This window comes from Micromonospora sp. NPDC005171 (genome assembly GCF_040608575.1).
In the GTDB taxonomy this organism is placed as follows: domain Bacteria; phylum Actinomycetota; class Actinomycetes; order Mycobacteriales; family Micromonosporaceae; genus Micromonospora.
This window is the reverse complement of sequence record NZ_JBEXIM010000027.1, coordinates 1-56,775: the sequence shown is the minus strand read 5'-3', so window position 1 is coordinate 56,775 and position 56,775 is coordinate 1. Positions and strand designations below refer to the sequence as shown.

49 protein-coding genes, 1 tRNA gene and 1 pseudogene (1 of these 51 only partly in view) are annotated in these 56,775 nt (G+C 69.7%); 23 read left to right on the top strand and 28 right to left on the bottom strand.

What is annotated here, in order from left to right; genetic code table 11:
• Positions 1-655, bottom strand: partial view of an extracellular solute-binding protein gene (locus ABZU74_RS25160; RefSeq protein WP_355428433.1) — the 5' portion only. 566 nt of this gene lie to the left of the window's left edge; 655 of the gene's 1,221 nt are visible here — the first part of the coding sequence; it begins with the start codon at positions 653-655; the stop codon falls past the left edge of the window.
• Positions 656-841: 186 nt separating this feature from the next.
• On the opposite strand from ABZU74_RS25160, the gene ABZU74_RS25155 reads away from it, so the two are divergent.
• On the top strand, positions 842-1,924 hold the full coding sequence (locus ABZU74_RS25155) for a LacI family DNA-binding transcriptional regulator (RefSeq protein ID WP_355428431.1): 1,083 nt from the start codon (positions 842-844) through the stop codon (positions 1,922-1,924).
• A gap of 148 nt (positions 1,925-2,072) precedes the next feature.
• On the top strand, positions 2,073-5,534 hold the full coding sequence (locus ABZU74_RS25150) for an alpha-glucuronidase family glycosyl hydrolase (protein ID WP_355428428.1): 3,462 nt from the start codon (positions 2,073-2,075) through the stop codon (positions 5,532-5,534).
• Positions 5,535-5,627: 93 nt separating this feature from the next.
• Here the strand turns inward: ABZU74_RS25150 and ABZU74_RS25145 are convergent, their stop codons facing one another.
• A complete protein-coding gene (locus tag ABZU74_RS25145; protein ID WP_355428425.1) occupies positions 5,628-8,627 on the bottom strand; it encodes a glycoside hydrolase family 95 protein in 3,000 nt (999 codons plus the stop codon).
• A 454-nt stretch (positions 8,628-9,081) separates the two neighbouring features.
• On the opposite strand from ABZU74_RS25145, the gene ABZU74_RS25140 reads away from it, so the two are divergent.
• Both ABZU74_RS25140 and ABZU74_RS25135 read left to right on the top strand, forming a co-directional pair.
• On the top strand, positions 9,082-9,570 hold the full coding sequence (locus ABZU74_RS25140) for a hypothetical protein (protein ID WP_355428422.1): 489 nt from the start codon (positions 9,082-9,084) through the stop codon (positions 9,568-9,570).
• A gap of 91 nt (positions 9,571-9,661) precedes the next feature.
• A complete protein-coding gene (locus ABZU74_RS25135) occupies positions 9,662-10,669 on the top strand; it encodes a hypothetical protein (protein ID WP_355428419.1) in 1,008 nt (335 codons plus the stop codon).
• A 15-nt stretch (positions 10,670-10,684) separates the two neighbouring features.
• Here ABZU74_RS25135 and ABZU74_RS25130 read toward each other — a convergent pair whose 3' ends face one another.
• Entirely contained in the window at positions 10,685-11,485 is an 801-nt protein-coding gene (locus ABZU74_RS25130; RefSeq protein ID WP_355428493.1) for a helix-turn-helix transcriptional regulator, read from the bottom strand.
• Between the two features lie 182 nt (positions 11,486-11,667).
• Here ABZU74_RS25130 and ABZU74_RS25125 point away from each other — a divergent pair, with 182 nt between their 5' ends.
• Together ABZU74_RS25125 and ABZU74_RS25120 are read left to right on the top strand one after the other, a co-directional pair.
• Positions 11,668-12,012, top strand: coding sequence for a DUF1330 domain-containing protein (locus ABZU74_RS25125; protein ID WP_355428416.1), 345 nt, complete (start codon positions 11,668-11,670; stop codon positions 12,010-12,012).
• Between the two features lie 97 nt (positions 12,013-12,109).
• Complete coding sequence (locus ABZU74_RS25120) at positions 12,110-12,985, top strand: alpha/beta hydrolase (protein WP_355428413.1); 876 nt, start codon at positions 12,110-12,112, stop codon at positions 12,983-12,985.
• Between the two features lie 7 nt (positions 12,986-12,992).
• Here the strand turns inward: ABZU74_RS25120 and ABZU74_RS25115 are convergent, their stop codons facing one another.
• Positions 12,993-13,223: a hypothetical protein gene (locus ABZU74_RS25115; protein WP_355428411.1), complete on the bottom strand. Its 231-nt coding sequence runs from the start codon at positions 13,221-13,223 to the stop codon at positions 12,993-12,995.
• Between the two features lie 96 nt (positions 13,224-13,319).
• Between ABZU74_RS25115 and ABZU74_RS25110 the strand changes: the two genes are divergently transcribed.
• Positions 13,320-14,045 (top strand): TetR/AcrR family transcriptional regulator C-terminal domain-containing protein, encoded by a 726-nt coding sequence (locus ABZU74_RS25110; RefSeq protein ID WP_355428409.1) that lies wholly within the window; start codon positions 13,320-13,322, stop codon positions 14,043-14,045.
• 171 nt (positions 14,046-14,216) lie between these two features.
• Positions 14,217-14,615: a hypothetical protein gene (locus ABZU74_RS25105; protein ID WP_355428406.1), complete on the top strand. Its 399-nt coding sequence runs from the start codon at positions 14,217-14,219 to the stop codon at positions 14,613-14,615.
• Positions 14,616-14,630: 15 nt separating this feature from the next.
• Here the strand turns inward: ABZU74_RS25105 and ABZU74_RS25100 are convergent, their stop codons facing one another.
• The 4 genes from ABZU74_RS25100 to ABZU74_RS25085 form a co-directional block, all read right to left on the bottom strand.
• Entirely contained in the window at positions 14,631-14,921 is a 291-nt protein-coding gene (locus ABZU74_RS25100; RefSeq protein ID WP_355428404.1) for a hypothetical protein, read from the bottom strand.
• Positions 14,922-15,064: 143 nt separating this feature from the next.
• Positions 15,065-17,560 (bottom strand): DUF6493 family protein, encoded by a 2,496-nt coding sequence (locus tag ABZU74_RS25095; protein WP_355428401.1) that lies wholly within the window; start codon positions 17,558-17,560, stop codon positions 15,065-15,067.
• A 50-nt stretch (positions 17,561-17,610) separates the two neighbouring features.
• A complete protein-coding gene (locus ABZU74_RS25090; protein WP_355428398.1) occupies positions 17,611-18,936 on the bottom strand; it encodes an SWIM zinc finger family protein in 1,326 nt (441 codons plus the stop codon).
• Positions 18,937-18,976: 40 nt separating this feature from the next.
• A complete protein-coding gene (locus ABZU74_RS25085; protein WP_355428396.1) occupies positions 18,977-20,152 on the bottom strand; it encodes a MalY/PatB family protein in 1,176 nt (391 codons plus the stop codon).
• A 280-nt stretch (positions 20,153-20,432) separates the two neighbouring features.
• Between ABZU74_RS25085 and ABZU74_RS25080 the strand changes: the two genes are divergently transcribed.
• The 3 genes from ABZU74_RS25080 (at position 20,433) to ABZU74_RS25070 (ending at position 23,195) form a co-directional block, all read left to right on the top strand.
• Positions 20,433-21,479: an SMP-30/gluconolactonase/LRE family protein gene (locus tag ABZU74_RS25080; protein ID WP_355428393.1), complete on the top strand. Its 1,047-nt coding sequence runs from the start codon at positions 20,433-20,435 to the stop codon at positions 21,477-21,479.
• Positions 21,480-21,624: 145 nt separating this feature from the next.
• The gene (locus ABZU74_RS25075) at positions 21,625-22,335 is read left to right on the top strand and encodes a haloacid dehalogenase-like hydrolase (protein ID WP_355428390.1); all 711 of its coding nucleotides are present in this window, start codon (positions 21,625-21,627) and stop codon (positions 22,333-22,335) included.
• Positions 22,335-23,195: an oxygenase MpaB family protein gene (locus ABZU74_RS25070; protein ID WP_355428388.1), complete on the top strand. Its 861-nt coding sequence runs from the start codon at positions 22,335-22,337 to the stop codon at positions 23,193-23,195. Before ABZU74_RS25075 ends, ABZU74_RS25070 begins: the two co-directional genes overlap by 1 nt.
• Positions 23,196-23,339: 144 nt before the next feature.
• Here ABZU74_RS25070 and ABZU74_RS25065 read toward each other — a convergent pair whose 3' ends face one another.
• Genes ABZU74_RS25065 through ABZU74_RS25050 form a run of 4 tightly spaced genes read right to left on the bottom strand, consistent with a single transcriptional unit; the run spans position 23,340 to position 28,745 of the window.
• Positions 23,340-25,664 carry a glycoside hydrolase family 3 N-terminal domain-containing protein gene (locus tag ABZU74_RS25065; RefSeq protein ID WP_355428385.1) on the bottom strand — a complete coding sequence of 775 codons (2,325 nt, stop codon included), beginning with the start codon at positions 25,662-25,664 and terminating at the stop codon, positions 23,340-23,342.
• 38 nt (positions 25,665-25,702) lie between these two features.
• Positions 25,703-26,563: a carbohydrate ABC transporter permease gene (locus ABZU74_RS25060; RefSeq protein WP_355428382.1), complete on the bottom strand. Its 861-nt coding sequence runs from the start codon at positions 26,561-26,563 to the stop codon at positions 25,703-25,705.
• Positions 26,564-26,565: 2 nt separating this feature from the next.
• Positions 26,566-27,564, bottom strand: coding sequence for a sugar ABC transporter permease (locus tag ABZU74_RS25055; RefSeq protein ID WP_355428379.1), 999 nt, complete (start codon positions 27,562-27,564; stop codon positions 26,566-26,568).
• On the bottom strand, positions 27,561-28,745 hold the full coding sequence (locus ABZU74_RS25050; RefSeq protein WP_355428376.1) for an extracellular solute-binding protein: 1,185 nt from the start codon (positions 28,743-28,745) through the stop codon (positions 27,561-27,563). The genes ABZU74_RS25055 and ABZU74_RS25050 overlap by 4 nt, the downstream gene beginning before the upstream one ends.
• Positions 28,746-29,009: 264 nt before the next feature.
• Here ABZU74_RS25050 and ABZU74_RS25045 point away from each other — a divergent pair, with 264 nt between their 5' ends.
• The 3 genes from ABZU74_RS25045 (at position 29,010) to ABZU74_RS25035 (ending at position 32,728) form a co-directional block, all read left to right on the top strand.
• Positions 29,010-30,014: a LacI family DNA-binding transcriptional regulator gene (locus ABZU74_RS25045; RefSeq protein WP_355428373.1), complete on the top strand. Its 1,005-nt coding sequence runs from the start codon at positions 29,010-29,012 to the stop codon at positions 30,012-30,014.
• Between the two features lie 187 nt (positions 30,015-30,201).
• Complete coding sequence (locus ABZU74_RS25040) at positions 30,202-32,049, top strand: glycoside hydrolase family 15 protein (RefSeq protein ID WP_355428370.1); 1,848 nt, start codon at positions 30,202-30,204, stop codon at positions 32,047-32,049.
• Between the two features lie 124 nt (positions 32,050-32,173).
• Entirely contained in the window at positions 32,174-32,728 is a 555-nt protein-coding gene (locus tag ABZU74_RS25035) for a hypothetical protein (protein ID WP_355428368.1), read from the top strand.
• On the opposite strand, the gene ABZU74_RS25030 is transcribed toward ABZU74_RS25035, so the two are convergent.
• Entirely contained in the window at positions 32,715-33,260 is a 546-nt protein-coding gene (locus ABZU74_RS25030) for a hypothetical protein (RefSeq protein WP_355428365.1), read from the bottom strand. The genes ABZU74_RS25035 and ABZU74_RS25030 overlap by 14 nt on opposite strands.
• On the bottom strand, positions 33,257-33,406 hold the full coding sequence (locus ABZU74_RS25025; RefSeq protein WP_355428363.1) for a hypothetical protein: 150 nt from the start codon (positions 33,404-33,406) through the stop codon (positions 33,257-33,259). The genes ABZU74_RS25030 and ABZU74_RS25025 overlap by 4 nt, the downstream gene beginning before the upstream one ends.
• Positions 33,407-33,728: 322 nt before the next feature.
• Between ABZU74_RS25025 and ABZU74_RS25020 the strand changes: the two genes are divergently transcribed.
• Entirely contained in the window at positions 33,729-35,933 is a 2,205-nt protein-coding gene (locus ABZU74_RS25020; protein WP_355428361.1) for a UvrD-helicase domain-containing protein, read from the top strand.
• Here the strand turns inward: ABZU74_RS25020 and ABZU74_RS25015 are convergent.
• Together ABZU74_RS25015 and ABZU74_RS25010 are read right to left on the bottom strand one after the other, a co-directional pair.
• Positions 35,922-36,287: a VOC family protein gene (locus ABZU74_RS25015; RefSeq protein WP_355428358.1), complete on the bottom strand. Its 366-nt coding sequence runs from the start codon at positions 36,285-36,287 to the stop codon at positions 35,922-35,924. The two genes, ABZU74_RS25020 and ABZU74_RS25015, sit on opposite strands and share 12 nt — an antisense overlap.
• Before the next feature lie 159 nt (positions 36,288-36,446).
• Complete coding sequence (locus ABZU74_RS25010; RefSeq protein WP_355428355.1) at positions 36,447-36,983, bottom strand: TetR family transcriptional regulator; 537 nt, start codon at positions 36,981-36,983, stop codon at positions 36,447-36,449.
• Between the two features lie 71 nt (positions 36,984-37,054).
• Here ABZU74_RS25010 and ABZU74_RS25005 point away from each other — a divergent pair, with 71 nt between their 5' ends.
• Complete coding sequence (locus ABZU74_RS25005) at positions 37,055-38,101, top strand: aldo/keto reductase (RefSeq protein ID WP_355428352.1); 1,047 nt, start codon at positions 37,055-37,057, stop codon at positions 38,099-38,101.
• Between the two features lie 46 nt (positions 38,102-38,147).
• Positions 38,148-39,140 (top strand): DUF1152 domain-containing protein, encoded by a 993-nt coding sequence (locus ABZU74_RS25000; protein ID WP_355428490.1) that lies wholly within the window; start codon positions 38,148-38,150, stop codon positions 39,138-39,140.
• 144 nt (positions 39,141-39,284) lie between these two features.
• Here ABZU74_RS25000 and ABZU74_RS24995 read toward each other — a convergent pair whose 3' ends face one another.
• A complete protein-coding gene (locus ABZU74_RS24995; RefSeq protein ID WP_355428487.1) occupies positions 39,285-40,025 on the bottom strand; it encodes an alpha/beta hydrolase in 741 nt (246 codons plus the stop codon).
• A 372-nt stretch (positions 40,026-40,397) separates the two neighbouring features.
• On the opposite strand from ABZU74_RS24995, the gene ABZU74_RS24990 reads away from it, so the two are divergent.
• The gene (locus ABZU74_RS24990) at positions 40,398-41,006 is read left to right on the top strand and encodes a helix-turn-helix domain-containing protein (RefSeq protein WP_355428349.1); all 609 of its coding nucleotides are present in this window, start codon (positions 40,398-40,400) and stop codon (positions 41,004-41,006) included.
• Positions 41,007-41,149: 143 nt separating this feature from the next.
• On the opposite strand, the gene ABZU74_RS24985 is transcribed toward ABZU74_RS24990, so the two are convergent.
• The 4 genes from ABZU74_RS24985 to ABZU74_RS24970 all read right to left on the bottom strand — a co-directional run bounded on the left by ABZU74_RS24985 (position 41,150) and on the right by ABZU74_RS24970 (position 44,940).
• Positions 41,150-42,589, bottom strand: a complete 1,440-nt coding sequence (locus ABZU74_RS24985) for an NAD(P)/FAD-dependent oxidoreductase (protein WP_355428346.1) — start codon at positions 42,587-42,589, stop codon at positions 41,150-41,152.
• Between the two features lies 1 nt (position 42,590).
• On the bottom strand, positions 42,591-43,148 hold the full coding sequence (locus ABZU74_RS24980) for a hypothetical protein (protein WP_355428344.1): 558 nt from the start codon (positions 43,146-43,148) through the stop codon (positions 42,591-42,593).
• A 76-nt stretch (positions 43,149-43,224) separates the two neighbouring features.
• Positions 43,225-43,524: a hypothetical protein gene (locus ABZU74_RS24975; protein WP_355428341.1), complete on the bottom strand. Its 300-nt coding sequence runs from the start codon at positions 43,522-43,524 to the stop codon at positions 43,225-43,227.
• Positions 43,525-43,704: 180 nt separating this feature from the next.
• The gene (locus tag ABZU74_RS24970; RefSeq protein WP_355428338.1) at positions 43,705-44,940 is read right to left on the bottom strand and encodes a low temperature requirement protein A; all 1,236 of its coding nucleotides are present in this window, start codon (positions 44,938-44,940) and stop codon (positions 43,705-43,707) included.
• 205 nt (positions 44,941-45,145) lie between these two features.
• Between ABZU74_RS24970 and ABZU74_RS24965 the strand changes: the two genes are divergently transcribed.
• Positions 45,146-46,390 (top strand): PQQ-dependent sugar dehydrogenase, encoded by a 1,245-nt coding sequence (locus ABZU74_RS24965; protein ID WP_355428335.1) that lies wholly within the window; start codon positions 45,146-45,148, stop codon positions 46,388-46,390.
• A gap of 152 nt (positions 46,391-46,542) precedes the next feature.
• Here the strand turns inward: ABZU74_RS24965 and ABZU74_RS24960 are convergent, their stop codons facing one another.
• Entirely contained in the window at positions 46,543-47,010 is a 468-nt protein-coding gene (locus ABZU74_RS24960) for a hypothetical protein (protein ID WP_355428333.1), read from the bottom strand.
• A complete protein-coding gene (locus ABZU74_RS24955; protein ID WP_355428330.1) occupies positions 47,007-47,519 on the bottom strand; it encodes a DUF1772 domain-containing protein in 513 nt (170 codons plus the stop codon). The genes ABZU74_RS24960 and ABZU74_RS24955 overlap by 4 nt, the downstream gene beginning before the upstream one ends.
• A gap of 195 nt (positions 47,520-47,714) precedes the next feature.
• On the opposite strand from ABZU74_RS24955, the gene ABZU74_RS24950 reads away from it, so the two are divergent.
• Positions 47,715-48,863, top strand: coding sequence for a sensor histidine kinase (locus ABZU74_RS24950; RefSeq protein WP_355428327.1), 1,149 nt, complete (start codon positions 47,715-47,717; stop codon positions 48,861-48,863).
• Positions 48,860-49,522 (top strand): response regulator transcription factor, encoded by a 663-nt coding sequence (locus tag ABZU74_RS24945; protein ID WP_355428325.1) that lies wholly within the window; start codon positions 48,860-48,862, stop codon positions 49,520-49,522. The genes ABZU74_RS24950 and ABZU74_RS24945 overlap by 4 nt, the downstream gene beginning before the upstream one ends.
• Positions 49,523-49,754: 232 nt before the next feature.
• On the opposite strand, the gene ABZU74_RS24940 is transcribed toward ABZU74_RS24945, so the two are convergent.
• Positions 49,755-50,687, bottom strand: coding sequence for a helix-turn-helix transcriptional regulator (locus ABZU74_RS24940; protein WP_355428322.1), 933 nt, complete (start codon positions 50,685-50,687; stop codon positions 49,755-49,757).
• A gap of 177 nt (positions 50,688-50,864) precedes the next feature.
• Between ABZU74_RS24940 and ABZU74_RS24935 the strand changes: the two genes are divergently transcribed.
• Both ABZU74_RS24935 and ABZU74_RS24930 read left to right on the top strand, forming a co-directional pair.
• Positions 50,865-51,725 carry an SDR family NAD(P)-dependent oxidoreductase gene (locus ABZU74_RS24935; RefSeq protein WP_355428319.1) on the top strand — a complete coding sequence of 287 codons (861 nt, stop codon included), beginning with the start codon at positions 50,865-50,867 and terminating at the stop codon, positions 51,723-51,725.
• Between the two features lie 211 nt (positions 51,726-51,936).
• A complete protein-coding gene (locus ABZU74_RS24930) occupies positions 51,937-52,230 on the top strand; it encodes a hypothetical protein (RefSeq protein WP_355428317.1) in 294 nt (97 codons plus the stop codon).
• Between the two features lie 929 nt (positions 52,231-53,159).
• Here the strand turns inward: ABZU74_RS24930 and ABZU74_RS24925 are convergent.
• The 4 genes and pseudogenes from ABZU74_RS24925 to ABZU74_RS24910 all read right to left on the bottom strand — a co-directional run.
• On the bottom strand, positions 53,160-55,319 hold the full coding sequence (locus ABZU74_RS24925; RefSeq protein WP_355428314.1) for a hypothetical protein: 2,160 nt from the start codon (positions 55,317-55,319) through the stop codon (positions 53,160-53,162).
• A 55-nt stretch (positions 55,320-55,374) separates the two neighbouring features.
• Positions 55,375-55,503, bottom strand: a tRNA-OTHER gene (locus ABZU74_RS24920).
• Between the two features lie 587 nt (positions 55,504-56,090).
• Positions 56,091-56,375: a hypothetical protein gene (locus tag ABZU74_RS24915; protein WP_355428311.1), complete on the bottom strand. Its 285-nt coding sequence runs from the start codon at positions 56,373-56,375 to the stop codon at positions 56,091-56,093.
• A gap of 314 nt (positions 56,376-56,689) precedes the next feature.
• Positions 56,690-56,775 (bottom strand): annotated as a pseudogene (locus ABZU74_RS24910) (IS5/IS1182 family transposase); the annotation flags it as partial.

Sequence of the window (56,775 nt, the reverse complement as noted above, 5' to 3'; positions counted from 1 at the left end):
CGAGGATGTAGGGCAGACCCATCAGGAACGTCCGGCCCGGGCCGGAGTTGGCCGGGCGGGCGTACTGGAACTTCTTGGGGTTGGCTCTGGCCCAGGCGAGCAGCGCCTGGGCGTTGGTGGGGGGCGAGGCGAGGCGGGACGGCAGGTATTCGAGCAGCGGGCCGGACGGGTAGTAGGTGACGGTGACGCCCGCGTTGCCGGCGAGCTGCTGCATCGCGGCGGCCGGTGCCAGATAGTCGCGCATGCCGCCGAGGCGGTCCTGGAAGGTCGGCAGCACGTCGATCCAGAGCCCCTGCTCGATTCCGGCGGCCAGGCCGTCGACGCCGGTCAGCACGAGACCGATGTCCACTCGGTCCGCCCCCTGCTGGGCCTTGATCTTTCCGGCCAGCTCGGGCGCCGGCGCCTTGGAATAGGTCACTCGGGAGATCACGTCGGGGTTCTTCGAGACGAACTCGTCGATCATCCCCTGGGTCAGCTGGAGGTTGCCCGCCACGTCGAGGACGTTGAGTGTGACGGCCTTGCCGGGCCGCTGTGGCACTTCGCCGGTGGTGTCGCCAGCGGTGTCACCGGGAGCTTCGGGTGCCCCGCACCCGACCGCGCCCACCAGGAGCGACGATGCCGTGACCAGGAGAGCTCCGCGCCGCGTCATACCCATGAGCCGTTCCCTCCGCCAGGTGTCATCAGTGCTGATTGAGGCAGCCGGCGCGCCGCGGCGGCAACGGGTTGCCATGTATTGCCTCGCGCGAATGCGATCGGGGCAGCTGGATTGTTGCCGGGGCATTGCCGAGTATTCACCGTGGCCATAGCATGATCACGGCGCGTAGCCGGGAGGAGCATGAAGATGCCCGACCACACCAGGCCGCCGGGAACGAGAGTCACGATCTACGACGTCGCCCTCGAAGCCGACGTCTCACCGTCCACTGTGTCCCGCGCCTTTTCCCGACCGAGTCGGGTCAACTCCGAGACCGCCGAACGGATTCGGCAGGTCGCCGAGCGGTTGGGCTACCGGACCAACCCCCTCGCTCGTGCCCTCACCACCTCCCGCACCCAGATGATCGCGCTGGTCATCGCCGACATCACCAACCCGGTGTACGCCGAGATCGTGCGCGGCGCACAGGAGGCCGCGACCGACTGCGAATACACCACGGTGCTGATCGACGCCCAGGAATCCGACCGGCTGGAACGGGCGGCGGTCGAACGCACCATGTCGACGGTCGACGGCATCGTGCTGGCCAGCAGCCGGATGTCCGACTCGGCCATCCGGATGGTCGCCAAGCAGCGGCCGGTGGTGGTCCTCAACCGCGCTCTCGCCGATGTGCCCTGTGTCGTCACGGACAACCCCCGTGGGGTACGGCGGGCCGCCGAGCACCTCGGTGAGCTGGGGCACGACCACATCACCTACGTCGCGGGGCCGCAGGCGTCCTGGCCCAACGGCGTGCGCTGGCGGTCGTTGCTCGAGGCGGGCATGGAGCTGGAGATCAAGGTTCGCCAGATCGGGCCGTTCAGTCCCACCATGGCGGGCGGGGAGCGGGCCGCGCAGGAGCTGCGGGCGCGGCCGGCGACGGCGGTACTCGCCTTCAACGACCAGATGGCCATCGGGATCATCCGCGGCCTCAGCCGGATGGGCGTCAACGTTCCGGGCGACGTCAGCGTGGTGGGTTTCGACAACATCCTCGCCGCCGACATCGTCACCCCCGGGCTCACCACCGTCGCGGCGCCGCTCTACGCGGAGGGCTCGGCCGCGACCCGGCACCTGCTCACGATGATCGAGGGGGCGCCCGGGCACACCGGCCGGCCGATGACCCTGCCGGTCCGCCTCGTGGTCCGCGACTCGACGGCGGCGCGCAACCCGAGCCCCGGTCGGGCCCGACAATCGTGGGTACGGCAGCGGTCCGCTACCGACTCGGCGGCCCACCTGCGGTGAGGGCCGTACGGCCCCGCGACAAGAAACGACAACTCGTTGCCGAGCCGGAGCCGCGCCGACGACGATCGACGCGCATCCATCCGTCAACGTCGTCGCGCTCGCCGGACGGGCCGAACGGCGTCCCCAGCGGACGAACGAGGAGTTGGCGATGAACCGAGCTTCGGTGCCCCGACTACGGCGCACCCTCATCGTGCTGGGCACGGCGATCGCCACGGTCGCGGCCACCGTCACTGTCGCCACCACCGCACCGGTCGCCGCGGCCCCGCCGCCGGCCGACTACAGCGGCTCCGACCTGTGGCTGCGGTACGTGCCGGTCGACGACGCGAAGCTGCTGCGCGACTACCGCCGGACGGCGACGGCGATCGTGGTGGAGAACGCCGACGCCACGACGGTCCACCGGCACACGACGGACCTCGCCATGGCTCCCGGTTCGACCGAGAAGCTGGTCGAGAGCACGCTCGGCGCCGCCCGGGACGAACTGGTCCGCGGCCTGAGTGGGCTGCTCGGTCAGCCGACACCCGTGGCGACCGTCGTCGGCGGCACGGTCCCGGACGGCGCGGTCGTGGTGGGCACGCCGACGAGTTCACCGCTGGTGCGCCGCGCCGTCGCGGGCCGCGACCTGGCCACTGTGGGCGACGAGGGTTACCTGGTCCGCTCGGTGTCGACGGGCAGGGCACGGTTCACCGTCATCGCCGGCAACACCGACCTCGGCGCGCTGTACGGAACCTTCGCCTTCCTGCGGCTCATCCAGACCCAGAAACCGATCGACCATCTCCGCGTCGCGGAGTCCCCAAAGATCAAGCATCGTTTGCTGAACAACTGGGAGACCGAGCGTCTCTACGCGGGCAACAACGCCTCCGGACTGGGCGGGCTGCACGGGGAGAGCGGGGCGATCTTCAACTTCGCCGCGACCGGAGCCAGCGCCGGCCGGAACCTGCCCGTCATCCTCGACCGCTACCTCGTGATGGCCCGCGCGTTGGCGTCCCTGGGCATCAACGGGATCACCATCAACAACGTCAACGCCGACAACGCGTACCTGACGAGCGCCCGCATCGCTCAGGAGGCCGCCCTCGCGGACGCGCTGCGTCCGTACGGCATCAGGCTGGGCTTGTCGATCCGCTACACCGCGCCGACCGACAGCCGGTTCGCGCCGGACACGCTCACCAACAGCCAACTCGACCCGTACGGCGCCGATTTCCGGGGCTGGTGGCACCGCCGGGCCCAGCAGATCCAGGCCGCGATCCCGGACTTCATGGGCCTCACCGTCAAGGCCAACTCCGAGGGCCAGCCGGGGCCGCAGGACTTCGGGTACGACCACGGTGACGGCGCCAACGCCATCGCCGCCGCTGTGGCGCCGCTCGGGATGACAGTGCACTGGCGGACGTTCGTCTACAACGCCGAGGTCGACAACGACCGGCTCAAGCGGGCCTACCTGGAGTTCGGGCCGATCGACGACGAGGTCCAGCCGGACGGCAGCCGGGGACGCTTCGCCGACAACGTGTTCCTGCAGACCAAGAACGGGCCGCTGGACTTCCAGGCCCGGGAGCCCATCCACCCGATGTTCGGCCGGATGGAGAACACCAACCAGGCCTTGGAACTCCAGATCACGCAGGAGTACACAGGCCAGAACTGGATGCTGGCCTACCTCGGCCCGATGTACGAGGAGATCCTCAAGACCGACACGTACGCGACCGACGCGAACGGGAAGCTGCTGAAGAAGCGCCTGGTCGGCAACATCGTCGACGGGACCGCCCAGCACCACCCGGACACCGCCATCGTGGGTGTCGCCAACCTCGGCAACGCCGACAACCTGACCGGGCACCACTTCGCCCAGGCGAACCTCTTCGCCTTCGGACGCCAGGCGTGGGACTGGACGCTCGACTCGACGGACATCGCGACCGACTGGACGCGGATGACCTGGAGCAACGACCGGCGCGTCGTCGACACCATCCGTTCGATGATGATGGGCTCGTGGGAGTCGCTGGTCAGCTACCAGACGCCGCTGGGCATCGGCCACCAGTTCGCCGAGGGCGCCCACTACCGTCCCGACCCCGCCGACTGGGCCGGCCGCGACGACTGGAGCCCGATCTACTACAACAAGGCCGACAGCGTCGGTCTGGGCTTCGGCCGCTCCCCCACCGGCAGCAACCTGGCCGCCCAGTACTTCCCCCGGTTGCAGCAGCGATACGGGAACATCGACTCGGTCCCGGAGAACCTGCTGATGTGGTTCCACCACGTGCCGTGGGGCCATCGGATGGACAGCGGCCGGACGTTCTGGGATGAGCTGGTCTACCGCTACCAGATGGGCGTGCAGTATGTGACCTGGATGCGGGAGACCTGGGACGCGCTCCAGCCGGACATCGACGCACGCCGGTTCGCGGAGGTACGCGCCAAGCTGGCGGTCCACGAGGCGGACGCCGCCGACTGGCGGGACACCTCGGTGAACTACTGGCAGGAGTTCAGCGGGCGGGACATCCCGGTCGACGACGCGCCGCTGTCGGCGACGATCGTCGTGAACGGCAGGACGTACGGCGGCTTCAACCTGTCGGACACCTCGTACACCATTCCCGTGCCGGCCGGGGCGTCGCCGACCATCACGAAGGTGCGGACGGCCGACCGGAAGGCCCGCTACGAGATCGTCTCCCAGGCCGCCGGCGTACCCGGTCAGGCGGTCGTCAAGGTCACGACGAAGGGCTTCTTCGGCCCTCTGGTGAAGAACTACGTCTTCAACCTGGTGCCCGACACGACGCTGACGGCGCTGCGCGTCGACGGCAGGCGCCTGACGTCCTTCGCGCCGACGGTGCTGCGCTACAACGCCCTCGTGCCGGCCGGCACCACGACCGTGGCAACGGTCACCGCCACCGCCGCCGACCCCGCCGCCTCGGTCGCGGTCGAGCAGGCGGCCGGCCCCACCGGGCAGGCTCGGGTCACCGTCGCGAACGGCGGAGCGTCGTCGATCTACACAGTGGACCTGAACACCACCCTCACCGGCAGCGACGAGTTCGACTCGACCCAGCTCGGCCCGCAGTGGCAGTGGGTCCGGCCGGACGAGGGCAACCGTCGTCTGGCCAACGGGTCCCTGGTCGTCACCGCCCAGCAGGGCGACCTCCAGGGCACCGTCAACACTGCGAGGAACCTGGCCCTGCAGGACGTCGACGGCGACTGGACGGCCGAGTCCCGGGTGGTCTTCTCCCGCCCGCTCACCACAAACAACGAGCAGGGCGGTGTGCTCGCGTACGCGGACGACAACAACTACGTGAAGCTTGCCTGGGAGATGGCCAACGCCACAGCGGCCGTCAACAAGGCCCGGATCGTCTTCCTGCGCGAACAGAACGGCACCGCGTCCACCCTGGAGATCACCGGAGCCGACGCCCAGCGGATCGTCGGGGCCGACGGCGCCATCTGGCTGCGACTGACCAAGATCGGTGACAGCTACCGCGCGTACTACTCCAGTGACGGACGCGTCTACCGCTACCTCGGTTCGACGACGCTGAACGCCGAGCCGACGAAGGCCGGGCTGCTGGCCTTCAACCGGGCCGGCACGTCCACCGACCTCGACGTCGCCTTCGACTACTTCCGGATCGAGAGCCGCGGGGAGCGCATCCGCTGAGCATGCGAACCACCGCGGCACCGACAGCCGTGACCGGGCCCGTCCCCAAGTTGGGACGGGCCCGGTCACGCTCCCCCGAGCAGTCCGTTGCCGTCAGCCCCCGATCGCGATGGCGAAGATGTGCATGGTCGGCACGTTCGTCGCGGGTCGGGCACTGATGTTGGGCAACACGACCGAGGCCACCGCCTTGCTCTGCAGCGCGACACCCACGTAGTAGATGCAGGCCGCGGTGGCCTGGCGGACGTTGTTGGGCCGGTTCTGGTACGCGGACACGATGGCCGCGGTCCCCCCGGCCTGCGGACCGCCGTACCAGTCGGGCGAGCTGAGCGTGAACGTCTGGCGGGTGCCGTCGGCGTAGACCACGGTGCCGGTCCCCGACACCGCGCCGTAGGTGCCGGTGAGCAGGAACCCGAGGGTGCTCCCGGTGCCGGTGACGCCGATGGTCTGGCCCGAGGCGATGGCGTTGTCGGCTGCCCCGGAGCTGACGTTGGGCCAGCGGAAGTTGACGCCGTTGCGGCTCACCGTGCCGCCCGGGCTGGCGCCGGCCTGCGCCAGGGCCTGCGCGGAGAGCGACGCCCCACCGCCGTCGAAGTTGCCGACGTTGGTGTTGCTGTCGCTGGTGATGCCGACGTTGCTGAAGCTCTGCTCCAGCGTCGGTGTCGCGGCACCGGAACTGGTGACCCGGTAGGTGCGTCCCGCCTGCACTGTGACGTCGATCAGGTCGGACTCGATCCGGGTGGTCCGGGCCGCCGTGCCGTCGGCGGTGTCGACAACAGTGACGGTGCCGGTCAGGATCCGGGAGCGCAGCCGGACGGTGCCGGCCCGGTCCGGTCGGATGAGGATCTCGGTGGCCAGGCCACTCGCCCAGGTGACGCCGACCGTGTGCCCGCCCCGACCGCGCAGCCCGGTCACCCGCCCGCTGGGCCAGGCCGGCGGCAGCGCGGGCAGCACGTGCAGCTCGCCGGTGTGGCTCTGCAGCAGCATCTCGGCGATGCCGGCCGTGGCGCCGAAGTTGCCGTCGATCTGGAACGGCGGGTGCAGGTCGAACATGTTGGGCGCGAGTCGCGCGGTGGTGGCGAGGTAGCGGATCAGGTCGTGGGCCCGCTTGCCCTCCTCCATCCGAGCCCAGAAGTTGATTTTCCAGGCCAGCGACCAGCCCGTTCCGTCGTCGCCGCGCAGAGCGAGGGTCCGCCGGGCCGCCTCGAACAGCTGCGGGGTGCCACGCTTGGTGATCTGGTTACTGGGAGCCAACCCGTACAGGTGCGAGATGTGCCGGTGGTTGGGCTCGGTCTCCACCCAGTCGTAGAGCCACTCCATGATGTTGCCGCGCGAGCCGATCTTCATGGGTGGGAGCCGGTCCCGGGTGGCGCGAACCTGCGCCCGGAAGGTGCTGTCCACGTCGAGGATCTCGCTCGCTCGGGCGCACGCGTCGAACAGGTCCCGCAGGATCTGGTTGTCCATCGTGGGGCCGGCGCACACGCTGGCGTTCGCGTGGTGGCTCAGCTCCGGGGAGTTCGACGGGTTGGTCACCAGGTAACCGAGGGTCGGCTCGGTCACCAGGGTGTTGAGGAAGAACTGCGCCGCGCCCTTCATGGCCGGGTAGTTCGTCCGCAGGAACTCGATGTCGCCGTTGAACAGGTAGTGGTCCCAGATCAACGTGGACAGCCAGGCGCCGCCGGTCTGCCACATGCCCCAGAACGCGCCGTCCACCACCGCTGTGGCACGCCACGCGTCGGTGTTGTGGTGGGTGACCCACCCGCTGGCGGCGCCGTACTGCACCTGGGCGGTCCGCGCTCCGGTGACGGCGAGGTCCCTGACCATGTCGAAAACCGGGTTGTGGCACTCGGCCAGGTTGGTGGTGTTGGCCGGCCAGTAGTTCATCGGCAGGTTGGCGTTGATCGTGTACTTCGAATCCCAGGAGGGGGTCAGCGAGTCGTTCCAGATGCCCTGGAGGTTGGCCGGCTGGGTGCCGGGCCGCGAGGACGAGATCAGCAGGTAACGCCCGAACTGGAACAGCAGCGCCGAGAACTGCGGGTCGTTGACGGTGTTGTGCTGGGCGATCCGGACATCAGTCGTCTGGTCGGCCGCCGACGTGCGGCCCAGATCGAGAGTGACCCGCCCGAACAACGCCTGGTAGTCGGCCACGTGCCGGCTGCGCAGCTGGTCGTAGCTGCTGGCCCGCGCGGCGGTGAGGCGCTGCCGGGCGATGCCCTGGTAGTCGCCGCCGACGTTGCGGTAGTTCACGTAGCTGGAGCCGATGGAGATCAGCAGGGTCACGCTGTTGGCGTTGGTCACCCGCAGGGTGCCACCGGAGCTGGACACGCTGCCGCCGCTGACGGTCGCGTTGGCCAGGGCCAGGAAGCGGACCGCGCCGGTGACGCCCTCCATGGTTCCGGAGACGCCGTCGAGTCCGATCGTGGTGCCGTCCGGGCTGGACACCGTGGTGCGCTGCGGGCTGTCGAAGGTGGCGGTGAAACTGATCGAGCCGGTCCGGTCGGCGGTCAACCGAATCGCGATGACCTGGTCGGGCGCGCTGGCGAACACCTCCCGCTGGTAACGAATGCCGTTCAGCACGTACGTCGTCGTGGCGGTGGCGGTGGTGAGGTCGAGCGTCCGGTTGTGCTGGGAGGCCCCACTGGCGGAGCCGAAGGCGAGCCGGAGGTTGCCGACGGTCTGGTAGGCCAGCTGGCCGCCGGGGTTACCCATCATGGTCTGGTTGATCAGATCCTGGGCCTGGGTCCACTGGTTCGCGTTGACCAGCCGGCGGATCTCCGCGAGCGCTGCCGCGCCTCTGGGGTTGCTGGGGTCGTGCGGGCCGCCAGCCCAGACGGTGTCCTCGTTGAGCTGCAGTCGCTCGGTGTCGACGTTGCCGAAGACCATGGCGCCGAGCCGGCCGTTACCAATGGGCAGCGCCCGCAGCCAGTCGGTGCCGGCCCCTTCGTCGTACCAGAGGGCCATGTCCCCGGCGGCCAACACCTGCGGCGGCGCCACCGAGTCCGCTCGCGCCACGGCGGTCCACGGCACCGGCAGGAGAGCGCCGCCCGCACCGGCTGCGCCGATCTTGAGGGCTTGCCGACGGGTCAGGTCTGACATCGATCCTCCAAACGGTGACCAGTCCGGCCACCCCGAAGCGTGACAACTATGGGACTCGACATGGGGATCCGCTTGGTGGAGCCAACCGGGACCCTGCCTGAGCAGGCCGACGCCGGGCTGCGGCGAGGCAGACATCTGATGTGTTTCGGGAAGGTTACTCCGGGGCCACAGAATAGGCAATGGTCGATCGATGGGTGGACCCGCGCCCCTCTGGCCGGTCAGCACCCCGCAAGGGCGGGTGCGCAGCGGCGGGCCGACCCGGCGCGGCACGACGATTCGCCAGATCGCCGCACCTTGCCACCCACCCCGTGGGACAAACATCAGATGTACGGCTGTGGGCGGCCGAATCCCGCAGTCACCGGCTCCGACGTACACCCCGAAACGCCAGCGCAACCGAGGTAGGCCCAACGACGTGTAGTGAGAAATCCCGATCGATGCTTCACTCGGAGGAACGATGACTCTGACCGCGCTCCGCGCCCTCCTGCCCGTCGCCGCGCTGGCCGGCCTGGCCGCCTGCACCACCAGCGCCCCCACTCCCGCCGCCGGGGCGAGCACCCCGGCACCGGCGAGCACCACACCCACGTCGCCTGCAACGCCGTCCACCGCCATCAGCGCGCCACCGGCCCGCAGCGCGTCACCCACCCGCGGCGCGACGCCCGGCGCCACCCGAGCCGCCTGTCCGGTGAGCGCAGCCACCCTGCAGCGCGCCTCGGGGTTGAACAGCGGCACCCACCGGATCGACCCGGATCAGATCAAGTGCGCGCGGCAGTGGGCCACGGCCGGTGTGATCGCCGTCGACCCCGGGATGCAGGGCGACGGTGTGCTGTTGTTCAAGCACTCGGGCGGCGGGTGGCAGAAGCTGGGCGAGGGCAGCGCGCTCGAATGCACCCCGTTCGGCATACCGCCGGAGATCGGCGACCAGGTCGGCTGCAGCGACCACTGAGCAGACGGCTGGCGTCGGGGGTCGCGTCCGCAATCGGGTTGCTCTCCGCCGGCACGCGGGTGATCATGAGCGGCATGGCGGGAGTTCGGCGGTGAGATCGCCTCTTCAAGGCGGACTACCGCCGGGCGACGCGGTGGTGCTCGGGGCCGTCGTGGAGATCGCCTGCGACGAGTCGGGATTCTCGGGCACCAACCTGCTGCACTCGACCGCCCCGGTGATCACGCACGCGAGCGTCGACCTGGTCGTCGACGAGGCGGTCGCGCTCATCGCCGCCCTGCGGTCCGGGTTCCGGTTCGCGCCACACGAGCTCAAGTCCGGCCGGTTCCTGCGCGGCTCCGGTGCGAAAGAGGCACTGGAGTGGTTCCTGGCGGCGCTCGCCGGCCGCGCGCACGTCCACCTCATCGACAAGGAGTTCTTCCTCGTCACCCGGATCGTCGACTTCCTGCTGACCGAGCCGTCGTACGCGGCGGGCACCCGCCTTGCTCGCGAGCACCATCCGGCGGCTGTCGCCCTGCACGAGGCCGGACGCTCGGCCGGAGGCGACTGGGGCGCCTTCCTGTCGGCGTTCGTCGATTTGGTCCGGATGAAGCGGCGCCTTCCGGTCGACCAGACGGTGCAGCGGTTCTTCCAGACCCGGGACGCGCTGCGGCGACACCGGCTGGGCACGGTGGCCGACGCCGTCCTCGACGGGCTCCGCCCGAACCATGTGCGGGCCGTGGTGGCGAGGCTCGACGCCGACGACCGCACGGTCCCTCCCCCGCTGGAACCGCTGCTGCCGGCGCTGGCCGAAACGGTCCTGTCCTGGAGCGGCGGCCGGCGGCAGGTGCTGGTGACCCACGACGAGCAGAGCGCCCTGACGGCAGACCGGCTGACCCGCCTGCAGCGGGTGTTGATCGACGACGGCGACGGTTCGGCGGTCGGCGTCAACCGGGCTGGGGCGTTACCGAAGGGGGTGTCACCCCTGGCCGGGCTGGTGGTGGTCGACTCCCGCGACGATCCGCGCGTTCAGGTCGCGGATCTCCTCGCGGGAGTGGCCCGGCGGATGCCCGGCATCATCGACGACGCGCTCCGTCAGCCGCCGCCCGCTCCCGCCGGCTGACGGGCCGCGCCCGGGTCACGACGCGGCACGGGCTCGGAGGACTTCAGTGGTCGCCGAGTCAGCCGGAAAGAACGCCTCGACGGCCAACCCGGCGACCGTGACGTCCCGCGGCGTACCGAAGAGGGTCGTGGTGCTGACGAAGGACAACTCCTGGTCGCCGTGTCGGTATCGGAGCGGGACGAGAACGCGTGCGAAGGCATCGTTGGTCGGTGTCGTGTCGACGTCGCCACCGGGATAGCCGCGCAACTCCTCATGCAGGTCGTACAGGATCGGGTCGTTGGTCGTCGCCGCCTGCTGGCGCAACCGTTTCAGCAGGTGGGTGCGCCACTCGGCCAGATTGACGACGCGCGGGGCCAGGCCGTCGGGGTGCAGGCTGAGGCGCAGCACGTTGATCGGCGGGGTGAGCAGGTGGGGTTGCGCGTCCGCGGTGAACAGCGCGACGGCAGGGTTGGCCTCGATCAGGTGCCAGTGCTCGTCGACGAGGAGCGCAGGGTACGGGCCGTGACCGTCAAGGATCTGCCGTACGGCGGCACGCACCGGCGCCAACTCGGGGTCCCCCAGGTCGTGCCGGGGATAGGCGGGCGCGTAGCCGCCGGCCAGCAGCATCGTGTTGCGCTCGGCCAGCGGCATCTCCAGATGTTCGGCCAGCCGCAGGATGAGGTCCGGGCTCGGCCGGGATCGCCCGGTCTCGACGAAGCTCAGATGCCGGGCCGACACTCCCGCCTCGATCGACAGGTCGAGCTGGGTCATCCCGCGAGCCCGGCGCCAGTCGCGCAGCAGCTCCCCCACTGGTCGCCCCGGCCGCGTCGAGATCATCACTCACCGACCCTAGTTCCGCGCCCGCACCCCGGCCATTACCTGCGAGGTAATCGACAGCCCCACCACCACACCGGAAAGCTCTTCTGGCACCACCGATCCGGTGCGGCGACGCGGCGGCCCGCGCCGCTCGCCATCACTGCCGCCCAGGTCACCGCACCAGACGCAAAGGACAGACAATCATGACCGCGTACGCGCTCGCGCACCTCCGCAAGGCACCCGTCCACGCCGAGGTGCTGACGTACCTGGAGCGCATCGACGCCACCCTCGCACCCTTCGCGGGCCGGTTCATCGTCCACGGCGGTGCCGTCGACGTCCTGGAGGGCGACTGGCCCGGCGACGTGATCGTCATTGAGTTTCCCGACCTGACCCACGCCCGCTCCTGGTACCGGTCCAGGGACTATCAGGAGATCAAGCCCTTGCGGACGAGGCACCTCACCGGCGAGGTGATTCTCGTCGACGGCGTCGGGCCCGGCCACGACTCGTCGCAGATGGCCGCGGACATCCGCCGCGCCACTGATCGGTAGCACCTGACCGTCGACGCACGCGCGCCGTCCCGAAGAACCGGATGGCTCGCCGCCCGCAAGACATCCGACACAGGCCCGCCGGTCGTAGTCTCATCGGATGCAGGACATCCAGACGCACACCCTGGTCATTTCCGGCGTCGACCTGGTCTACGACGTCCGCGGCCCGCTACCTCCCACTGACGGCCATCGTCCGCTGCTCATGATCGGCCAGCCGATGACGGCGGACGGCTTCACAGCGCTCGCCCCGCACTTCACGGACCGAACGGTCCTCACCTACGACCCGCGTGGTCTGGGCCGCAGCGTCCGCAAGGACGGCCGGTCCGACCACACGCCGCAGCAGCAGGCCGCCGACCTGCACGCGCTCATCGAGGCGCTCGACGTCGGGCCGGTCGACGTGTTCGCCAGCAGCGGCGGTGCGGTGACGGCGCTCGAACTGGTCGCCACCCACCCCGGCGACGTCGCCACCCTGGTGGCGCACGAACCGCCGATCAACGCCGTGCTCCCCGACGCCACGGCCGCCGAGCGCGCCCGAGCCGGCTTCTACGAGGCATACCAGGCGAAGGGCTCGGGTGCGGGGATGGCCGCGTTCATCGCGATGACGTCCTGGCAGGGCGAGTTCACCGATGCCTACTTCGCCCAGCCCACCCCCGACCCGGCGATGTTCGGCATGGCCGACGACGACGACGGCAGCCGCGACGATCCGCTGCTGTCGAAGAGCTCGTGGGCGATCACCGACTACCACCCCGACGCGGGGGTGCTCACCGCCGCGCCCACCCGGATCGTGGTCGCGGTCGGCGAGGAGTCGGCCGGAACGTACACCGCCCGCACCTCCCTGGGCCTCGCGGCGCTGCTCGGCCAGGAGGCCGTGGTGTTCCCGAGCCACCACGGCGGGTTCCTCGGCGGCGAGTTCGGCTACGCGGGCAAGCCCGAGGAGTTCGCCGCGCGGCTGCGGGAGGTGCTGGACGCCGGCTGACCGCCGCTCAGCGGGTTGCGTCGGAGTAGACCTCGACGTCGTAGAGCAGCTGCACGTCGCGGCGACCGTTGGTGATGCCGACGAAGACCGGATCACCGGCCGGCGTGCGGCCCTGACGCCACGCCTGCTCCAGGGCGGCCTCCCGCGACTCGTGATGGGTCTTGCCCTCCTGATGCAGTTGCAGCACCCGACGGGCGGTGGCGCGGTCACTGTCGAGGTGGACTCGCAGGAGCGGCACGTCGGGACCTCCTTGCGCCAACCGGCACTCCAACTGTCGTGCGGACAATCACCTTACCGTCGTTAAATTGCCTGTCCATCTGTTTAGGATGCCTCCATGACCCCCGTCGAGCCCGGCATGTCCACCTCGCCCTCGATGCCGCGACAGGACAACAACACAGCGCCGCCGGTATGGCTGCGTGCGACGCCGTCGCGGGCGCGGCGAAAGCCGCCCCTGACCCTCGATCGCATTGTGGACGCGGCCGTGATCGTGCTGGACGAGCTTGGGGCCGAGCGCCTGACGATGCGCTGCCTCGCACAGCGGCTCGACGTGACCGCGACCGCGTTGTACTGGCACGTGAGGACGAAGGACGACGTCCTGGACCTGGCCGTCGACCGGATCTTCGGCGACGTGCCCGTTCCGGACACGAGCGACAACTGGCTGGACGACATCCGCGTCCTCGTTCGCGCCTGGCGCGGCGCCATGCTGGACCATCCCTGGGCAGCAGGGCTCGTCGGACGCCCCCTGCTCGGTCCCAACGTGCTGGCCCGCACCGAGTTTCTGCAATCGGCGCTGGTACGCGGCGGCTGCACCGGGCTGCAGCTCGCGGTGGCGACGCGTCTGCTGGCCAACTACGTCATCGGCGCCTCGCTCACCGAAGCCACCTGGCGAGGCACCACGGAGCCGGAAACCAGGGCCGCGGCCCGTGCCCACATCGTCGCGAGCGCCAACGCCTATCCGACCCTCGACGCCTCAGGCCACCTCGACGACGCCCGATGGGATGACGACCTGTTGTTCGAGGAGGGCCTCGACGGCGTTCTCCGGGCGGCGGCCCGACGGTAGGGAGCCCACCGGTACCGGTGCCATCGGAGGCCGCCTGCCCTGCACCGCATTCCGAAAGGAACAGGAGGTTGGCGCTCGTGCAGATGCCCAGACCAGCCGTATCGTGAGACGCAGAGACGACGATCCGCCGTCTTCGATGGAACGCCACCCGCGACGGTCGAGGGGAACGATATGACTGGTCTGGCGACCGTCGGCGCGATCGTGGGCGTCCTGCTCGTCGGTCTCGTGGTCCTGGTCCGTAAGCCGGCCGACGCTCGGTCGGTGCTCAGATGGTCGGCCCTGGCGATCACCGTGCTGGTGGCCGCCGCGCTGACTCCCTTCACGGTGGACGACTCGGGCGCCGCAGCCAGCTTTCTGCTCGGCGTTCCCGTCGTCGCGGCGATACTGCCCGTTCTCGCCCAGCGGGTCGGTCGGCTGACTCTGATCGCCGACCTGGTGGCCGCGCTCGTCATCACCGGATGGGGCCTGCTGCTGGGGCTGGGCATCGGCGGCGCGTTCCTACCAGCGGCGATACTCCTGATCGCCAGCGCCGCGGGCACCTGGCGGCCCCGACCGTCCACCACCACGTGACCCGGTGGCTCGCGGTCATCCGTCCGGAGTGAACAGTCCCTGGACGCCGACGACGATCGCGATGAGCCCGAGGATCGCGAGCAACAGCCGGATCCCGGTGGCGCCGTCCGACTGCTCGTCGCGCCGCGTCGGCCGCCCGGTCAGCCGACCCCACAGCAGGGCGAGCCCCACCCCGATCCCCACCACCTCGAAGTGGAACACCCGGGGCCCGGACACCAGGTGGACGATGAGGTAGTAGCCGCCGGTCACCATGCTCGGCAGTCGCGCGGAGACGTACTCCACGAACTCACCCTCGGCATCCACCATCGAGGCTCCTTCCTCCGCAAGCTCGACGGGACCGGACGACCACCAGGTTGCGTCCCCGTCGAAGAAGGCCAGGAGTCAGACCCCGGGCCGACGCGGCCGGGCCGGGGTGACCCGGGCCGGCCGCGATGCCCGCGCGTCAGCGGTCAGACGGCACGTGCGGTGGCGAGTCGGCGAGCTTCGGTCACCAACCGACTCGTGCCGCCGCGCGCCACCACCTCCGCCAGCCCCGGCACCTCGATGCCCACACCTGTGGCCCTGACCGTCTCGGCTCCCAGTGCCAGCAGGTCAGGCGTGCCGCGAGGCGGGGTCGGCGCCGCCAGTATCGGTGGCAGCGCGGCCGCGAGCAACCGCCAGACGCTCAGCCGGGCGCCGGCGGCGATCGCGTCGCGCAGCGGTGTGACCACCCGGGACAGCGTCACCTGGCCGTCGGCCGCCAGCGCGCCCAACCGGCCGCCGACGCCCGGAGCATTGAGGTCACCCGCGGCCGCCAGCATCAGCAGGGCGTCGAGGGCGGCCACCCGGTCCACCTCGTACCGGGCGCACAGCCCGTAGGCCAGCGCCAGGTCGAGCGCCGGGCCTCCCGCACCGGAGCACTCGGCGAGTGTCGGCAGGATCGTGGCGGCGTCCTGGGCGTCCAGCTGCGCCGCGTCGGCGAGCTCGGGAAGCAGGTGGGCGGCGACCAGGCCCCGGTGCCCCGGCAGCAGCGCCGGCCACAGGTTGCTCCAGGCGCCCGACCCTCGGCCGATGGGGTGCGCCCGGACGGTGACGAGCCCGAGCGGATCCGCCGCGCCCTCCGGCGGGGCGGTGGTGACGAGGGTGCGCCGCACAGGCAGCTGGTCGTAGCCGAAGTCGTAGGTGTGCCGACGCTCGCGCCGGCCGACCGTCACCACCTGGTGGACCGTTGTCGGTAGGGCGTCGCCGCGCAGCCAGCCGGCCAGTTCGCCCCCGGCCGGAGTGCCGAGAGCGGCGGCCCGGCTCGCCAGCGTCTCGTCCACGCCTACGGGCAGCCGCAGCAGGGCCTGGGCGAAATCCCATCGCCACACCGGGCGGTCGCCGAGCGCGGCCAGCCGCTCGTAGAGCGCGGTCGGGTCGATGGCCCCGGTGACGGAGGTCGGGGCGGCCAGCAGCCCGGGGTCGTCCCGCCCGTCCAGGCGCTGCCCGATCTCCGCGAGGCGGGCGCAGTAGACGAGCGTGAGCGCGGACTGGCGGGGCGGCTCGACGGCCGACCGGCCCCGGAACAGGTGCAGCGTCCGGATCAGTAGCTGGCTGACGATGCTGGACCACTGGTCGCGGCGGCTGGCCACCTCGGGCGGTGCGGCGGCGGCCAACAGCACGCCGTTCAGTTGGGCCGACACGTTGAACTGCGACCACATGTGGTCCCAGGCGCCCACCTCGCCCCGCCGCAGCACCGGCAGCAGGGCGGCGGCCAGCCGGTCCCGTTCGGTGGTCGTCAACCGGACCAGCCCGTCGAGGACCCGCTCCAGGGTCGCGGCGGGCCAGCGCGGGGTGAGCCCCGCGGCAACCTCCTCGACCAGCTCGTCCACATCGGTGATCGGCGGCGCGGCAAGCGCCGGCGGCACCGGCGCAGGCAGCTCGTCGCCGGCCACCCGCACGGTGACAGTGGCGACCGGCCGGTGGCCGTACCGCTGCGCCAACACTGTCGCGCGGTCGCGCAGGTCGGCGGCCGGGTGTTCGACGCCCGAGGCGAGGACCTCGGCGATGTCGGCGGCCCGCTCGGGGTTTTGCCGGGCCAGCCGGTCCAGCCAGGACAGCTGCGCCCGCACCAGCGCCTTCTCCGGCCGACTTAGCACCACCCGTGAGGTGTCCAGCAACGCCTCGAACTCCAGCTGCCCGGCCGCGTCGCGTAGCGCCCGCTGCGCGACGCCGGCCACCGGCCCGGGCCCGTCGGCGAGCAACCGCAGATATCCGCTCGCCCGCGCCGCCACCTCGTCCGGGCCGGGTCGAAGCTGTTCGTGCAGGGCGAGGAACGGGCGCAACGCGCCCGGGCGGTCGCCGCGCAGCAGCCGACCCAGCACCCCGTCCAACAGCACGGCCCGGTCGAGCCGCCCCTCCGTCGCCAGGGCGGCCAATGCCGCGGGCACCGCCTGCCCGTCGCCGCTGAACCCCAGGTCGGTGCCGACACCGTCGACCTCGAACAGGCGCGGCAACAACGGGTCGAGGAACGGGTCGGCGCGCAGCCGGTCGAGCAGCGGGGCCTGCTGGCGCTCGTCGGCCGGCCGCCGCCACCACATCGACTGCGCCCAGCCGACCACAAACGCGTCCCCGGTCGGCGGCGGCACCTTCTCCGACAGCAGCAGCTCGGCGACGAAGTGCCACCCTTCCCATGCTCTGCTGCGGGGCAACCGCTCGGCCAGCCGGTACGCCAGGTCGGCCAGCCAGGGCACACCCCGCTGCCGCGCCACACCGACCACCGGCTCGGGGTCGGCATCCGTCAACATGATCGACCGTCGACCGAGCAGGGCCGCGGCCTTCGTCGCGGTGCTCAACGTGCCCACCGCGGCCACCGCCAACGCGGTCGCCTCACTCCCCCACGCCCAGTGGTCCCGCCGGCGTCGAACGTGGGCGATCAGTTCGTCACCGAGCGCCCGCCGAGCCGGGTCGTCCAGGGTGTGCAGCATGGACCCCACGGTCGTCACATCACCGCGGTCCAGTGCTCTGAAGAAGTCCGTCACACCGTCACCTCCACGAGCATGGACACCGCGAGGGCATGCTTGCAGGGGCCGCGCTGTCCCCGGTGCTTCGCCCACCACTGACAGGTGCAGGTGAGATTCCCGTCGGGGAGCCGGCGAACGCGGTAGTCGTCGTCGCCGCTGCGTACCGTGGCATGATCGCCGTCCCGGCGGACCGCACCCTGCTCGACCAGCGTGCGCGCGCCGACCAGGCGGGGATTGTCCCGCTCGGCCCGGCCGGCGTCGTGCGGCATGACCCGGTGGAAGTACCCGGCGTCGGCGACGTCGTAGCCGACCCGGCCGGCGGTGCCGAGCTGGGCCAGGGCCGCGCGGACCCGGCCGTCGGACAGGCCGGTCGCGTCGGCCAGCGCGGCGACGTCGATCGTCGGATCCCAGGAGAGCAGGGCACCGACCAGCTCCGCGTCGTCGATCACCTCGTCGCCGGCGAGCGCGAGCAACGCGGCCCCCTCACCGGAGAAACCCCGGTACGGCTCGGGAGAGAGGGTCAGCGACAGCCGCAGCGACCCGGTCTCCAGTTCCCACGTGCTCGGCACGGCCGGTGAGCCGGCGCGCACGGCTGGCCCGTACACCCGCAGGGTGCGGGCGTGCCGGAGCAGCCCGCGCAGCGCCGCGAGCCGCCCCGCGCCGGCCAGACAGACAGCCCCCGGCGTCGGGCGCGAGGTCAGCCGGAGGGTACGCCCGGCCGGCACCGCCCACAGCACCGAACGATCACTGCTCCCGGGAAGCCGGCGCAGGAACGCCGTGGCCTCGGCGGCGGGGATCTCGGCGCGCGGCTCGAACCCGGCGGTGAGCACGTGCACCTCGGCGAAACCGCGCATCCAACGCCCCGGCAGCGGGACCTTCCGCTCCACCACCGCACCCTCCAGGGTGGAGACGGTGAGGTCGTCCGGGCCGACGGCCAGGTGCAGTGGCTCGATCCCACCCACCCGGGCGAGGGCCTCGCGCAGTGGCGGGTTGACGTCGACGTTTGTGGTGCCGTGCCCGACGATCTCACCGTCGAAGCCCGCCGGGACCACGTCCATCCGGGCGTACACCCCGCAACAACCGGAAAAGGACTCGAAGCGCAGCCGTTCCCGGCTGCCGGTCACCACCGGATCGAGGCTCGCCGGGCTGACCGGCTGGTGGTAACGGGTGCGGGCCACTTCGGCCACGGCGAGCAGCCCGGCCGCCGCGGCCGCCGGGGTGGTGAGAAACCCGGAGAAGAAGCGCGGATTGGCCGCCGGGCCGCCGCTGGTCTGCAGGTCGAGACCGGCGGTACGCAGGGCGGACGGCTGGAGGTATCGGTACGTCTGGACGGCGTTCACGGGCAGACCGTAGAGCGACCGACCGACATCGGTGCCGGCGTCAGCCGACGGCGCTGGTCATCCGGCGTACCGCCTCGGTGATGAGCTCCGGTGCGGTGGCCAGGTTCAGTCGCACGTGCCCGCGGCCGCCGCTGCCGAAGGCCAGTCCGGAGTTGAGCGCCACCCTGCCACGTTCGAGGAACACGGTGGCCGGGTCGTCGCCGAGGCCCAGGGCTCGGCAGTCGAGCCAGGCCAGGTAGGTGGCCTGACCGGGTTGGTAGCGGATGGCTGGCAGGTGTTCGGCGAGCAGCGCGGCAAGGAGCCGACGGTTGTCGTCCAGGCCGGTCAACAGGGCGTCGAGCCACTCGCCACCGTCGCGGAAGGCCGCGGTGTGGGCGATCACGCCGAGGTGGCTCGTGCTGACGCTGACCCCGAACGGGACGCGGGCGAGGTCCCCGGCCGCGGCCGGGCCGGCGACGAGAAGCCCGCCGCGCAGGCCGGCCAGGTTCCACCCCTTGGAGGCCGACATCACCGACAGGCCGTTCTCCGCGCCGGGCACCGAGAGGTACGGCACGAACCGCGCTCCCCCGGCCACCACCGGAGCGTGGATCTCGTCGGCGATTACCCGCACCCCGTGCCGCTCGGCCAGAGCGGCGACGGCGGTCAACTCGGCCGCGCTGTGCACGACGCCGGTCGGGTTGTGCGGGCTGCAGAGCAGGTACGCCGCCGGCCGTCCACCGGGACGAGCCCGCCGGAACGCATCCTCCAGCGTGCCGAGGTCGATCCGCAGGTCCTCGCCGAGCGGTGCCTCCACGATTCGGCGGTCGGCGTGCGCCACGGACTCGTAGAACGGCGGGTAGACCGGGCAGTTGACAACCACCGCGTCCCCCGGCTCGGTGACCAGTCGCAACGCCTCGACGACGCCGTGCATGACGTCGGGCACCAGCGCGGTGTGCTCCACGACCAGCCCGTCCCAGGCCCACCGCCGCCGAGCGAACTCGGCCAACGCCTGCGGGTACGCCGTGCCGGCAGGGTAGCCGGTGTCGCCGCGTGCGACGGCGTCGGTGATCGCCCGCGCGACCGGCTCGGCCAGGGGCACGTCCATCTCGGCCACCCAGAGCGGCAGCACGTCGTCGGGGTACTCCCGCCACTTGAGGCTGGTCCGTTGCCGGAGCTGGTCGATCGTCAGCCGGCGGAGGGGGTTGACAGCGGTTCGGGCACTGAGCACGCCACTCATGGCCCCAGCCTATTCCCTGCGCCAGCCGACGCCCGGGGCCACGACCATTCGGTCCACTGTGGTTCTTTCGGAAATATTTCCGGGCACCTTTCGGGATTGACCAGCGTCTTTGTCTGCCATCCCGATCGTTTGCCGAAATCAGCGGCGAAAAAACGCTGCGGGTCCCTGGTACATAACTTAGGCTCCCGGATACCCACATCGACGGCCCGCCCTCACGCCGTGCCAGCCACCGACCTCGCACGCCGGCCATCGCCACCCTCGACGCCGATTGGAGTATTCGATGACCTGGCGTCCCACCATCGCCGTACTGGCCGGCCTGTGCCTCGCGGTCAGCGCCACCCCACTGCCCGCCGGTGCTGCCGCCAACGCTGAGCAGGTCAGCGCTCACGCCGCGCTCGCCGGCCCGCCCGGCGCGCCGCCCGGGGTCTGCCCGACGGGGGCCAGTTACGGCCCTCCGTTGCCGGCCAGCACCGTGACGGCCCCACGAATCCGGGGCGGGTTCACCTTCCTCGAAGGGCCGGTCTGGGTCGCCGACGGCGGCTATCTGCTCTTCTCCGACATGGCCGCCGGCACCGGGCCGTACAACGTCCAGCCGTCGACGATCCGCCGGTTCACCCCGCCGGCGACCTTCGACACGTTCATCGCCAACGCCGGCAGCAACGGCCTGGCGCTCAGCGCCGACGCCCAGCAAATCGTCGCGGCCACCCACGACCAGCGGAACGTGTCCGCGTACCGGGTGAGCGACCGGGCCCGCAGCACCGTCGCGGCGAACTACCAGGGCCGGGCGTTCAACTCACCGAACGATGTCACGGTCCGCTCCGACGGCGTCGTCTACTTCACCGACCCCAACTTCCAGCGTGGCAACCGCCCGGACCAGATGAGCGGGCGGACCAGCGTCTTCCGCGTCTCCAACGGGCAGGTGTCGCTGGTCGACGATCGGTTGCGCCAACCCAACGGCATCTCGCTCTCACCGGACGGGACGGCGCTGTACGTGGGTGCCTACTCCGAGAACAAGATCTACAAGTACGCGGTCCAGCCCGACGGCAGCATCGGTGCCCGCAGCGTCTTCGTGAACTACATCGGTGGTCCGGACGGCGGCACGATCGACTGCGCCGGCAACGTGTACTGGACGTCCGGCGGGGACTCTCTGGTCCACGTCTACTCCCCCACAGGCACCCAGCTCGGCACGATCCGGCCCGGCAACTCCGGCACGACGAACGTGGCGTTCGGCGGCCCCGACCGGCAGACCCTCTACATCACGTCGGGTCCGTGGGGCGACTCCGGGCTGTACAGCGTGCGGCTCAACGTTCCGGGATATCCGTACTGAGCGACTGCTGGATGGCGCGCCGCTTCCGTCGTGGCCCGACGTTGCGGCGCGCTGTCCAGCGGTGGCGGCGATGAACACCACCGCCCCGGCCGTCCGTAAACTGGGCGGATGGCAAACCGCCAGTGGCAGCAGGGTCGGTAGACCGATGAGGGGCCCGGCGGCAAACACCGTCATCTTCGATTTCGACGGTGTACTGCTGCGCGGGGACGCCTTCGCGCTGTTCCTCCGACGCACCGCTTTCGCGGGTGCTCGGTTGCCGCTCGCCGTCGTCCTGCTCGTTCTCCTCGCGCCCATCGCCGTCATTCCCGCCTTCCGCCCGTGGGCGGCGCGGTGGGTGAGCCGGATCGGCTTGGCGGGCCGCGACGCGGACGAGCTGAGCACGGAGCTGGAACGCTTCGGAAAGGATCTCGGCGAGGAGCCCGGACGCGTCATCGGGCCCGGGCTGCGGATGATCCGCACCCACCTCGCCGCAGGCGACCGGGTCATCGTGGTGACCGCGTGCGAGCACACACTGGCGCGCACGGTGCTCGATGCGATCGGCCTCACCGGGGTCGAGCTCGTGGCCTCGCGCATTCGCGGGCCGAGGCTCATCGTGCACAACCACGGGGCGACCAAGCTGGCGCAGCTCGCTGACCAGGGCGTGACCCCACCGTGGCGGGTGGCCTACAGCGACTCGCTGTCGGATCTGCCCATCCTCCGCGCTGCCGAGCAGCCCGTGCTGGTCAACGCGAACGCGCGTCAGGTCGCCAGGGCGCGGCGGTTACTCGGCGACCGGCTGACCACCGTCACCTGGACAGGTGGGCACGGCCCGGGCGATCCGGGCACCCCGCATCCCACAGTTGGAGACGCCCGCTGATGAGAGGCCGCCACGACAACCTGGCCCGTGTCCGCGCTCTCGACCCTGAGCGCGACTACCTCAACATCTACCAGACGATGCTGCGCTACGAGTTTCCGTGGGACCTGAAGCTCGGGCTCAACCTCGCCTTCAACAGGTCCTTCTCCGTCCCCGCCATCGCCCGGGTGCACACCGCCACGGGCGAGCTGACCGAACGCACCCAGCAGCGGATCGACGACACCGGCCTGCTGATGTACGAGATGGTGCTCAACGGCTTCGACCAGCCTCGGGGCCGCGACGCGTTGCGGCGCGTCAACCAGCTCCACCGTCCGTACGACATCAGCAACGACGACTTCCGCTACGTCCTCGGCTGCCTGATCGTGATCCCCACCCGGTGGTTGCAGGAGTACGGCTGGCGCCAACCCTGCTGCCACGAACGGCACGCCACCTACCTGTTCTACCGGGAGCTCGGCCGACGGATGGGCATCACCGACATCCCCGGGTCGTACGACGAGTTCGAAACCTGGTTCGACGCGCACGACGCGGCTCACCTCCAGCCCAACGACGACGCGGCGGCCATCGAACGCGCCACCCGCGTGCTGATGCTCACCCGGCTCCCCCGGATGCTCACGCCACTGGGAAACGCATTGGTCAGCGCCATGTACGACGCACCGCTGCGGCGCGCGACGCGGGTCGACACGCCGGCCTGGCCGGTCCGGGCCGGGTTGCACCTGGCCTTGAAGACGCGCTCGCGGTGGCAACGGTGGTTCGGAGCGCCACGGACGACGGCGCTGTTCGCCGACGGGATCAAGGCCAGGAGCTATCCCGACGGGTACGAGATCAGCCAGCTCGGCCCACGCCACGGCCCCGTGCACGAGTAGCGGCTTGGGAGTGCTGGCGTCGTCGGCTCGGACACCCGCCGGGCGCTGTGCCGCCCGCGTGAGATCAGCAGCGCCGCGGAGAACCGGCTCGCGGGTGGGGCCGGCCCGCCGACCGTCCAGTGCGGACAGCCGGCGGACCGACTCTCAACGGACGTCGGTGGTGGTCCAGCGCGGGGAGGCGTTGGTGACCGGGACGGTGTCACCGACCAGCGTGGTCGCCGCCTGGGTGTCCCGCCGCACGCTGGTGCCGACCCAGAGTTCGACGTCGCCGGGCTCCACGACGCGGGTGAAACTGCGGTCGGAGAAGGCCAGGCGGGTGGTGGGCACCGTCAGCTCGACAGTGACGGACTGGCCCGGTTCCAGGTGGACCCGCCGGTAGCCGAGCAGCTGCGCGACCGGCCGGGTCACCGAGGCGACCAGGTCACGACCGTAGAGCTGGACCACGTCGTCGCCAGCCACCGCGCCGGTGTTCGTCACCCGTACGGTCACCCCTACCGCCCCGTCGGTGGGCACCGTGCTGGGCACGGTGAGATCGCTGTACGCGAACGTCGTGTAGGACAGGCCGTGGCCGAACGGCGCCACGGGCGTCGCCGGCAGGTTGGTCACCTCGTTGCCCGCACCGAGGGTGGGGTGCAGGTAGGAGTACGGCTGCGCGCCGGCCGACCCCGGCAGGCTGACCGGCAGCCGGCCCGACGGGTTGACCCGCCCGGAGAGCACACCCGCGATCGCCCCGGCGCCCTCCTCGCCCGGGAAGAACGCCTGCAGCACAGCGGCGCAGCGCGAGAGCGCCCAGCCGACCGCGTACGGCCGGCCGGTGAGCAGCACGAGGACGACAGGTGTGCCGGTTGCCAGCACCGCCTCGACCAGTTCGCGCTGGACCCCGGGCAGCTCCAGGTCGTCCCGGTCGCATCCTTCGCCGACCGTGCCGCGCCCGAAGAGGCCGGCGTGGTCGCCGACGACCAGGACGGCGACGTCCGCGCCGGTGGCCGTGGCGACGGCCTCGTCGAAGCCGGAGCGGTCGTCGGTGTCCACGTCGCAACCGCGTGCCCAGCTGACGAGGTCGCCGCCGAACTCGGCCCGCACGGCGTCGAGCATCGTCGACACCTCGATGCCGGTCTCCACCCCCGGGTGCTGGACGAGGACGTGGTTGAGGAACGAGTAGCACCCGAAGAGCGCACTCTGCCGGTCGGCGTTCGGACCGATGAGGGCGACCCGTCGCCCCGCTGGCAGCGGCAGCGCGTCCCGGTTGGCGACCAGCACTATCGATTCCTCGGCGAGGCGGCGGGCGATCGAGCGGTGCTCGGGCGAGTCGAGGTCGATCGCCTGGGGTGGCTCGTCGCTGAAGGTCGCGTCGAGCAGACCCAGGTCCTGCTTCTGGCGCAGCACCCGCAGCACCGCGCGGTCGATGAGTGCCTCGTCGAGCCTGCCCGCCCGCACCGACTCCGGCAGGGTCAGATAGGCGTCGCCGGTCGGCAGTTCGACGTCGACACCGGCGGCCAACGCCTGCCCGGCCGCGTCCGCGTGATCGCTCGCCACGTGGTGCAGCAGGTTCAGGAACGCCACCCCGTAGTAGTCGGCCACCACAGTGCCGTCGAAGCCCCACTGGTCGCGCAGGATGCCGGTCAGCATCGTCGGGTCGGCGGCGACGGGCACCCCGTCGATCTCGGTGTACGAGTGCATGACACTGCGGGCGTTGCCGTCGATGATCGCCATCTCGAACGGGAGGAGCAGTACGTCGACCAGTTCCCGGCGGCCGACGTGCACCGGTGCGAAGTTGCGCCCGGCGCGCGAGGCGGAGTAGCCGGCGAAGTGCTTGAGGGTGGCGTGCACCCCCTGCGACTGCAGGCCGCGCACGTACGACGTCCCGATGGTGCCGACCAGGTACGGGTCTTCGGAGATGCACTCGTCCACCCGACCCCAGCGCGGGTCACGGATCACGTCGAGCACCGGAGAGAGCCCCTGGTGGACGCCCAGGGCCCGCATCGAGGCGCCGATCGCCTCGGCCATCTCGGTGACCAGGTCCGGGTCGAACGCGGCACCCCAGGCGAGTGGGGTGGGGAACGTGGCCGCCTTCCAGGCCGACAGCCCGGTGAGGCACTCCTCGTGGACGATCGCCGGAATGCCGAGCCGGGTCCCGGTGACCAGGTCCCGCTGGAACTTCCACAACCAGGACGCCCGTTCCGCCGGGTCCAGCGGGCGGGTGCCGTAGGCGCGGGTGAGGTGACCGAGCCCGTGCCGGGAGAAGTCTTCGAGCTTGGAGTCGTCGCCGAACTCCCCCTGCAACGGTGCGACCGCCTCGCCGTCCTCCTTCTCCCAGAAGCCGACGAGCTGGGCGATCTTCTCCTCGATCGTCATCCGGCCGAGAAGATCACGTAGCCGGGCCTCGCCGTCGTGCCCGTCCGGCCGTCCGTGCTCCGGACCTGCCTGAGCCGGCGCCGGCCCGTCCACCACCGCGTGGACCTCAGTCATGCTGTGCCTTCCTCTGGTTGTGCTCGTACCGCTGCCGCTCAGCCCTTGACCGCACCCTGCAGGCCACCGACGATCTGCTTCTCCGCGAGCGTGAAGAAGAGCAGTGCCGGCAGCATCGCCAGCGAGGTGAAGGCGAGTACGCCTGCCGTGTCGGTCGTGTACTGGCTGGAGAAGTTCTGCACGCCCAGCGGCAGGGTGTGCAGGTTGACGTCGCTGAGCACCAGCAGCGGCAGCAGGAACGAGTTCCAACTGGCCACGAACGCCAGGACGCCAACCGTGACGAGCGCGGGCCGCGACAGCGGCATCGCGATGCGCCAGAGGAAACCGAGCCGACTCGCACCGTCGATGGAGGCGGCGTCCTCCAACTCTCTCGGGATCGCCGAGAGGAAGGGACGCAGGATCACGATCGTCAGTGGCAGCGAGAAGGCGACCTGCGGCAGGATCACCGCGTAGTAGGAGTTGACCAGGTTCAGGTCACGCAGCATGAGGTAGAGCGGCAGGATCGCCGCCCCGGCCGGGAACAGCAGGCCGAGAGTGAAGAAGGTGTAGAGCCCTTCCCGCCCGCGGAAGGTGTAGCGGGCGAGCACGAACGCGGCGGCCATCCCGAGCACGACCACGGCCAGCGTGGTGCCCAGGGCGATGACCGCGCTGTTGAACGCCTGTTGCCAGAAGTTGCTCTGGGTCAACACCCTGGCGTAGTTGTCCCAGACGAACGGGTCGGGCAGGCCGGCCGGGTCCGCGACGATCTGCGGGGTGGTGCGGAAACCGCCGATGACCACGTAGATGACCGGGGCGATCGACACCGCCGCGATCGCGAGGGCGAGCGCGTAGGTGAGCGGCGTGCCCCAGGAGACCTGACGGCGTCCGGTGGACGGGGGGAGAACCGAGTTCACGGCCATCGTCACTTCGCCCTTCCGGTGATGGCGCCCTCGATGTCGCGGCGGAGCAGGAACCGCTGGAACAGCAGCGCCGCCACGAAGGAGATGACGAACAGGATTACCGCCACGGCGTTGCCGTAGCCCCAGAGCCGGGCGAAGAACCCGTTGTCCACCATGTAGGTCGCCATGGTGGCCGATGCGCCGAGGGACCGCACCGCGGGCACCGAGGTCACCCAGATCATGTCGAAGATCTGTAGTGAGCCGATCATGGACAGGAACATCCAGATCCGGATCGTCGGGCCGAGCAGCGGGATCGTGACGTGCCGCTGGATCTGCCACCAGCTCGCGCCGTCGATGGCGGCCGCCTCGGTCAGCTCGTCGGGCACATTGGACAGTCCGGCGAGGAGCAGGATGATGGCGAAGCCGACGTACTTCCAGGTGAGGACGGCCAGCAGGGTCCAGATGACCACATCAAGGTCCGCCAGCCAGGCCTGCACCAGGCCGCCCATTCCCAGGGACCGCAGCAGCGCGTCGACGGTGCCGTCGCCGGTCAGCAGCAGCTTCCACATGATGCCGACGGTGACCTCGGCCAGAACGTACGGCACGAACACCAGCAGGCGGAACACGGCCCGCCCACGGAAGCGACGGTTCAGCAGCAGGGCGACGCCCAGGGCGATCGGGCCCTGGATCAGCAGCGACCCGAACACGATGATGGCGTTGTTGCGCAGCGCGTCGAGGAAGATCGGGTCCTGGAAGGCGAGGGTGTAGTTTCGCAGGCCGACGAACTCGGTGGGAGGCCCTACCCCGCGCCACCGGAACAGGCTGTAGTAGACCGCGAAGCCCATCGGCACCAGCACGAACATCACGTAGATGACGACGGCCGGCGTGGTGAGCCCGATGATCTCGTACCACTTGCGGCGGTTGTCGGCACGGCGGGCCGAGTCGCGCCCGGCCTTGCGGGGGCCCGCCGGCGACGCGGAAGCGCCGCCGGCGGGCATACGGATCTGGTTGGCGGAGGTCACTTGCTTGCGGCCGCCTTCATCGCCGAGACGACCTTCTCAGGCGTCCCGTTGCCGGCGAAGATGGCGACGATCGCGTCGTTCATCGCGGTGCCGACGGTGCTGCCGTAGGCCGTGTCCAGCCAGAGCTGGACGTAGCTCGCCCCGGAGGTCGCCTCCAGGATGGACTTCAGCGCGGGGTCCTTCACGGCGTCCGCCGCACCCTTGGCCACCGGCAGACCGGTGCCGGTATCGGCGTAGCCCTTCTGCACCTCGGGACTCACGATGTACTTGAGGAACTCGACGCACTCGGTCGGGGCGTTCTTGGCACAGGAGAACCCGTCGCCACCGCCGAGGGCCGCCTTCGGGTCACCCGGGGAACCCGAGATAGCCGGCACCGGGAACCAGCCGAGGAACGAGGCGAGCTTCGTCTTGTCCGTGGCCACGGTGTCCAACGTGCCGCGGTTCCAGTCACCCATGAGCTCCATCGCGGCCTTGCCGTTGGCGAGCATGCCGTTGGCGCTGGTCGGGTCGTTCTGGCCCGGCGTGGCGATGAAGTTGGGCTGGAACGGCTTGGTGTCGATGAAGGCCTTCAGGTCCTGGCCGGCCTTTACGAAGCACGGGTCGTCGAAGTTCTTCTCCGCGGACGCCTTCTTGAGGGTGTCGACCGAGCAGGCGCGCAGCGCCATGTTGTACCACCAGTGCGCGGCCGGCCACTTGTCACCGGCACCCACGGCGATCGGAACGACGTTGATCGCCTTGAGCTTGGTGACCGCGGCGTTGAGCTCCTCGAAGGTGGTCGGCGGAGCCGCGATGCCCGCCTTGGCGAACATCTCCTTGTTGTACCAGACGCCCTCGATGCCCATCCGGAACGGCAGGCCGTACTGCTTGCCCTTGACCTGCCAGATCTCCGCGGCGCTGCCGATGTTGGCGACCTCGGTCTTGGCCTGGTCGGTGATGTCCTTGAGGTAGTCGGCCTCCACCTGCTCGGTCATCTCGCCGCCGCCCCACGCCTGGAAGATGTCCGGCGGGTCGCTGCTCAGCAGCGCGGCAGGGAGCCGGGTGCGCTGGAGTTGGTTCGTCTCGATCGCCTCAATCTCGATCTTGACGGTGGGGTGGAGTGCGGAGAAGTCCTTGGCGACCTTCTCCCAGTAGGTCTTGCCAGGCCCGTCCTGTGAGGCGTTGTGCCACCAGGTCAGGGTCACCGGGTCCTTGTACAGCTCGCTCTGAGGGGCTGCCTCTTCGCCGCCGCCGTTGCACCCGGCGACAACGAGAACACTTGTCATTAACAGTGCCAGGACGGCACTCGCACGCCGCTTCGTTGCCATCGATGTCTCCTCGACCAGTCAGTCGCGGTACTCGGCTTTGCGGCGAAGTTTTACAGTCATGTAACTTGATGTCAATCGGTATCGATAACGTTTTCGAATCGCTGGCGACGCACCCCGGGCGGCGGCCCTATCATCATCGACGTGGTGTTTCAGCAGCGCGTCAAGATGTCGGATGTGGCACGTACTGCCGGCGTCTCGGTCGCGACCGTGTCGAAGGTTGTCAATGGCCGCTACGGCGTGGCCCAGGCGACCGTGGAGCGCGTCCAGCAGGTCATCCACGAGCTCGGCTACGAGGCGAGCCTGGGGGCGCAGAGCCTGCGCAGCCACCGCACCAACGTGCTGGGCATCCTGGTCGCCGAGTTCGAGCCGTTCTCGACCGAGCTGCTGAAGGGGGCGTCACAGGAGGTCGCCGGCAGCGGATACCAGCTGCTGGCCTACTCCAGCGGGGACGGCGAGGGCGCCGCCGTGGGGTGGGAGCGACGCTCACTCGCCCGCCTCTCCGGCACGCTCATCGACGGCGCCGTGATCGTCACGCCGACGGTGGTCGAGACGGAGAACAACTTCCACGTCGTGGCCGTCGACCCGCACACCGGGCCGTCCGACCTGCCCACCGTCGATTCCGACAACTTCGCCGGCGCCGTGCTGGCGACCAACCACCTGCTGTCCCTCGGTCACCGGCGGATCGGGCACATCAGCGGGCGCACCGACCTGAAGTCGGCGCAGCTGCGCGAGGCCGGCTTCCGCAGTGCGATGGCCGACGCCGGCGTGCCGGTGGACGAGCGGCTCGTCCGCGTCGGCGGGTTCCGGATCGAGAGCGCCGCCGGAACGGCCGCCGAACTGCTCGCCCTCACCGACCGGCCGAGCGCGATCTTCGCGGGCAACGACCTCTCCGCGATCTCCACGATGAACGTGGCCCGCGACATGGGCCTCTCGGTGCCGGACGACCTGTCGGTGATCGGCTTCGACAACGTCCCGGAGTCGGCGCTGGTCAACCCGCCACTGACGACCATCATGCAGCCGCTGCAGCGGATGGGTGCCGAGGCGTTGCGCCTGCTCGTCGACCTGATCGCCGGCGTCGAACGCGACACCCACATCCGGCTTCCCACCGAACTGGTCATCCGCTCGTCCTGCCGCCGGCTGCCCTGACCCGGGGCCCGTCAGCCCGCGCTCCTCGCACCCGCTCGATCAGGTCCGACCGGGCAGGCGGGGTGGCCCGACCGGGTGTCGGGGCAGGGTCGGGCACGCGACCGGGTGGCGAAACGTGAATCTCACCTAAGTCGACAATTCTCCCCCTAGGTTCGATCCGCAGGACGCAGCCGAACCGGGGAGAGACGTGGACAGCTATCCGGCGATCGAGGATCACGGACTCATCGGCGACCTGCAGACCGCCGCGCTGGTGACGTGTGACGGGACGGTCGACTGGTTCTGCGCGCCGCGGTTCGACTCGCCGAGCATCTTCGCCGCGCTGCTGGACAAGGAGAAGGGCGGATACTTCCGGATCGCTCCGCACGACGTACGGTACGTGACGAAGCAGCTCTACCTCCCCGGCACACCCATCCTGATCACCCGGTTCATCAGCGCCGACGGGGTGGCCGAGGTGATGGACTTCATGCCGGTCACTGGCGAGCGGGTCACCGACGCGCACCGGCTGGTCCGCATCGTCACAATGGTCCGAGGCAGCATGCGCTTCCGGGTGGAGTGCCGGCCCCGGTTCGACTACGCCCGCGAAGAGCATCAGCTGGAACGCCACCGCACCGGCTACGTCTTCCGCAGCCGGTCGGCGACGCTGACGTTCCACCCGGTCGACCCGGTGCGGCGGTTGATCTCCGAACAGGGCGACATTCACCTTGAGGGCGGCGACCTGGTCGCGTACGGCACGCTGAACGAGGGCGACACCGGCGGGGTGGTCCTGGAGACCGGCGGCACCGAGCCGCGCGTCATCCCGCCGGAAGAGATCCAGGGCATGTTCGAGTGGACCCAGGACTACTGGCGGCGCTGGGTTGAACGCTCCCGCTACACCGGCCGCTGGCGGGAGATGGTCGAGCGGTCCGCCATCACGCTGAAACTCATGACGTACGCGCCCACCGGCGCGATGATCGCCGCGCCCACCACAGCGCTGCCCGAACTGGTCGGCGGAACTCGTAACTGGGACTACCGCTACACCTGGGTGCGCGACACGTCGTTCTCGGTGCACGCGCTGCTCGGCCTTGGCTTCACCGAGGAGGTCAGCCGGTACATGAACTGGCTGGACGAGCGGATCCGCGAGGCCGGCGACCACCAGGATCCACTCAAGATCATGTACCGGGTGGACGGCTCCTCCGATCTGCACGAGGAGGTGCTGGACCATCTGGAGGGCTACCGCGGCTCCCGGCCGGTGCGGATCGGCAACGGCGCCGCCGACCAACTCCAGCTCGACATCCACGGCGAGGCGCTCTACGCCATGCACCTCGCCGACGAGCAGGGCATCCGCGTCTCGCACCAGGTGTGGAAGAGCACCGTCCGGCTGGTCGACTGGCTCTGCCGCAACTGGGACCAGCCCGACGCCGGCATCTGGGAGAGCCGCCACCACCCCCGCAACTACACCTTCGGTCGGGTGATGTCCTGGGTGGCGCTGGACCGGGCCATCCGGCTGGCCACCCGCACCGGCCGCCCCGGGGACATGGCCTGTTGGACCGAGCAGCGCAACCGCATCTACAACCAGGTCATGGAGCGCGGGTACGACCGGAACCGCGGCACCTTCGTGCAGGCGTACGACGAGACCGTGCTGGACGCGGCGCTGCTCGCCATGCCGGCGGTCGGCTTCGTCACGCCGAGCGACCCACTGTGGCAGTCGACCCTGCAGGCGATCGAGCGCGAACTGGTCTCCGACAGCCTGGTCCACAGGTACGACCCGGTCCACTCCCCCGACGGTCTCCCCGGCCATGAGGGCACCTTCAACATGTGCACCTTCTGGTACGTGGAGGCGCTGGCCCGTTCCGGTCGTCTCGACGACGCCCGACTCACCTTCGAGAAGATGTTCACCTTCAGCAACCACCTCGGCCTCTACGCCGAGGAGATCGCCGCGACCGGGGAGCAGATCGGCAACTATCCGCAGGCGTTCAGCCACCTCTCACTGATCAACTCCGCGCTGACGCTCAACGACCTGCTCGACACGGAGGCCGACGCCCGCCGCCGCCGGTAGTGCCAGCAGGTGTCAGCCGCCACCGTCGCAGGGCCGACGGCGGGAAGAGCTTGACGGGCCCGCGTCCATCACGCATGGTCGATAGGCATCGACTATCTCGAATGTATTGACGCGGGGAGAAACGATGAAGGCCTTCGTCACCGCCGTCTCGGCTGCGGCCCTGCTGCTCCTGGCCACGGGCGGCGCATCCCACGGCCAGCCAGCAGCCGACCCGCCCTGCACCGGGCAGATCCACCCGAACCCGGGGTTCGAGGGCGGCACCACCGGCTGGACGGCCGGCCCCCGGATCGTCGTGTTCGGCGACGCGACCCGGCCCGCACACACCGGCCGCGCCTACGCCACCTTCGCCGGGCTGGACGTGACACGTTCCGACCTGCTGCGCACCACCGTCACCGTGCCGGCCAACTGCGACCTGACGGTCCGCTTCTGGGTGCGGACCACCACCACGGAGACCAGCCGCGGCGACTACCTGAACGTCGGACTGGCGGTCACCGGGATACCCCCCAAGACGAGGTTCTCGCTGGCCTTCGACGGCGGGGCGCAGTGGCGGCAGTACGTCATGTCGAGCGGAACCGGGACGACCGAGCGCACCGCGACGGTCAGCTTCCTCGCCAGCGAGACGGCCGGCAACGGCGCCACGGCCTTCGACGTCGACGACGCGTCCTTCACGTTGAGCTGACCCAGTCCACCGTCTCGAGAGCGGGGTGGGTCTTGACCGCCTCGACCAGGGGTCCGGATCTGCTGACCTTGGTGCCCAGGAGGTCGTAGTCCGTCCAGACGAACCAGGACCGATCCGTGGGCCACAGATTCGTCGGTGAGAACGGGTAGGGCCCTCCGCGTTCTTCGAGCAGGTCGGGAACGGCTGACAACGGCCCGCTCCAGACGTGATGACTGTCGACGTCACCGGTCGGCAGGGACGCGTAGAAGGCGACGCAGTCGGTCCTGGGGCCGTCGACCGAACAACGGCCCAGGGCGTCCAGCAGGGCATCGAGGCTCTCCTTGTCGAGGGGCCCTTCAGGCGGTGGCTGGACGGTGACCGGCCACCTGCGGTGTGGGAACCAGCGGTGGCTTGGCGGGTGATTCCGATCCGCTGCCTGTCCCCGCCGTTCGGTGAGATGCTGCGACCAGAACACCCGTCGCCACGGGCTCGCCGGTCGGGCAACGAAGCCCAAGGGAATGCCGGTAACTGTGGTTTCCTCGTCGAGGTTCATGGACTCAGGTTGTCGTACATCGCATGAAGAATCCAGGTCGACGATTGCCAACCAGCGGCGTCATAGCCGGTGGTCGCCTCCCGAACAGGACGGTCCGCAAGCCAGGTCAACAGATTGGCTGGAGTTTCCACGCGTTCCATCGACACGCCGCAATCGTGCCGCACCAGCCAGATCGACTTCGCACCGCCTTTGAACCGGCCGTCAACTCCGGCCCGGGTCCGCCTGCGAACACCCCTCCGAAGAGCACCCGCGCTGATCGGAACAAACCCGCAGAACAGATAAAGACTGAACTGTCAATATGCGAATCGGGACTGAGGAGGCCACAGGAAACCCGGGACTGCAAGGCATTGAGATCCCGATCTCTGCCGGCGGATCTCCTGGCCGGTGCGGAAAACCGACTCTATGCTTGCCGCCGAATGCGCTGCGGCCCGCCCGGGTCCGAGGGTTACCCGATACAAGGATTTGCGAATGCACCGGAAGTCTGCACCGAGCAACGGCACCGATGGCATCGGCGAAGTAACACCTGACGGCCAACTGCCGACCGCTACCGCAGAGGCCGCCGCGCGCCGATCCGCGGTCGCCGAGGAACAGGCGTTTCTGGACCTGGCCACGGCCCGGCGCGACAGGCTTGCCGACCACCTACAGGCCGAGCTTTCGCCGGAGGCCCTGGACGCGCTGGAACAGGCCCGCCAGCGCATGCTCCGACAGCAGTACGACGAGCTCCGGCGAGCAGATGACGGGCTGGTCTTCGGCCGCCTCGACGGCCTTGATGGCACCGTGCGCCACGTGGGCCGTGTCGGTCTCCGCGACGACGGCGAGGGCGGTGAGCCACTGCTTGTGGACTGGCGCGCTCCCGCGGCTCGGCCGTTCTACACCGCGACGGCTGTCGACCCACAGGGTCAGGCACGGCGCCGGCACATACGCACGATGGGATCGACGGTCGTCGGCGTGGACGACGAGCCCCTGGACGGGAGCACAACGGCGGAGCTCGTCGGCGAAGGCGCCCTCCTGGCCGCCCTCGACCAGCGGCGCACCGGTCGCATGTCGACGGCGATCTCCACCCTGCAGCGCGAACAGGACGACATCATCCGGGCGGAGGCGACCGGCCCGCTGATCGTCCAGGGCGGTCCCGGCACGGGCAAGACAGTGGTTGCCCTGCACCGCGTCGCGTACCTCCTGTTCACCCACCGAAAGATGGCCGAGCAGGCGGTCTTGGTCCTCGGCCCCTCGCCGCGGTTCCTCCGGTACATCGCGCAGGTGCTGCCGGCGCTCGGTGAGACCGCCGTCGTCTCGGCGACCTGCGACACCTTGCTGACCGGCATCCACGTGGGCCGCGACGAGAGCCGACTCCTCGCCGAGATCAAGGGCCGCGCTCTCTGGCAGCCCGCGCTCGAAGGCTACGTCGCGTCGCTGCTCCCGAGGCCCCGCGATCTGAAGGTGCGCTGGGAGGGGGAGTTCTACGTCATCTCCGCCGCAACGGTGGCGCAGGCGTTCACCTCGGCGGTGCAGGGACGCCCGTACCACCGCGCCCGCGCGGTGTTCACCGAGCAGCTGCACCACATCCTCGCCGACGTCGTCGCCGAGCAGCGCGAGGCGCTGATGGATGAGATGGAGGAAGGCTTCGAGGACATCCTCGCCCGCGTCGACAGGGACATGGGGCGGGACCAGCACTCCACCCGGACGTCCACCGGCAGCGACGTCGACGGACTACTTTCCGAGGAGGAGGTCGAGCAGCTTCGTTGTCGTATCGCCGAGGACGCCACCATCGCCAGATTCATCGAGGCATGGTGGCCCACCCTGGACGCCGAAGCCCTGCTGGGTGATCTCCTGACCGACCGTGTCCTGCTGGCCCGGTTCGCCCCGCAGCTGTCCCCCGAGGAGATCACCGCCGTCGCCGCCGACGCCGCCGAGCGCGCCCCCTGGGCGTCAAGCGACATCCCGCTGCTCGACGCCCTCGCCGACCTGCTCGGCGAGGTCGGTGCCCCGCAACCACAGGGCGAGTTCGTCGCCGACCGGGCGCGCCGACAGCGCGGCTGGGTGTACGGCCACGTCGTCATCGACGAGGCGCAGGAACTGTCCGAGATGCAGTGGCACATGGTGCTCCGGCGCTGCCCCAGTCGTTCCATCACCGCCGTCGGCGACATCGACCAGGCGGAGGCAGCGCACCGGCACACCAGTTGGGCACAAGCGGTGCGGGCTGTTTTCGGAGACCGCTGGACCGCCGCGCAACTCACCATCTGCTACCGGACCCCGCGCGAGGTCATGGACCTCACCGAACCGGTCCTGAAGAGGGCTGGCAGCCACAACACGCCACCACGAGCGGTACGCTCCTCCGGGATCGCCCCCTGGGAGCTCACGATCACACCGGCTGAGCTTGCCGGCGCCGCCGCCGAAGCAGTGCGGCAGCTGCAGCAACGGTGGCACGGCGGCACGGTCGGCGTCATCGCCCCCGCAGATCACATCGCCACACTCCAAGCCGTGCTGGGTGATGTGCCGGTGCTCACCGCAACCCAGTCCAAGGGACTGGAGTGGGACGCGACGCTACTCATCGACCCTCAGGGCATCGCCGCCGAACCGCGCGGCTGGAACGGCCTCTACGTCGCGCTCACCCGATGCACCCAGGAACTCGGACAGCTGACACTCACGCAGCAGTTGCGCGGTTCAGCGGCGTAGGCAGAAGGGATGGCCGGCCGGGTCCCGCAGGACGCGAAAGCGTTCCGGCGCGGGTTGGTGTTCTTCCCTGGCGGCTCCCAGCTCGACCGCACGAGACTCTGCGTCGTCGAGGTCATCGGGGTCGTCGACGGCCAGGTCGAAGTGGATCTGCTGTGATCGTTCGCCGGAGGGCCAGGTCGGTGGCCGGTAGTCGCTGACGCGAACCGCGCCGAGGTACAGCGGACCCGCCTTGACCGCGCAGAAATCCGGGGTCTGGACCGTGACCTCACCGTCCAGCATCGCGGCCCAGAAGCGGGCCAGGTCGACTGGGTCCGGGCATTCCAGGTTGATGGCAGCGATGTGAGCTACCGGCATGGGTCCTCCAGTTGACGGGATCGGGTGGGCCGACAGTAACACTCGTCAACACTTAAAATGAGGATTCACTCCATTTAGCGATCGACAGGTCCGCACGATGCGGGCCGGCATGCGGACGCCTGTCGAGCGCCCACCGAACCGGCGGTCGGTCACGCTCGCCTAGCCCTTGATGATCGCCATCAACGCGGCGGCGAAGGGCGCGGGGTCCAGGTCGCCCCGGATCGCCAGCTGCAGGCTGTAGCTGACGCAGAGGGCCACGAACGCTTCGGCGATCTGCCCGGCCTGCGGGCGTCGAGAGTCGGGCACCAACTCGGCGATCGCGGCCCGCATGGCGGCGAGTTGTCGTTGCACAACGGCTGCCAGCAGGGGTGACACCGCCGCTTCGGCGTAGATCTGGGCGACCAGCCGGGCATGATCAGTGTCCCGGGCCCGGGCCCGGACGTGCTCGAGGAAACCCCCCACAGCCTCGGCGGTGAGCGCCCTCGGCAGCGCTTCGGTTCCCTGCTCGCAGACCGCGATGACGATCTCGTCCTTGCTCGTGAAGTATCGGTAGATCGCCCCGTTGGAGAGCCCGGACTCGGTCACGATGTCGGCCATCGACGTGTGGGCGAAGCCGTGACTGGCGAACCGAGCCCGGGCGGCATCCACGATCTGCTGGCGGCGAGCGTCGAGATGAGCTTGACTGACCCTGGGCATAAAGAGTGACCCCTCGCTTTATTTGCTACCGTCGGAAGCCTACCTCGCCGCACCGGACTTCAGGAGCTACCGTGCGCTACCAGACCTTCGGACGCCGGACCGGGTTGCGCGTGTCGCAGTACGCGCTCGGGACGGCGAACTTCAGCACCTCGAACACGGGCGCCGGCCCCGAGGCCTCCCGACAGATCTTCGAGGCCTTCGTCACCGCTGGCGGCACCACGTTCGACACCTCCAACCTGTACCAGGACGGACAAGCCGAGACCGTGCTCGGCGGGCTGCTCGGGCATCAGCGAGACGACTTCGTGATCATCACCAAGTACAGCGGGACCAGGCAGGCCCAGCCCCGCCCTGGTACGACCGGCAACAGCCGAAAGATCATGGTCCGGTCGCTCGAAGCGAGTCTGCGCCGCCTGAACACCGACTACGTCGACGTCTTCATGCCGCACTTTCCCGACGGCCTCACGCCGATCGAGGAAATCCTGGCCGGGTTCGACGAACTGATCCGCTCCGGCAAGATCCTGCACGGCGCCCTGTCCAACTTCCCGGCCTGGCGGGTCGCCGGCGCCGCCGTCCGCGCCGAACTGCGCGGCCTGGCCCCCCTGGTCGGCATACAGACGGAATACAGCCTGGCCGAACGATCCGCCGAGCGGGAGCTACTGCCGATGGCGCAGGCCCACGGTCTGGGCGTGGTCCTCTACTCTCCGCTGGCCGGCGGACTGCTCACCGGCAAGTATCGGCAGGGTGAACAAGGCCGGCTGACCGCCCGGGGCGACGCGATCGAGGGCAGCGCCCAGCGCACCGCCGTCGTCGACGCCGTACTGACGATTGCCGAGGAGCTCGGCGTCAGTGCGGTCCAGGTCTCCCTGGCCTGGTTGCGTCGCCGGGCCGCACTGACCCCCACGGCCCTGATCCCGATCGTCGGCCCACGCACCCTGACCCAGCTGGAGGAATACCTGAAGTCTCTCCAACTCGACCTCAGCGACCAGCACTACCGACACCTGGACGAGGTCAGTGCGATCCGGCCAGGAACCCCGCACGAGGACGTCGCCGCCGCACTGAACAGCGGCGTCGACGGTGACCGCACCCTGCTCGACCCTCCCCCGGTTCCCGTCATCTAGCGGCCGGCCCGGGGTCCCGCCGCGCGTCGGTGATCATTGACCGGTGATGACCCCTGCGGCGCCACCGGCCGACTCCGGTGCGTTTTCGTTGGCCGTTCCGCCACTGTTCGCCGCGTTGGCCCCGGCCCGGAGCATCCTCATCGCCGGAGCAGGCGGGGGTTTTGACGTGTACGCGGGCCTGCCCCTGGCGTTCGCCTTGTGGCGCGCCGGGGCGCAGGTGCACCTGGCCAGCCTCTCCTTCTCGGAACTTGAGTTGATCGACCGCGACGCGTGGGTGGTGGAGCACGTCGCAGCGGTTCAGCCGGACACCACCAGCTCCGACTGGTACTTCCCGGAGCGAACGCTCGCCCGATGGCTGGCGGCTCAGCACCTGCCGTCGACGGTGTACGCCTTTCCTCCGCTCGGTGTCCAGCCGCTGCGAGCCGCGTACCGGCACCTGGTGGAACGCCTCGACATCGACGCGGTGGTGCTGGTAGACGGCGGCACCGATGTGCTGCTGCGCGGCGACGAGAGCAATCTCGGCACTCCGGTGGAGGACATGACCAGCCTGGCCGCCGTGGCCGCGCTGGACGTACCGGTCAAGCTGGTGACCAGTCTCGGCTTTGGCATCGACGCCTACGACGGCGTCAATCACGTTGAGGTGCTGGAGAACCTCGCCGCGCTCGACCGCGACGGTGGTTACCTCGGCGCCCTGTCCATCCCCGGTTCCAGCCCGGAGGCAGAGCTCTACCGCGCTGCCGTCGCTGACGCCCAGGCCGCCACCCCGCAGCGGCCGAGCATCGTTCAGGGACAGATCGCCGCCGCCACCGGCGGCGCGTTCGGGGACGTCCGATTCACCCGGCGCACCGGCGGTGGCGACCTGTTCGTCAACCCGCTGATGGCGATCTACTTCACAGTCGATCTCGACAAGCTCGCGGCCCGATGCCTTTACCTCGACCGCATCGAGAACACCATCGGCAGACGGCAGGTCATCACACGCATCCAAGCGTTCCGCGAGGAGCTTGTCGGCGCACGCATCCCCCGCGCCTTCCCGCACTGATCGCCCGTTCGGCGGTGGGTGCGGATGGGCGTGGGCTCCTACAGTCCCTTGCGTGGACGCCAAGACCGAAGAGTTGCGAGCTATCTCCTCGGTGAGAAACCGGTGGCCCAGGCATCGCGTTGACGACGGCGGGGCAAGCCCTGGTCAACCTTGACGACTCTTTGACAACTGCATCGAGCGTGCGGTGGCGCGGGCGGCGGTGTCGATGAGGTCGGCGACCGGGCCGGGTTGCGAGACCGCCACCGCGTGGGACGCGGCGATCTCCACTGTCGTGGACCCCGCCCTGTCGGCCAGGAAACGCTGCAAGTCTGGCGGAATGCCCTTGTCCTGAGTGGTGATCAGGGTCCAGGAGGGGATCGTCTTCCAGGCGGCCTTGGTCACGCTCTCCTCCTGGGCGCCCGCAGAGGCGGGCCGCTGCGTCGCCGCCATGATTTCGGCGGTGCCGCGGTCAACGTCGGCGGCGAACACCTCGGGGTACTTGTCCTGGAAGATGTACTGATCCATTGTCATGCCGCCGTCGTCGGAGGGGATCGGCACCATGTTGATGCTGGTGGCGAGCTGACTTCCGGGATACTTGCCGAGCAGACCGATCACACTCTCGCCCACGTCCGGGCTCACGCTGGCGACGTACACCAGAGCCTTGACGTTGGATGCGCCAGCCGCGGCCTCGGTCATGACCAGCCCGCCGTAGGAGTGGGCGGCCATCACGACCGGCCCGGACAGGCTGTCCAGAAGAGCCCGAACGTAAGCGGCGTCCTTCTGCACACCGCGCAGCGGATTGGCGACGGCAATGACCGGGTAACCGCGACGTTTGAGGTTGGCGACCACCCCGTTCCAACTCGACGAGCCGGCGAACGCCCCGTGGACCAGCACAACTGTCGGCATCCCTGATTCCTGGGCGGACATGTCACGAGCAGCGCTCATTGGGAGTCCTTTCGAGATGTCTCACCGCCCACTGCCTGCGGTCTGCAGACCGGGTCGACGAGGACAGTCAACGGAGCAGCTTTTCCGGCAGCACGCATCAGCGCGCGATCCCGGCTCAGGTGGGTCGCAGCACCCAGATTCCAGAATCCAGCACTGACGAGGCCGCTGTCAGCGAGATCGAAGAACGGATTGCCTCGTCGAACGTCGGTGCGGAAACGCCTGGCCGACACCCGATTCGGACACGAGACGACCTGCCGGTCATTGTCCCCACGCTGCACGGGCACCGCGCGCCAAGCCCAGCCAGACCGAACGTTCTATCGCTAAGATGGTTGGATGACGCGCGACGAACCCGACGCCCGGCCTTCCGAGGCACGACTCAGGCTTCTCCGCACGGCGACCAGGATCTTCTACACGGAGGGCATTCACTCCGTCGGCGTCGACCGGATCATCGCCGAGGCGAAGGTGACCAGGGCCACTTTCTACCGGCACTTCCCCAGCAAGGACGACCTCATCCTGGCCTACCTACGTGAGGTACATCAGCTGGAGCGCGGCATGGTCGACAAGGCCCTCGCCGCCAACCGATCGCCTGTCGATCCGCTCCTGGCCATCGCCAGTTCCATCGCTCAGAACATCCAGTCCCCCGGGTTCCGCGGGTGTGCGTTCCTGAACGCCGCAGCGGAATACCCCGACACGAACCATCCCGTGCACCAAGAACTCATGGCCCACAGGCAATGGTTCCTGGACACCATCACCATGCTCATGGCACAGGTCCACCAAGAAACGGCGGATCCCGCCGCGCGCCACTTCGTCATGCTCCGGGACGGCGCCATGGCAGCCGGATGCCTTTCCGACCCCACGTTGGTGTCCGAGACCTTCCTGCGCGGTATCGAAGGACTCCTCAGGATCAACTCGGAGCGTCAGTCGGCAGAGTCGGCCCGCTAGTTCTCGCGCGACCGCCGCCGCACGACGTCGAGCTGGGCCACCCCCGGGTGAGGGGATGACCCAGCTCCTTGGTGTTGCCACCACCGGTTGCGCCCGCCGTGAGCCTCGTCCCAGCGGGTGCACGGACGGCCGCACGGCTCAGGTCAGCGGCCGTACGCCTCCAACAGCCGCAACCAGACCTCGCTGACGGTCGGGTACGCGGGAACGGCGTGCCACAACCGCTCCAGTGGGACCTCACCGACGATGGCGATCGTCGCGGCATGGATCAGTTCCGCGACGTCCGGGCCGACGAGGGTGAGGCCGACGATGACCCGCCGGTCCTCGTCCACGACCATCCGGGCATGCCCCTGGTAGCCGTCGGCGTGCAGCGCGGCCCCGGCGACCGCGGCCAGGTCATAGTCGACGACCCGGATCCGCAGCCCGGCGGCCTCGGCGGCGGCTGCGGTCAGCCCCACCGACGCGACTTCCGGGTCGGTGAAGACGACCTGCGGCACGGCGCGCGCGTCGGCGGTGGCGACGTGCCGACCCCACGGGCGGTCGTCTGCCGCTTCGCCCCTGGCCCGGGCCGCGATCACGTCGCCCACGGCGCGAGCCTGGTACTTGCCCTGGTGGGTCAGGAGCACCCGCCGGTTGACGTCCCCGGCTGCGTACAGCCATCCGTCGCCGATCAACGCACCGGCGCCGTCGACCACCCGCAGGGTGTCGTCGACGGTGAGCCAGGCACCCGGCTTCAAACCAATCCGATCGAGGCCGACGTCGTGCGTGTTCGGCGTACGGCCGATCGCGACGAGGAGTTCGTCGGCCTCGACCTGTTCGCCGTCGGTCAGCGTGAGGTGCACGGTGCCGTCGCCGTCGCGGCTCACCGACGTGGCCTCGGCACCGATGTGGACGGAAACGCCAGCTTCCCGCAGGGACTGCGTGACCCGCTCGCCGACGAACGGCTCCGCCAGCGTGAGCACTCCGTCGCGCGCGAGCACCGTCACCGCCGATCCGAGGCCGGCGTACGCCGTCGCCATCTCCGCGGCCACCACGCCACCACCGATGATGGCGAGCCGGCCGGGAACCTCGCTCGCGGCGGCGGCCTCACGGCTGGTCCACGGCACCGCCTCGCGCAGACCGGCGATGTCCGGCACCAGTGCGCTACTACCGGTCGCGATGACGACCGCGTGTCGGGCGATGAGCGAGGTGATGTCGCCGTCCGCCCCGGTCACCTCGACGATCCGGTCGGAGCTGATCCGCCCCTGGCCCCGATACAGCGCGATCCCCGCCGAGTTCAGCCAGGACACCTGCCCGTCGTCCTTCCAGTGCGAGACGACGGAGTCCCGGCGGCGCAGCACGGCCGCCGCGTCCACCTCGCCGGTCACCGCCTCGCGCGCGCCGGGCAGCTGGCGGGCCGCCCGGAGCGCTGTCTGGCTGCGCAGTAACGCCTTGGTCGGCATGCAGGCCCAGTACGAGCACTCACCACCCACCAGTTCCCGCTCGACGATCACGGCGGTCAGGCCGCCCCGCACGACGCGGTCGGCGACGTTCTCCCCCACCGGCCCCGCGCCGATGACAATGACGTCGTACGTGGCGTTCGGCACGTCAGTTCCCCTTTGCGACGCGGCCGAGGCGGATGGCCGCGATGAGGAAGAAGATGGCGCCGGGGATGGCGTAGCCGATCGCGTTGGTCAGTGCCGGGTTGTCCGCGGAAGCAGCCGCGATGAACGATCCACCGGCAATGACGGAGATGCCACCACTGATGATCATCGGCCACTGGCCACCCATCTTGCGGCGGGTGGCGCCCACGATCAGCTGGACCAGCCCGGCCACGACCGCCCAGGCGCCCCAGACGCGCAGGACCGCCGGGATGCCGGACGCGCCGGCGATGCCCAGGCCCACAGCGGCGAGCAGGCTGATCGCGACGTTCACGTACAGCAGGGTGGGCGATCCGGTGGCCCGCGACGCGCGGACATCGACGATGGCGGCGGCCACGTCGAACAGCGGGTAGATCACGAGCAGCGTGGCGGTGAGGGGGTTGAGGTGCTTGGCGAGTGGAAACGTCACGGCAGCCCAGACAATGGCGAAGGCGAAGCGACCGAAGTACAACCGCCGCAGGGCAGCGGCCGTCGTCGAGATGTCGGGAACGGCAAGGGTGGTCATGGTCATCCTCTCGGTGATTCCGGGGCGAAGGGACGCCCGGCGGGGTGCGGGCCACCGCCGGGGCGGGACGGCGGTGCTACTCGATGTTCGAGAACAGCCCCGTGATCTCCACCTGAGCGCCCTGGAGCCCACCGAAGACGGCGGCGGCAGCGGGCGTCGCGACTGCCGCGGAGGCGTCCTCGTAGCTGGCGAAGTACAGGTCGAGCGTCCGGTACGCGGGGGTGGGCGTGCCGTTTTCTTTGGGCCACACCTTTGCCGACTCGACCCGCTGAAGCTTCGGGAACGTCTCGGCGGCCCGACGTACGTCGGCGTAGACCTTTTCGAACTCGGCGGGGTCAGCGGGATTACCGATGACAAGGGTGATCTTGGTAGGCATGGCGCTCTCCTTCAGGGACAGCCGCGCACCCGGCCAGCGCCAGGTGGAACGAACGTTCTGTCCCTGAGAACCGTACCGACCGAGACCCCTCGCCGTCAAGACCGACCGTTCTATCTGGCGGTGGTCGTACAGGTGACGCTCGCCACTACGCGCGCCAGGCAGGTGCGCACGACCGCCGCGTCACGCCTCGGAGTCGCGATCTCCGGACGTCTCCCGCCCGATCGGCGAGGCGGGAACCTCCAGCGGCCGGCCTCGCCTTCGCAGCACGCCGAAGACCACGACCAGGGCCAGCACGCCGGCCACCACGCTCAGCCCGGCCATCGGCGCCCAATGGGCCAACACCGGCGTGACCAGCAACAGGGCGGCCACGCCGACGATCTGGGATCGGGAGGCCTTGCCGAAAGTCTCGTACTCCAGCCGCATACGTGCGACGAGGAAGAGCGTCGGACCGCCCACCACGAACAGCAGCCAACTGGGCCGCGGCTGCCCGAACGGATGATCGATCACCAACTCGTAGCCGACCGACGTGACGAGGACGCTGAGCACGATCAACAGGTGCGTCCGTCCCGACACCGCGCCCAGCCGGCCTGGCATACCCGCCCGGCCGAACGTCTCCGTCAACAGCAGACCGGCGCGGTAGAAGTAGATCCGCCAGAGCAGCGCGCTGGTGACGAACGCGACCGCGAAGGCGGCTGCCCGCCCGGCGGAATAGAACCCGCCGCTGAAGACCACGCCGACAACCAGAATCGACTCACCGAGAGCGATGAGAAACATCTGCTGGTAGCGGTCCGCGAGATGAGTCCCGCTGATCTGCCACCGACCTACTTTCGCAGCCCCGAGCCACGGCAGCGGCCAGCCCGATGCCCAGGCAATGTAGTCGACAGTGAGGGCGGCAACCCACAGCGGCAGGCGGAGGTGATCCGGACCCAACGCGCCGGCCAGCCACAACGGCGTGCTCGCCAAAGCCCACACGACAAGCCGGAACGGCACCAGCCGTCGCGGATGGCCACGCAGCGCGACGGCGACCACCAGCGGCCGCACCACCATCACCATCAGGTACGCGAGCGTGAACGGCAGCGCCCGCTCCTCCACGGCGCGGGGCAGCGTCACCGCCATGATCAGGCCGGCGAACATGGTGCCGACCACGACGGCCTGAATGATCGACCGCTCCGGTTCGTACCGACTGGTGATCCAAACGGTGTGCGACCAGATCAACCAGAGCGCCAGAAAGAGCAGCAGGGTACGCCCGAACCCCGTGACGAGCGCCCAGCCGGTGACGTCGCCCAACTCGGCGAATCGTTGCGAGACCCGGGCGAGGGCCACAACGAAGGCCAGGTCGAAGAACAGCTCCAGGAACGTCGCCCGACCCGAACTCGTTGGAGGGCGCAGCAGCTCGGCACCCCGCCCCGCCGCCATCGTCCGCCTCCGTCCGCCCCTTGCTACCAACGAGCCGACCGCCAGCGGAGTTACGTCAGCGCTCATCCCGCCGCAACGGCGCCTGGTGCAACTGCGAATTCGAGCGGATGACGGCCCGACATCAGTTGGACATCGACTAGAGCCGATGTATCGTGGGAACGCTCCCAGACTGCATCCACCACCCCACCTGATCGAGGAGCTGAACATGTCACGACGGCGATATCGCCCGGTCACCATGCTGGCCGGGCTGCTCGTGCTAACCCTGGCTGCGTCCCTGTCGCCCCCGACGCCGGTGGCCGGCACCGCCACGGCCGGGATATCCAAACCCCGCGCCGTGCCACTCACTGGTCTGACCGTGACATCCGAACGGGTGGCCTTCGGTCTGCAGCGTCCTATCGCGATCACCGGGCTACCGGACGGCCGGATGCTGATCGCGGAGAAGAACGGCACCGTCCGCTCGTACCACCCCGACACCGGGTTGGCGGCCGAGCCGGTGCTCGACCTGACCGCCCGGATCGACACGTCGGACAACGAGCGCGGCCTCCTCGGCATCACGCCGGCGCCGAACTTCGCGCGGACCGGGATCCTCTACGTGGCCTACACAAGCCTGCCGGCCGGCACGCTGACCCTGGCGCGCGTGCCCATCGGCGCTCCCGAGCGGGTGCAGGTGCTGCTCACTCAGGAGCACGCCGAGTACGGCAACCACAACGGCGGACAGGTGGCGTTCGGCCGCGACGGCTACCTGTACTGGTCCCTCGGCGACGGTGGCCACGCGAACGACCCGTTCAAGTCCGGTCAGAACCTCGGCACCCTGCTCGGCAAGATCGTGCGGATCGACGTCAACCGCACCTGCGCAGGGAAGCCCTACTGCGTCCCGTTCGACAACCCGTTCGTCCGCACGCCGGGCGCGCGGCCGGAGATCTGGGTCTTCGGGCTGCGCAACCCGTGGCGGTTCTCCATCGACCCGGTCGACGGCTCGCTCTGGATCGGTGACGTCGGCCAGGGCCTGGTCGAGGAAATCAACCACATCCGCCCGTCGCAGCGTGGGGCGAACCTCGGCTGGTCCTGCCGAGAAGGTACGCCGGTCTTCGATCAGAGCCAGTGCCGGCCGGGCGTGCGGTACACCGACCCGGTCTTCGAGTACGAGCACTACCTCACCGAGAACTGCTCGGTGACCGGCGGCGTGGTGTACCGAGGGTCCGTCACCCCGGAGGCGCGGGGGACCTACATCGCGAGCGACTACTGCTCGACCCTCGCGTTCGCCGTGCGACCCAACCTCACCGGCGGCTACGAATCCGCCACGATCGGCACCTTCCCCACCCAGCCGACCGCGTTCGGCACCGATGTGAACGGCGAGGTGTACGTGCTCAGCGACCTCCCGGGATGGCTGAGCCGGGTCCGGTTCGAACTGGTCCAGCCAGCCCCGAGCGGCGCGGCGACGAACCGCTGAACCCCGGGACACGCCTTTGACATCCGCACCACCCCTGAGGGGACGGCCGCGTCCGGCGGCCGTCCCCTCAGCCCACTCCCACGCAGGCCCGGGTGCGCTTGGCTACGGAAGCAACGCACCGCGCGTGGGTGGCGCGCGCTGTTCGGTCGGTCTCAGCGCCGACGCCCCGGCGTTGTCCTGGCGGGGCGCTGCCGCCCGATGACGAACCGGCTCAGCACGGCAGCCACCGCCCCGGCCACCACCCCGGTGAGGACCCCGGTAGCGAGGCTGGAGAACACCGCGGCCACCCGAAGGATCACTTCCTGCGCCCGAGGGTCGATGTCCCCGAGCCTCGGCCCTGTCGCACCGAACGCCTCGTCCCACAGAAGCTGGTGACCCACCGCGAGAAGGACACCGTAGATCGCCCCGATGACCACCACGGTCAGGAAAGGACGCGGCGGTCGCCGCCACAGCACGGCGGCCACCCAACCGATCAGCGGTACGACCGCGAGCAGCACGGCGGCCGGCCGGCCTTCCTCCACGAGGTGCAGGTCGTGCAGGACCACCCGCGGTGCGGCCAACACGGCGAGCGCGACCAGGACCGGCCACGAGAACCCGAGGGTACGACGCCCGGCGCTCATCGCTCGACCCGTACCGGCGCGGTTTCCCGGGCGAAGCGCAGCAGGGCGGTGAACGCCAGCGCGGATGTCACCGCTCCGCCGGCGAGGCGCACCCAGTGGCCGGCCACGAACTCCTCGGCGACCTGGCGCAGGTATTCCGGGGAGTGCGTGCCGACCGGGTCGACGAACATGATCTCGTTGCGCGGCCAGAAGAACACCACGGAGAACAGGAACTCGCAGGCGATGAAGACCACCGCGGCGGCGGCGACGTACCACCGCAGTCGCCGGTTGCGCCAGGTGAGGGCGGTCGCGGCGAGGCTCGTCAACACGACCGAGGCGCCCAGCGGCGGGAAGTAGTCGCTCGGTCCTCCGGCAACCAGGAACTCACGGGCACGGTCCAGCGAGGCGGGGGCGTCCCCGAAGATGTTCGGGTAGAGCATCACGGTCTCGGCCGCGACCCCACCGAAGGACATCATCGCCGCCCAGACGAGCACGACAAGCACGATCCACGTCAGCCTGATACGGGACACAGCAGTACTTCTCCTTGATTGTCGAACCCATGCGGGCACGATCTGTGATGTCGCCGTCGACGCTATGTCACCAGTTCGGGGCCGTCTGCCGCGCAGCCGCGCGAGCTGGCGTCGCTTCTCGACGTACGTGCCGGGGGCCAGGTGATGCCTGCGGACGGCAGCGGCGCGGGCCCGCACCGACTTAGGCTCACGGACGTGCAGGCCACCCCACCCACCCAAACCGAGGCGCTACTCGCTGTGGCCATCCTGGGCCTGGTCACGGCGGCGGTCGTGACCGAGGACGCGCCGACCTCCCGCGTGGCGCTGGCCGGCGGATTCGGGGTCGGCTTGGCCGTACTGCTGCTGGTGGCCCGGCTTTGGACCGTCCCCGCGCTGCTGGCGACAGCCGCCGGCATCCTCGGCTACTACGCGCTGGAGTTGCCGCCGGTCGGCGTGGCCGCCCCGGCCGCCGCCATCCTCTACGTGGCCGCCCAGCGGGGCCGGGTGGTCCCGGCCGCCGCCGTCGGCGGGAGCCTGCTGGCCGTTTCGGTGGCCGCCCGGCTCGTCGAGGGAGACGACATCTCTGTCGTGATCGGCGCTGGTCTCGGCTCCGAGGCGGCCCTGATCCTCGCCGTCATCGCTCTCGGTGATGCCGTCCGCAACCGGCGTTCGCTACGGGTCACGCTGGCCCGGCAGGCCGCCTCGGCGGCCGAGGAACGCCGCCGGGAGGCCGCCCGACAGGTCGAGGCCGAGCGGCTGCGCATCGCCCGAGAAGTGCACGACACGCTCGGACACACGATATCGGTGATCACCCTGCAATCGGCTGTCGCGCGGGAGGCACTTGCCGCCGCCGAGCCCGGGCAGGCCGAGGCCGCCCTGGCCGCGATCCACTCGGTGAGCGGCAGCGCCATGGCCGAACTGCGTGCCACGTTGGGCACGCTGCGACGCGAGCCCGGGCCGCGCGAGCCAGCCCCCGGTACCGCCGAGCTGCGTACGCTCATCGAGGGCGTCCGCCGCGGTGGGCTCCCAGTCGAACTGCGCCTCGACGGCCCTGTCGACACCCTGCCCGCGGTGGTTGGCAGCACCGTCTACCGGATCGTGCAGGAGGCCCTGACCAATGTGCTGCGCCACGCCCACGCCACCCGCGCCACCGTGACGATCCGGGCGACACCAGCCCGGCTGTCGGTGGAGGTCGTCGACGACGGCCGGGGCGCTACCGGCGGCACCGCAGAGGAGACAGGTCAGGGGCTGCGCGGTATGTCCGAGCGGGTCGCCCTGCTCGGCGGAACCCTCGATGCCGGCGAGGCCGGTGACGGCGGCTTCCGGGTCTCGGTCCACCTACCGCTGGCCGGGGTCGCCACATGAGCGACGTACGCGTCGTCCTCGTCGACGACCAGCACCTGGTGCGCACCGGACTCCGCGCGTTGCTGGAACGCTCCTCGGACATCACGGTGGTCGGCGAGGCCGGCGACGGACGGGCCGGCGTGGCGGTCGCCCGCGAGCAGCAGCCCGACATCGTCCTGATGGATGTCCGGATGCCTGGCGGCGACGGTATCGAGGCCACCCGCCGCATCCTCGCCGACCCGACGCTGGCCGACGTCCGGGTGGTCATGCTTACCACCTTCGACGACGACGAGTACCTCTTCGAGGCCATCCGCGCCGGCGCCGCCGGCTTCCTCCTCAAGGACACCCCGCCCGACGCCCTACGGGACGCCGTCCGCGTGGTGGCCGGCGGAGACGCGCTGCTGTCACCGGCGGTGACCCGGCGGGTGATCGCCGCGGCAGCCCGCTCCCCGGTCAGCGACCCGGCCCGGCTGGCCGGGCTCACCGGACGGGAACGGGACGTGCTGGCACAGGTCGGCACCGGACGATCCAATGTGGAGATCGGGGCGGCCCTGCACCTCAGTCCGGACACCGCCCGCACGTACGTGAGTCGTCTGCTGCACAAACTGAACGCCCGCGACCGCGCCCAGCTCGTGGTCATCGCGTACGAGAGCGGGCTGGTCCGCCCCGGCGAAGGGTAAGCCTCTCCGGCGACGGCGGAGGCCATCCGGCGTACCGCCTCGGGACCCGCTATCCACATGCCGTTCGCGTCGCGGTGGCCGCGGTGGAGGTGTTCCGTCCCGAGCGACGCGCGAGGGACGGCGCTGACGCCGGTGTTGCCTGTTGGACAGAAACCACGTCGTCCGTCGAAGTCGAGCAGCCGGACGGCGTCCTCCACTGCGAACCGGAGAACGCCGTCCTCCAGCCGACCAGTCAAGCGGGATCGGACATGCCGCCCGTGTCGAGGAAAGAGCGGGCCCGCGTTTCGGTCGGCGGCCTGCCACCGGCCGTTGTGGCGTTCGCCTGCTGCTGGTTGGCCCAGAGCACGAGCAACCGGAGGTTGTCATGCGAAGGACTGCCCGGGTCGGTGGTGTAGATGAACAGCGTCTGGTCCGGGTCGCCGGAGAGCGCTAGTGCCTCGTATCGGACGGTGATCGGTCCGACGGCGGGGTGGGTCATGCGCTTGGTGCCGTTCGTACGCTCGTGCACGTGGTGGCCGTTCCACCACATACGGAAGTCCGGGCTCTTGATGGTCAGCTCTCCGACCAGTTCGCTGAGCTGGGGATCGTCGGGAAACCGTCCGGCATAGAGGCGTAGGGTGCCCACCACCTCAGCCGCCACGGTCGCCCAGTCGAGAAAGGCAGCGCGGGCAGCCGGGTCGAGGAAGACCCACCGCGTGTAGTTGCGATGCCGGGGTGGCAGGCGGGTCCAGTCGGTGAGCAGGGCGCGCGCAAGTGTGTTCGAGGCAAGGATGTCCGTGCGGTTACCGACGATGAAGGCCGGGTGGTCGACCAGCGAGGCGATCATCTGGTGCATCGCCGGCCGGACCCGCTGGACGGGCGCCTGCTTGGCGCGGCGCCGGGCGGGCCTGGACAGGTCGGCGAGGTGGGCGCGGGCGGTGGCGTCGAGCTGGAAGACCCGCCCCAGGGCGTCGAGGACGGGCTCGGACGGGCTGGTGTGCCGGCCCTGCTCCAGCCGGGTGTAGTAGTCGACGCTCATTCCGGCGAGCTGGGCCACCTCCTCCCGGCGCAGACCACCCACCCTCCGCCCGGTTTGGCCGATATATCCAGGAATGCCGGCCCTCTCCGGTGTCATGCCCGCCCGGCACTTCCTCAAGAAGTCACCCAGAGCTGTGCGTCCTGCCATGACTCAATGATTGCCCTGGTGGTGGCATGGCCGCCAGCGGTTGGGTGGGCATGCCGTTCCCAGGTAGGGCTGGGCTCGGCTGACGGTGTCCGGAGCCAGGCGCGCGGCCGCAACATGACATGGCGTTCCCCGATCCGGAGAACCTCACCGACTGGTAAGCCGTCAAGGAGATGTCCCATGCCGTATCCCACCACCGGACCCGCCACCTGGTTCGTCACCGGCGCTTCCCGTGGACTCGGTCTCGAGCTGGTCAAGCAACTGCTGCAGCGCGGTGACAACGTCGCCGCGACCACCCGATCGCCCGAACGACTGACCGCTGCCCTCGGTGCCGCCGACACGTCACGCCTGCTGGCCCTGCCGGTCAACCTCACCGACGAGCAGTCCGTCGCCACCGCGGTGCAAGCCGCTGGCGACCGGTTCGGTCCCGTCGACGTCGTGGTCAACAACGCCGGCTACGGCCTGCTCGCCGCCGTCGAGGAAGTCAGCGACACCGAAGCCCGGGAACTGTTCGACGTGCAGATCTTCGGGACCTGGAACGTCCTACGTGCCGTCCTGCCCGGCATGCGCGCCCGCCGCAGCGGCCACATCATCAACGTCTCCTCGATCCTCGGGCTAACCACCTTCCCCGGATGGGGCGCGTACTGCGCCGCCAAGTACGCCCTCGAGGGACTCACCGGATCCCTCGCCGGAGAGGTCGCCGACTTCGGCATCAGGGTCAATCTGGTTGAGCCCGGCTACATGCGCACCGACTTCCTGCGCACGAGCAGCCTGCGTCTGCCCGCACAGGTCGCCGCCGGCTACGACGGCATCCGCGAGATGACCACCAACCACCTCGCCATGCCCGGCACCCAACTCGGCGACCCGGCAAAGGCCGCCACCGCGATCATCACCATCGCGCAGTCCAGCACCGCACCCCTGCACCAAATTCTCGGCTCCGACTCCTACGCCCTGGCCAAGTCCCGCATTGAAGCCCTCACCAACAACATCGAGACTGGCCACACCCTCGCCGCCACCACCGACATCACTCAAAACGCCTGACGACGAACCGTGGTTGCCGGCTCCGGTAAACGGGGGCTCGGGGGGGCTTCACAATTCCATAGACAAACCGATAGCCCTGACCAGCGTTTCCGCTGGCCAGGGCTATCGACTGTCGGCACGGCCGGATTCCAACCGACGACCCGTTGACCCCAGGCAGCCCACACCGGTCACAGACCTGCCGGTCCATCGGGTTGACCTGGTGAAACCGTCCATGAAGGTCCCTGCTCGTCACCCGGCGGAGGGGCGGGCAAGGTTCGCGGACAACGCGACGAGCCACGAAGACAAGCTGACCTACCTCTTCCTTGCCGACGCGCTCACGATGACCGACGTCGAATGCCCGCTGCTCGCGCTCGACCTGGCCGACGAGCCCGGCCGCACATTCCGGGTCCCACCACAGTGGTTCGCGGATGTCTCGGCCAACCTCACCATCGCGAACATGGACTTCTCCGAGTTCGCCAACGCCGTTGACGGGTCTGGCACGTACCGGGGCTTCGACGGGGACTGACGTTCTCGTCTGGGGCCTCCTCACGAAGCCGGTGACGGGCATCGAACCCGCACTGTCAGCTCGGAAAGTGCCTTGAGTTGCGCTCCCGGTCCTCGCCTCTGACCACCTGACCAGGCCCGGTCGTCATCTGCCGTCACGGCAGATCCAGCCCAGCCAACCGTTGCAGACCTTTGTTCACTCACGCGTCAGGCACGGCGAAACGAGCCGCAACCTCACGTCCGTCGTGATCGCCGACTGACCACTGCGGCACGGACCACGATCCCGATACCAGCAAGAAGCAGGAAGGCACCGGTCGCCAGCCCGAGGTACATCAGGCGGTCAAACTCCGCTACCTCCTGGTCGAACTGATGCGCCATCTCGGGGGTGGGGTCCGGGTAGGGGATCGTGGCTCCCAAGCAACACGTGACAGTCGGAAGCAGGAATCCGCCAGCAATCATGAGCCAACCGAATCCCGAAATGATCTTCGCGCGCCGCACGCACGTCATGCTCGCTCAGGAGTTACTGGTTTTCAATGCCCTGCCCACTTCCCGCCCACCGTCGACCCGCACGCCGTGAAGCCGGCCGACACCTGGGGTGGCATGGCAACGGGCCTTGACGCCCCAGACGCACACTGACGGCGGCAGGTCGTGAGGTTGGGGCGGGCATGCGGTGCGTTCAGTCGGGCAGGCCCCCGCCTGCCGGCGGCGCCGGCCACAGGGGTCTACCGACGATTGCGGGAGTAGGACCATTCGGCACTGGCGCGACTCAGTGCCATGCGCCATCCGGCGACGTGGTCATGTTGGTGGTTGAGGCCACAGAATTCCTGTGGCCTCAACGCGAAAGCCGAGGAAAGCGCAGGAGCTGGAATAACCACATCCTCCGCTTGCGCGGAGGTTCCCGAGTTGAACGGAATAGGAGGAAGCGCCTGCATGGCCTCGGCTGTCGCAGATCTACTCAGGGATCAGCTCACTGAGTCGATCTAGTGTATATGCCTCCGACCCGTCTGGCAGGCCCTCCGGCGCCTGAATGCCGATGAACGTGACCGGCTCATCCGGTAGCCGACCGTCCCACATCAGCACCTCGGCTCCTGCGCGCCATTGGTCGACAAGGTAGGCGACGGTAAGGTAGCGCCGCTCCATCAGTGCTCGTACGCGGTCGGCCGTGGTGAACGTGTTGTCCTCCACCCGATTGAATGACGGCGTGCCCCGCAGGTACAGGTGCAGCCAGACGGCCTGCCAGCCGCCCTCGCTCCTGACGAACACCATAGGCAGCGCGATCCGGCCCTGGCCGCGCAGGTGCGAACGCGCCCGGACCGTCCGTGCGTCAAAGGGGGCCCCGAACTGGTCCTGCGTACGGGTCTGGTAGCCGAACATCGACTCGGCGACCTCGTCGAACGACTCACCCGTATAGATGTGGACCTGCGGAACGACATAGTGCCCACCGGTCGTCATGGGCACGTCGATGAACTCGGTTGCACCGTTCGTCGCGTCGGTGATGTCACCGGAATGCACCACACCGTTGTGGCGGTAGTTCGTCCACGAGACTTGGCCCGCACTGTGAAACTCGTCATCGAGCAGCAGCACCGACAGGTCGTAGTCGGTACGACGACTGGTCTGGCGCCAGTACGTGAAGAAGCGCAGCAGCTCACCGGACACCGATGCGCGCGAGCCCCGTGGCAGGACCGCGAAGCCGCCCTCTGACGCCTTGCCGGAGAACGGCAGTGCGACGTCGAGCACCTCCGGGTCCACCAGCAGCGGCCGATCCTGCTTCGGCAGTCGGGCGCTGATCTCGGCGTCGAGCAACAACGACAGCTCGGCCACCAGCTCGGCCGGCAGCGGTGGCCGCTCGTCGGGGCCGATCCATGCGCTGCGTGAGCGGCTCGCGTACATCCGGGCCGACGCTGGCGTCAGCCGGTTGTCGACATGCTCGCGCAGCGAGAGCAGCACTCGGCCCGACGCCGAGCCGAGCGCACCGGTGACAGCGTCGACGACAGCGGTTCGCTCTGACGCCGGCGCCAGCCGCAGCAGCCGGTCCGCCGATCGCAGGAGCAGGCCCGGCGCCGCCGACATTACCGATGCGGCCGGGCCGATGGCTCCGGCGCGGATCGCCGCCTCAGCACGGCCGGCGAGGTTCTGTACCCGCCGCTCGCCACGCGCGACCGCGAACACCTCCTGCGCGTGCGGCCACTGGTCGTACTCGTGCGGGTGCAACCGCTCCCCCAGCCGCTTCCACCGCTCCGCGTAGCGCACGACGTCACCGAGCTTGTCCGGACTCGCACCGACGAGGTTGTTCAGGGCGGCAAGCAGCATCCGCCGCTCCGGGCGCCGGAAGCCGCGGAATCGCGTGGGCGTCACGAGCGAGGCGTCCCCGCCGGATACCTGGCAGGCAAGGCGCAGCACGTCGGTCGTCGTGTCCACGCCGACCAGCGGCCGGCCGAGGACGAGCCGGATCCCGTTGAGCACGGCACGGTTCTCCCGTACCGGAATCTCGGCCGGCTGCGCGCCGTCCACGCAGGCAACCGCGAGCTCGCTGAGGATGGCGAGGTCGGCCTCACCGAGTGGCGTCGAGCTACCGGCCAGGGCCAGATAGAGCCGCGCTGCCTCCACGTCGGCGGTGTCGCCGAGGTGCAGCAAGGTCACCCGGTCACCGGCAGCCGTGATGAAGTCGTCATGCGCGGCCAACAGCTCGGCATAGGTGTGCTGGTAGGCACCGTAAGCCGGTAGGTCGAGCAGGTTCACCCCGCCCGAGGCAACAGCGTCCCGCAGCTGCGCATCGGTCGCCGTACCCCCGCCGGTGAGTACGGCCGCCCGAAGCCGGTCCGCCCAGAACTCGACGGTGTCTGGCACGTCGTCCGGGAAGCCGATGAAATAGGCGTTGTGCTGGACATGATCGCCCACCAGTTCGCGTACCGCCGAAACGACCACGGCGGCCAGATCCATCGCCGGCGCGGGGGCCAGGACACCAATGTGTTCCAGCAGAGCCCGCGACGCCGAGAACCCGACATCGAGCAGTGCCGCATCCAGTTGCCGGGCCACCGACGTGCCATCGCCGGCCGCGCCTGTGCTGGCCGGCACGAGCAGGCTCTTCTGGATGATCAGCTTCTCGAGCACGTGGTTCCCCGTTCCGGTCAACTCCGGCTTTCGCCGGCGCGCAAGCGCCGCATAGTGGGTCGCCGGGGACTCGAACCCCGAACCCTTCGATCCAACTAGGAGAAGGAAGCGCACCCATTACCGCGCAAGCGGACAGCGAACGCGCTACTCAGTCGAATGCTCTATCCAGTTGAGCTAGCGACCCAGATGTCGATCATCGCACCGACCGGGCTGACGTGGCTATCCCGTTTCGAAGGCGCCGCCGACACGCCCCACCCTGACGATCTGCGGCACGCTCGTCTTCGTCAAAGGCCAAGGCTTTTTCCGCCAACCCTGGACCAGGAGCGACGCCGGCTGGCGGATGGTCGTGCTTCCCCGGTTCGCCGTCGGCATGGTCATGGTCCGCAAGCCCGTCGACGCCAAACCGCAGCACCAGTTCATGCAGTGCGGACACTGCCGGATGCCGCTCAGCAGTGACCTGGCTGGACTTGCGCCGCCAGGCTGGCTGCCATCTTCCAGGACCTGACCGCCGTCGCCCATCCGAATGGGCATGCAACGAGCACGCGGGCGTACGTCGAACTGTGCAGCTCGGGATCGGCAAAGATCCCCTCACCAACGGTCTGACCGCCTGGTCGCGGTCTCTCTGGTGGCCTGGAATGTCCTCCGGTGGCCTTGGCTAACCGCACGCTGATGGCACGTCAGCCGGCCGGGGCACGGTGGCTGCTGCCGCGGCCAGCCCCGCCGGCTTCCGTACCGCTACGTCGCGGCGTGGCCCGTGCACGCCCGACCGCCCTATTCCTCAGCGCGAGGTATGGAGACGAAGCCGTCCGTCCACCGGTCCTCGTCCACCTCGTAGGTATCGATCATGAAGCAGTCCGGCTCGTCGCGAAACCCGGGAAGCAGTCGGGCTGCCTGGGCCAGGTCACTCGCCCGATGCTCGCTGGAGTAAACCCCTAGGACCTTGAGGTCGTCTCCGTTTTCCTCATCCCACATCAGCTCGCCGTCGTCGCGGTGGACGGTTGGGCTCCCGTCGAGGTTGCGGGCGTGCCGGATGTGCCAGAGCACGAAGACGTCCATACACGAGACCGTAGCCAGCCCCACGGAGCCAGCCCGGCGGGTACGGCCAACCGCGCCGGGTGTCGGTGCTTCCCCACCACCCAGCGGGTACGCCCCGGCGACACGCGCAACGCGGTCGTCCCGATCATCCGCGGCGGAGGCGATCCACCGAGCGTGTGGGCTCTGGTCACCCGCCCAGAGCCTCACCCCGACCGGTCAGCCGGAACAGACGGAGGAAGTACCCCCCTGGACATTGGTCGGAGTAGACCTGCGGTCCGGCCAGCCAGCCGGCCGGATCGACCTCGTGATGCCCAAGAATGACCAAGGAGCCATTTTCATCCTGCGTAGCGGTCGGCTTCGACGTGGTGCAGGACGAGGATGGCCTGCACGATCGCGGTCGCTCGGCGTGGGCAGCAGCGCA

What these genes read in the sequence shown, in the direction of transcription:
- ABZU74_RS25155 (WP_355428431.1), top strand. Translation starts at nt 842, where the DNA reads ATGCCCGACCACACCAGGCCGCCGGGAACGAGAGTCACGATCTACGAC.
- ABZU74_RS25150 (WP_355428428.1), top strand. Translation starts at nt 2,073, where the DNA reads ATGAACCGAGCTTCGGTGCCCCGACTACGGCGCACCCTCATCGTGCTG.
- ABZU74_RS25145 (WP_355428425.1), bottom strand. Translation starts at nt 8,627, where the DNA reads ATGTCAGACCTGACCCGTCGGCAAGCCCTCAAGATCGGCGCAGCCGGT.
- ABZU74_RS25140 (WP_355428422.1), top strand. Translation starts at nt 9,082, where the DNA reads ATGACTCTGACCGCGCTCCGCGCCCTCCTGCCCGTCGCCGCGCTGGCC.
- ABZU74_RS25130 (WP_355428493.1), bottom strand. Translation starts at nt 11,485, where the DNA reads ATGATCTCGACGCGGCCGGGGCGACCAGTGGGGGAGCTGCTGCGCGAC.
- ABZU74_RS25125 (WP_355428416.1), top strand. Translation starts at nt 11,668, where the DNA reads ATGACCGCGTACGCGCTCGCGCACCTCCGCAAGGCACCCGTCCACGCC.
- ABZU74_RS25120 (WP_355428413.1), top strand. Translation starts at nt 12,110, where the DNA reads ATGCAGGACATCCAGACGCACACCCTGGTCATTTCCGGCGTCGACCTG.
- ABZU74_RS25110 (WP_355428409.1), top strand. Translation starts at nt 13,320, where the DNA reads ATGACCCCCGTCGAGCCCGGCATGTCCACCTCGCCCTCGATGCCGCGA.
- ABZU74_RS25105 (WP_355428406.1), top strand. Translation starts at nt 14,217, where the DNA reads ATGACTGGTCTGGCGACCGTCGGCGCGATCGTGGGCGTCCTGCTCGTC.
- ABZU74_RS25100 (WP_355428404.1), bottom strand. Translation starts at nt 14,921, where the DNA reads ATGGTGGATGCCGAGGGTGAGTTCGTGGAGTACGTCTCCGCGCGACTG.
- ABZU74_RS25095 (WP_355428401.1), bottom strand. Translation starts at nt 17,560, where the DNA reads ATGCTGCACACCCTGGACGACCCGGCTCGGCGGGCGCTCGGTGACGAA.
- ABZU74_RS25085 (WP_355428396.1), bottom strand. Translation starts at nt 20,152, where the DNA reads ATGAGTGGCGTGCTCAGTGCCCGAACCGCTGTCAACCCCCTCCGCCGG.
- ABZU74_RS25080 (WP_355428393.1), top strand. Translation starts at nt 20,433, where the DNA reads ATGACCTGGCGTCCCACCATCGCCGTACTGGCCGGCCTGTGCCTCGCG.
- ABZU74_RS25075 (WP_355428390.1), top strand. Translation starts at nt 21,625, where the DNA reads ATGAGGGGCCCGGCGGCAAACACCGTCATCTTCGATTTCGACGGTGTA.
- ABZU74_RS25070 (WP_355428388.1), top strand. Translation starts at nt 22,335, where the DNA reads ATGAGAGGCCGCCACGACAACCTGGCCCGTGTCCGCGCTCTCGACCCT.
- ABZU74_RS25065 (WP_355428385.1), bottom strand. Translation starts at nt 25,664, where the DNA reads ATGACTGAGGTCCACGCGGTGGTGGACGGGCCGGCGCCGGCTCAGGCA.
- ABZU74_RS25060 (WP_355428382.1), bottom strand. Translation starts at nt 26,563, where the DNA reads ATGGCCGTGAACTCGGTTCTCCCCCCGTCCACCGGACGCCGTCAGGTC.
- ABZU74_RS25035 (WP_355428368.1), top strand. Translation starts at nt 32,174, where the DNA reads ATGAAGGCCTTCGTCACCGCCGTCTCGGCTGCGGCCCTGCTGCTCCTG.
- ABZU74_RS25030 (WP_355428365.1), bottom strand. Translation starts at nt 33,260, where the DNA reads ATGAACCTCGACGAGGAAACCACAGTTACCGGCATTCCCTTGGGCTTC.
- ABZU74_RS25020 (WP_355428361.1), top strand. Translation starts at nt 33,729, where the DNA reads ATGCACCGGAAGTCTGCACCGAGCAACGGCACCGATGGCATCGGCGAA.
- ABZU74_RS25015 (WP_355428358.1), bottom strand. Translation starts at nt 36,287, where the DNA reads ATGCCGGTAGCTCACATCGCTGCCATCAACCTGGAATGCCCGGACCCA.
- ABZU74_RS25010 (WP_355428355.1), bottom strand. Translation starts at nt 36,983, where the DNA reads ATGCCCAGGGTCAGTCAAGCTCATCTCGACGCTCGCCGCCAGCAGATC.
- ABZU74_RS25000 (WP_355428490.1), top strand. Translation starts at nt 38,148, where the DNA reads ATGACCCCTGCGGCGCCACCGGCCGACTCCGGTGCGTTTTCGTTGGCC.
- ABZU74_RS24995 (WP_355428487.1), bottom strand. Translation starts at nt 40,025, where the DNA reads ATGCCGACAGTTGTGCTGGTCCACGGGGCGTTCGCCGGCTCGTCGAGT.
- ABZU74_RS24990 (WP_355428349.1), top strand. Translation starts at nt 40,398, where the DNA reads ATGACGCGCGACGAACCCGACGCCCGGCCTTCCGAGGCACGACTCAGG.
- ABZU74_RS24980 (WP_355428344.1), bottom strand. Translation starts at nt 43,148, where the DNA reads ATGACCACCCTTGCCGTTCCCGACATCTCGACGACGGCCGCTGCCCTG.
- ABZU74_RS24975 (WP_355428341.1), bottom strand. Translation starts at nt 43,524, where the DNA reads ATGCCTACCAAGATCACCCTTGTCATCGGTAATCCCGCTGACCCCGCC.
- ABZU74_RS24970 (WP_355428338.1), bottom strand. Translation starts at nt 44,940, where the DNA reads ATGGCGGCGGGGCGGGGTGCCGAGCTGCTGCGCCCTCCAACGAGTTCG.
- ABZU74_RS24965 (WP_355428335.1), top strand. Translation starts at nt 45,146, where the DNA reads ATGTCACGACGGCGATATCGCCCGGTCACCATGCTGGCCGGGCTGCTC.
- ABZU74_RS24960 (WP_355428333.1), bottom strand. Translation starts at nt 47,010, where the DNA reads ATGAGCGCCGGGCGTCGTACCCTCGGGTTCTCGTGGCCGGTCCTGGTC.
- ABZU74_RS24945 (WP_355428325.1), top strand. Translation starts at nt 48,860, where the DNA reads ATGAGCGACGTACGCGTCGTCCTCGTCGACGACCAGCACCTGGTGCGC.
- ABZU74_RS24940 (WP_355428322.1), bottom strand. Translation starts at nt 50,687, where the DNA reads ATGGCAGGACGCACAGCTCTGGGTGACTTCTTGAGGAAGTGCCGGGCG.
- ABZU74_RS24935 (WP_355428319.1), top strand. Translation starts at nt 50,865, where the DNA reads ATGCCGTATCCCACCACCGGACCCGCCACCTGGTTCGTCACCGGCGCT.
- ABZU74_RS24930 (WP_355428317.1), top strand. Translation starts at nt 51,937, where the DNA reads ATGAAGGTCCCTGCTCGTCACCCGGCGGAGGGGCGGGCAAGGTTCGCG.
- ABZU74_RS24915 (WP_355428311.1), bottom strand. Translation starts at nt 56,375, where the DNA reads ATGGACGTCTTCGTGCTCTGGCACATCCGGCACGCCCGCAACCTCGAC.